Source organism: Methylophilus sp. 'Pure River' (assembly GCF_046765995.1).
Lineage (GTDB): Bacteria > Pseudomonadota > Gammaproteobacteria > Burkholderiales > Methylophilaceae > Methylophilus.
The window spans coordinates 172,494-217,663 of the sequence record NZ_JBKOUE010000007.1 but is presented as its reverse complement, the minus strand read 5'-3'; the positions used below and the strand labels follow the sequence as shown (position 1 = coordinate 217,663).

Here is a 45,170-nt window from a genome sequence, read left to right as displayed (position 1 = left end):
CTTGCTATCTCCGATAGACTTTGAAAAGCAGTTCAATCAATCGGCTGAACAGTGTCTACAAAGTTAGTGGCGATTCAGTAAGTAATGTTTTGTATCGCACTTTTTGATTCTGGTAAACCTAATTTTTGAACATCTATTTGATAGTGAGCTTTTATGCCATGATGGCTTTCATAGAACCCAGGATCAATAACTTTATAAGTTTCCTCACCGCCATTTGACTTCTTGCGTTGTATTAAATCACCCGGCTCAATCAGTATGTCTGATCTGTTGATGAATATCTTATTTTTTTGAACACTAGCTTTAACGCCATCAACAATGCTTTTATCCAGTTTTAAAATTGAAACTGTGTCCTTCATTAAACTATCGAGGCTCATTAATTATTTCCTTTTTATTCGGTATTGACAGCAACTTTACTATTTAAAACGGTTTTTTCTTCAGCTTCGCAAATAAGCTCAGTGCCTTCATAACTATTAACTTCGGATAGTTCGTCATCTTCATCATTTTCAAAAATGACTTGGTTAATTTTAATAATTATATTCTCAAAGGTTTTTATTGCAGTTGTGTTCACTGAGTAGGGGATGAAGGTGTGGTCTGCTACTAAGTCATTTTTGAGTTCTACAACGGCTATTCTTGCTTGCCAAAGTGTAAACGTTTTTTGATCGCTCATAGTGAAAATTAGATTACAGGGATCTAATTTTCACTCTAGGTAGTTGAAGAGGTGTTTATACGTTGGGGTAACTTTGGGGGTAGTAATTACTTTTAATTTACTTAGGTTGGCTTAAATATTAGTGTTTAAAGCAACATTCGGTTCAGGCTTCTGCATATAACAGTATCAAGGAGTATAAGAAGGAATAAAAACAAATTAAAATCAAAGGCTTAGATGAAAGTTTAGGCCTTTTTTTATATGGTGTTTCGCTACGGGGGCTGGATTAGTCTTTTATTGCGATGAGGTCGCGATAAACGTGCCAACTGGCATGTCCAACCACTGGCATGGTCAAAATCAAGCCTAGAAAATTGGTCGCCAGGCCAAATCCCACGAGGACGACAATACAGAATGCCCATAGAAACATGGGCACCGGATTATGTGCACAGGTGCGCAGGCTAGTGATGGCGGCGGTCCAGGCACTGGCATTACGGTCTAGCATGAGGGGCATGGCGATGACGCTGATGCTGAAAATAAACGCGGCAAACACGGCGCCAGCAGAAAAATAGACGAATAGAAATGTAGGCTGTTTAAACGTGAATACGCTGATGACTACGTCCGCAAAGGTTGGCAATGCACCGCTAAAATAATGCGCAAAGATGCTCATGGACAGGCGTGCCCAGGCCAAAAATACAAACACCAGCAACACCGTAAATAGCATCACATTGATGAGGTTGGGCATCCATGCGGTCAGGGTGGGGCGTAAGGCGGGGGACTCGCCGGATTCCAAGCGTCGGCTGAGGTCGTACAGGCCCATCGCCAAAAAGGGGCCAAGCAAGAAGAAGCCGGTGGTTGACCCGGCCAGTAGCCAGTAGTTTTCGGCAAATACTGCGTGAATGATGACGCCAGTGGCCGCGAAAATAATGCCGTAAAACAGGCTGGCGCGGCCGCCGAGGTGGATGTCAGTCACGCCTGCGTGTAACCAGTCTAGGATGATGTTGGCGTTGACGTGGCGAATCGATATGTCATCGTCGGCGCTGACTTTTGTTGCGGGTAAATTGTGAATGCTCATGTGGTTGCCCCCGGTTAAATTACGGCCACTATCAATTACTTGGCAGTAGTTTGATTAGCTGATCTGGGCACGTGAGTTGTGCACTTTTTATACGGGGCTAATCGTCACTACTGCATTTTTACATCGATCAACACAAACACTTTTGCAACTAGCATACCATCTAAATTCCAGGCTTACGAGTGACATATCGCAGGTCATTCTGATGGCTTTTTTAAAATCTACCACAAAAAATCTGCGCTGGCAGAAGTCTGTTTTTCATCTTTTTTTGACATGGTTTGCGCGTGGCGAGATCGCTTGATTGGGCTGCATTGATGGGCCGATGCCGTTGCGCACGGCCGCATTTTCTGACGCAAACCAGTGTTTGTTCTTTAACTTCTGGTCCCATAAATTTACATTAATGACAGGATCAATCCCGATTTTTTGTCTTGTCACTCTGGTTGTCTTGTGCTAATTTACAACATGTAACAAATTTGTAACTAAACGTAATTTAGTTGCTACAGGCTAAATTCTGGGTTGGCAAGCATGTTATCTATTTGCGAAACACAATGCATCACCAAGCCGAATGCATCTGCTTCTACAGAGAGTGTGTTCAAGTTGTTGCTGAGTTTGGGGGTGTTTTCAGGGCTGATCGCCATGGGTTTTTTGCATGTGGGTGCCTGGATGGTGTTGCCATTTGCTGGCCTGGAATTGGTGTTGGTGGTTCTGGCGTTTGTGGTGGTGTTACGTCACAGCGGTGATTACGAAAAAATCACCTTCGTTGAGAATCATGTTGAGATCGAACAAAGTGTGCTGGGAAAAATAAAACACGTTCGCTTTCAATGCTATTGGACCCGGATAACGCTCAGGGAAGGTGAGAACGGTAAGACGTCACTGTGGATTGGGTCCCATGATCAAGAGGTTGAGTTTGGTCGAGATACCATGGATAACGCGCAACGCGAACAAGTGGCATCTCATCTCAAGCGGGTACTTCTAAAAACTAAATAACTGGATTTTGGAGCGATTAGATGCAAGGGATGAAGAAACTCGGGGTTGGTGCGGTTGCATTGTTCTTGTCTTTAAGTGCACGTGCTGATTTCACCTGGAATTTTCCGGAGCCGGTTACGCCGATGGCTTTGGATACCCTCCACGTACATAACAAATTTATGCTGATTACTGCCGTCATTTTTGTGGCAGTGCTGGCAATCATGATTTACTCCATTGTGACTCACCGTCACAGCAAGGGCTACAAACCTGTGGCCGATAAAGCGCCTTCAACTGCGGTTGAAATTTTCTGGACGCTGATTCCATTTGCGATTTTGCTGCTGATCGACTTTGTCATCATGGGCATCCCGGCTTACCACAGCGTGGTGATGATGGAAGATACACGTGACCAGTCGACCATGGTGATCAAGATCACAGGTTCACAGTGGCGCTGGCAATATGAATACCTGGATGGCGATGCCAAAGGCATCAAGTTCGTCAGTAACCTGGCCACCAGCAATGACCAAATGCACAACGAAGCCGATAAAGGCGAGCATTACCTGTTAGAGGTGGATAACCCGCTGGTGCTGCCTGTCGGCGAAAAAGTACGCATTCTGATGACGGCTTCTGACGTGTTACACAACTGGTGGGTGCCGCAGTTTGGCTCCTCACGTGTGGCTGTGCCAGGTTTTATCCGTGAGACCTGGGTACAGGTTGAAAAGGCGGGCGTGTATCGTGGCCAATGTAAAGAGCTGTGCGGTAAAGGTCATGGCTATATGCCAGTGGTGGTGAATGCGGTGTCCAAAGAAGAGTTCGCTCAATGGGCGAACAAAAAACAAGATGAGCAAAAAGCCGCGAATGATGTCAAAGAGATGACCAAAGACGAACTGGTCGCTCAGGGTAAAGTGGTTTACGAGAAAAACTGCGCGGTGTGCCATCAGGTGACGGGTGCAGGTTTGCCTCCAGCTTTTCCGGCACTCACCGGCAGCAAAATCGCCACTGGCCCGATTTTTGGCGCAGATGGCAAATATCAAAAAGACAGTCATCTGGATCGTGTGTTGAATGGTAAAGGCGTGATGCCTGCCTGGAAGGCTACATTGAACGATACGGAAATTGCTGCGGTGATTACCTACGAGCGCAATGCGCTGGGTAATACGGCGGCTGTGGATGCACTGGTGCAGCCAGCGCAAGTTAAAGCTGCACGCGAATAATATTTGAGCGATTTTAGGAGAGCACTATGAGTACTACAACCGTAGCACATCATGATGAGCATCACGACGACCATCCGACCGGGATTATGCGCTGGTTAACGACGACCAACCATAAAGATATCGGCACCATGTATTTAACCTTTTCACTGGTGATGTTTTTGGTCGGCGGTTCGATGATTTTGGGCATTCGTGCCGAACTGTTCAAGCCGGGTTTGCAATTAATGAACCCGGAGTTTTTTAACCAGCTGATTGGCGTACATGCGCTAATCATGATTTTTGCGGCATTGATGCCTGCAGCGACTGGTTTTGCCAACTGGATGTTGCCTTTGCAAATCGGCGCGCCTGATATGGCTTTGCCGCGCTTGAATAACTGGGGCTTCTGGATTCTGCCACCGTCAGCTATTTTGCTCACACTGCCATTCACGCTGGCGTTGTTTGGTGTCGGTGACGGCGCGTTGGCGACTGGCTGGACCTTTTATCCACCGTTGTCCGTGCAAGGCGGGATTGGCGTCGACTTCGCTATTTTTGCTGTGCACTTGCTGGGTATTTCGTCAGTATTAGGCTCTATCAACATCATTGTGACGATTTACAACATGCGCGCACCTGGCATGACTTTAATGAAAATGCCTATGTTCGCCTGGGGCTGGTTGATTACAGCCTTCTTGCTGATTGCGACTATTCCAGTACTGGCCGGTGCGGTGACCATGTTGTTGACTGATCGTCACTTTGGTACCCACTTCTTTGACGCAGCTGGTGGCGGCGACCCGATCATGTTCCAGCATTTGTTCTGGTTCTTTGGTCACCCAGAGGTCTATATTCTGTTGCTGCCAGTGTGGGGTTTCATTCCTCAGATTCTGCAAACATTCAGCCGCAAACCAATGTATGGCTATAAAGCGCAAGTCTATTCACTGTGGGCGATTGGTGCTTTGGCTGTCGTTGTATGGGCGCACCACTTCTTTACTGCGGGTATGCCTGTGCCAGCTTTGCTTTACTTTATGTATAGCACCATGGCGATCTCACTGCCATTGGCCGTGTTGTTCTACTGCTGGATCCGCACCATGTGGAAAGGCTCCATGAGCTTTGAAACCCCGATGTTGTTTACTGTCGGCTGGATTATTCTGTTCGGTATCGGTGGCTTGACTGGTCTGGTACTGGCTGATGTAGCTGCGGATGCGCAATACCACAACAGTTATTTCGTTGTGGCGCACTTCCACTACACCCTGTTTGCGGGTGGCATCATGGGCATTATGGCGGGTGTGTACTACTGGCTGCCAAAAATGACTGGCCATATGTATAACGAGAAGTTAGGTAAAACACACTTCTGGTTAACCGCCATTTCATTCAACGTGACCTTTATTCCGCAGTTCTTTGTGGGCTTGGCTGGTATGCCGCGTCGTATTCCTGACTACGCATTGCAGTTTGCCGAGTTCAACATGATTTCTACGGTAGGCGCGTTTGTGTTGGGCCTGTCACAACTGCTGTTCGTGTACATCATTATTAGCTGTGTCAAAGGCGGCAAAAAGGCTACTGATAAAGTGTGGGAAGGTGCACAGGGCTTAGAGTGGACCTTGCCTTCACCTCCGCCTTACCACAGTTTTACCGAGCAGCCTGTCGTCAAGTAACTATATGTTGAAAGCCAATCAGTCTTTGATTGATTGGCTTCGTGTTAAAGGTGGATGTATTTTGAGTGATCCCAAGCGGTCAAATAATAGGAAGATTGCCTGGTTGTTGGCCGCCGTGGCTATCATCTGGTACCTGATTTCGATGTTTACGATTTGGAAGTAAGCGGCGCTTGCAACGGTTATGGCATTAGAACAAGCGCAAGCAGCAGCCAATAAAAAATTGGCGTTGAAGTTGGTCTGGATTATTGCGGGTGCATTGCTGTTTGCTTTTGCGCTGGTGCCGTTGTATGACGTGATTTGTTCGGTCACTGGCTTGAATGGCAAGACAAAAAATACGGCAGAAAGTGCGGCCAAGGCGGTCGTCGACTTGAAGCGCGAAGTCACTGTGCAGTTTGTGTCTTCTGTGATGCCAGGGTTGGGCTGGAACTTTTACCCCAAGCAAACCAGTGTGGTGGTGCATCCAGGCCAGGTGACGACGGTGATGTTTGAAGCAAAAAACATTACCAATGTGGAAGTCGCCGGGCAGGCAATTCCAAGCGTGACGCCAGGCAAAGCATCGGCACATTTAAAGAAGATTGAGTGTTTTTGTTTTGTCAGGCAGACACTCAAACCTGGGGAAGTAAAGGCGCTGCCACTGCGGTTTTTTGTCAGTGCAGAATTGCCAAAAGATGTACAAGAAATGACCTTGTCGTATTCGTTTTTTCCGGCAAGTCAGTAAACAATAATTATGAGCACTAAGTTAAAGGATAGGGAGTTAATGCATGGCTAGTCATTCAGAAAATCACTATTTTGTCCCGCATGGCAGTATTTATCCGGCGCTGATTTCCGTCGGCTTGCTGTCTATGGCCAGTGGTTTTGTTTTTAATGTTACCGGTTCGGATACGCGCCTGGATGGCTCCATTAAGAATCCGGCGCTGTCTTACCTCGCAACCCCGGGCAAATACATGATGTATCTAGGCCTGGCGATTATCCTCACCATGATGTTCAAGTGGTTGAGTACAGTGGTCACCGAAAGTATTACCGGCCAATATAAAAAATGGGAAGATAAATCTTTCCGCATCGGCATGATCGTGTTTATCTGTTCAGAGGTGGCTTTTTTTGCAGCCTTCTTTGGCGCGTTGTTCTACATGCGCGTGCTGTCGGTACCTGACCTGGCTTCTTATGCACCGGATATTACACCGTATAAAGACTTCTTAAGCACCTGGCCATCTCAAGGCCCAGGCGGTGTCGTACTGGGTGAAACCTACAAGCCAGACGTATCATTCCACCCCATGACCTGGAGTGGTTTGCCGCTGATCAATACCTTGTTGCTGTTGAGTTCTGGCGCAACCATCACCTGGGCGCATTGGGGGTTGATTAAAAATAATCGCAAGCAGTTGATTATTGGCCTGTTTTTGACCATTGCACTTGGTGTGACTTTCCTCTGCTGCCAGGCGGCTGAGTATCACCATGCTTATACAGAAATGGGCCTGACGCTGAAATCAGGGGCTTATGGTGCCACCTTCTTTATGCTCACCGGTTTTCACGGTTTCCATGTGACGATTGGTACGCTGATGTTGATTGTGATTTGGTTGCGCAGTATTAAAGGCCACTTTACGCCTGAGCATCACTTTGGTTTTGAAGGTGTGGCCTGGTACTGGCACTTTGTGGATGTCGTGTGGTTGGGTCTGTATATCTTTGTTTACATGCTCTGATGAATCAAAAAGGGCGCACTGGGCGCCCTTTTTAGCAAGCGTAATATTGTTAAAGTGTATGGCCTATATAGCCGAAATGCGCTGCAAGGATTAAAGCCAGAAACAGGAAAATGGATAGGCCGATACGCATGGTCAGGGCTTTCACGGTGCGATCGGAACCACTCTTGTCTTTGAGCAAAAACAGCAAGGCGGAAAATAGGCTACCCACAATGACAATCAGTATCAAAATGGTGACAATTTTAATGAACATGATGTGATCTCGCGTTAAGTTGATTACATTATGGGCTGTAAGCTGGAAAATGCAAATACCCTTGGGAAATTATGTCGTTCGTGTGCGCTGGCTGGTGGTGTGTGTCATGGTAGTCGCAATCTGGGGTTGTGTCCGGCTTGGCTTGTGGCAATGGCACAAGGCAGAACAAAAGCAGGAAATTACCCGTGCATTAACGCATCATGGCGATGCGGTTTGGCCGCAAGCGCAAGACTTGGATTCCCAGGCTAAAGTCGACACTTTGCATTTGCAGACCGTTGCATTCAAAGGGCATTACCTGCCTCAATATGCTTTTTTTCTTGATAATCAGGTGGAGCAAGGCCAAGCCGGATTTCATGTCATCACGCCTTTCTTGCTCAGTGACCAACAGCATGTGATCTGGGTGAACCGTGGCTGGATAGCCGGGTTCGCTGACCATCAACAAACACCAAAAATTTCCACCACGCAAGCTGAGCAAGTGATTAAGGGCTTGTTCTGGCAGCAAACGAAAGTTGGCTTCAGGCTGGATAAGCCTGGCCAGGCCTGGCAGTCTGTGCAACCCGTACTCGACTTTGCTTACTTGCGTCAGCATGTGCCTTATGTTTTTCCGGATGTAATCCTCAAACTCGCCCCAGCGGTTGGTGAGGGTTATGTGCGGCATTGGGATGTGCCTGCCGGGCAAGTGGAGAAGCACCTTAGTTATGCTTACCAGTGGTTTGGGTTTGCTGTGGCAAGCCTGGTGATTGGATTGACTCAAATGGTGGAGAAACGGGCTTGAATATGACCCATGAAGAAACGAATCCTTTAGTGGTGCTGGATCCTGTACAGCAGCGTAAAGGGCGCATGATTTTTTTGTTGCTGGCAATTTTTTTCACCGTGCCGTTATTGGTGGTGGTGGCGATGATCAAGTTTGACTGGCGTCCTACTGGCAAGAGCTATGGTCAATTAATCCAGCCGCCCGTTTCCATTGCCCATACAACCCATTGGGTGAGTGACCAGCAGCAGGCATTGCCAGCATTCTGGCAGGATAAATGGAATATCGCCTTGATCGCGCGCGAGTGCGATGCGCCTTGCATGCAGCGTTTGTACGACATGCGGCAGATTTATGTCTCGTTATACAAAGACATGATCCGTGTGCAGCGTGTATTGATTACACAACAAGCAGATACCACGGCGATTCGCGCCCGCTATCCGGATTTGCTGATTATTAATGGCCAGGCTGAACAAGTGGCCATGCTTGGCAGTATGTTGAGTGGCGGCGGCCAGAATACACTGGATGCACAACGCGTTTATTTTATTGATCCACTGGGCAATGTCATGATGCAGTATGGTCCCGAAATGGAGGCTAAGTGGATCCGCAAGGATCTGGTGAAATTGTTAAAGGCTTCATGGGCAGGTTAGTACATGTTTAAAGTGTTAAGTGTATTGGCTGCTATTGTGGCTTTTTGTGTGGTGGTGCTGGGATCGTATGTGCGGCTCTCAGATGCTGGTTTGGGTTGCCCGGATTGGCCGGGTTGTTATGGTGCGTTGACCGTGCCGCAGAGTGAGTCTGCAATCCAGTCGGCGCAGCAGGCTTATCCCGACAAGCCGGTTGTGCATGCCAAAGCCTGGAAAGAAATGGCACATCGCTACCTGGCAGGCAGTTTAGGCTTGCTGGTGGTGGCTTTGGCCGTGTTGGCGTATCGTCAACGGCATACCATTACAACATCCTGGCAGTTATCTGCCGGTTTGGTGGTGTTGATCGTTCTGCAAGCCTTGCTGGGGATGTGGACGGTGACCTTGTTATTAAAGCCGGTGATCGTGACTTTGCATTTGCTGGGTGGCATGACGACTTTAGCCTTGCTCAGTTGGATTGCGTTTCGTCATGGCAGCAAGCAGGACGTTGCGTTACCAGGCAGCCAGCAATGGTGGTTGCGTGTTGCGCTATTGATCTGGATCGCGCAAGTGCTGTTGGGAGGGTGGACCAGCAGTAATTATGCTGCCTTGGCCTGTACTGATTTTCCGACCTGTCATGGCTTGTGGTGGCCGGACATGGATGTCGGTGAGGCATTTCACCTCACGCGTGCTTTGGGGGAAAGCCGCGATGGCGGACAGTTGCACCTGAATGCGCTGACAGCCATTCAATGGATACATCGTTTGGGTGCATTCGTGGTGCTGGGCTGGATGCTGGTGAGCGTGAGATTTTTGCTGCAACGACCTGTTTCACGTCGCCTGGCTTGGGGGCTGCTGGCGATTGTACTGTGCCAGGTGGCGATTGGGGTTGGTAACCTGCTGTTGCAACTGCCGTTGGTGCTGGCGGTGCTGCATAACGCAGGAGCCGCATTATTGGGCGTATGGCTGGTAGCCATCAATGCCAGATTGTTGAATACATCATCAAATGTCATATAAAAAATAGGGGAACAGTATGCAAGCAGCATGGATGACACAGTTGGCTTCAGCCAGCATGGGGATGCGCAGTTTTTATGCGCTTTGCAAACCGCGCGTCACGGCATTGATCGTGTTTACTGCCATTATTGGTATGTTGATGGCGACGCCAGGCATGGTGCCGCTCTCGGTATTACTGGCCGCCACGGTGGGGATTGCCTTTGCATCGGGGGCAGCGGCGGCGTTTAACTGCCTCATCGAGCATAAGATTGATGCCATGATGGCGCGTACCCGCGCGCGCCCCTTGCCAACCGGTCAACTGTCGCAGATGGAAACACTGCTGTTTGCCAGCGTACTCGGCGGCATAGGCTTAAGCATTCTCTATTACTGGGTTAACCCGCTGACGATGTGGCTCACTTTGGGCACTTTTGTCGGCTATGCCGTGATTTATACCGTGTTCCTCAAACCTGCCACGCCGATGAATATCGTCATTGGCGGGGCCTCCGGTGCCATGCCGCCTATCCTGGGCTGGGCTGCTGTGAACAATACCGTGTCGCCAGAATCCCTGGTGATGTTCCTGATTATTTTCGCGTGGACGCCGCCCCACTTCTGGGCGCTGGCCTTATACCGCCGCGAAGAATACGCCAAAGTCGGCATGCCCATGTTGCCGGTCACACATGGCGAACAGTTCACCTTGCTGCATATCGTGTTGTATACCGTCATTCTGGTGGTCGTCTCCATGATGCCTTATGGACTGGGCATGAGTGGCTGGCTATACCTGGCATCAGCAGCTGTGCTGAATCTTGTGTTTATGTATTATGTGGTCAGTTTGTATCGCCACTACTCAGATGCACTGGCTAAAACCACCTTTAAATATTCTATTCTTTACTTGAGCTTGATCTTCGCCGCCTTGCTGCTGGATCATTACCTGGTGTAGTTGAGTCGTGGGCTGCTGAATAGTGGGAACCAGGTAGCGCAGATGCGCTACCTTTTTTCTACCCTAGTGCTTGGTCTCACTGCTCATCAGGCTATGCACGCGTTGGTGCGCAGTCTGCTGATACACCTGCTCTAGCAGTGAGCTGAACAGCGCAGGTTTGCCGTGTAAAAAGCCCTGGATAAAGTCACAGTTGATTACCCTAAGGATGCTCTCCTGACGGGCATTCTCCACACCCTCTGCAATCAGTTTGATATTCAATTCATGTGCCATCTGAATGATGGACCGGCAAAGAATAAAGTCATAATTATCGACCTCCAGATTTTTAATAAATGACTTATCAATTTTGACATAGTCAATTTGATATTTCTTCAGGTAGCCGAGTGCGGAGTAGCCTGTGCCAAAGTCGTCTATCGAGAGTTTGATGCCTGCCTGCTTCACATTTTTTAGAGTATCTTGCGTGACTTTGGAGGGTTCGAGCAATAGGCCTTCGGTAATTTCGAAGCAGAAGCGTTCACACGGGATGTTGGAGCGTTGCAGGCGCTTGATAAAAGCCATCAGGTGCTGCGGATGCGCAAATTGTACGGGTGAAATATTGAGGCTGATTTGTGTACCTTGCAGACGTAACAGGTCAATTGCGGATAAGTCATGAAGCACCTCATCAAAAATCCATTTACCAATTTCGATAATCACACCTGACTCTTCTGCCAGCGGAATAAACACATCAGGCGGGATGGCGCCACGTGTGGGATGTTGCCAGCGGATCAGCGCCTCCGCTTTAATCAGGCATAAGTCGCTCAGACGATAAATGGGTTGGTAAACCAAATGTAGCTCGCCATTGGCGACAGCTGAGCGCAAGTCATGCGTGAGCGAAATGCGGTCGCGTATTTCCCGCTGCATGGTTTGCGTGAAAAACTGATATTGATTTTTGCCAGCACGTTTGGCGGCGTAGAGTGCCTGATCGGCGAACATCATTAACTCTTCGCCGGACCTGCTGTGGTCGGGGAACACGGCAATGCCAATGCTAGCAGTGACAAAGTATTGGTTGTCTTCAATGTAGAATGGGGAGCGTATGGTGTCTACAATCTTGGCGCCAATCTCGTGCAGCACCTGAATATCCCGTAGCTTGGGGATGACCACCACAAACTCGTCCCCGCCCAGCTTGGCTGTGGTGTTGCCACTGCGTGCGCATGACTGTATGCGCAACGCCGCATTTTGCAATAAGCGATCCCCCACCGCATGACCCGCAATATCATTCACATCCTTAAACCCATCCAGGTCTATCAGTAATAAGCCCAATTGCTGCTGCGATTCTTGGCAATCAATAATCGCTTCCTCCAGGCATTTCTGTAACAGATAGCGGTTAGGCAGTTGCGTCAGGTAATCGTAATTGGCCTGCCGCCAGAGTTGCTGGCGAATGTCAGCCTCCCTGCGTTTTGCCCGTTTGTAAAAACGCCAGAATTGATGTAGTAATAATACGCATACAATAGCAATGGCCGTCATGCTGGTGCTCATGACCATGTCGTGAAGTGGAGGGCTGCTATGCGAGACTACCAGGTTCGCTGGCACGGCTGCAGCGGTTTGGTGCATCAGCGCGGCGATGGCGGCGAATAGATTGCCAGCCAGTGTGTTGATCGTGGTATTCATCACATTCTGTCCCAGTGATTGGAGCACATTTGTTGAGGCCTTGTATTCACGCGCTACGGTTGTAATTGTGGCGGGTGCAACAAGGGCTATCTCAATTAACGGACGAATATAAAGAAACTTTAGAGTGGATTTAAAAAAATAATAAAAAATCGCCTGTTGCAGGACAACAGGCGATGGTTGAGGTGTGTTGCTGAAATTATTTGGCTGACAAGCAGGATTTCATAAACGCTTTACGTTCATCACCAGCGAGCGCTTTGGTTTTTGCATCGGCATTACAGGTTTTCATTTTGTTTTGCTGTGCAGTCAGACCAGTGCTGGCGCCATCCGCAGAGAGGCATTCTTTCATAAAGGCTTTGCGCTCATCGCCTGCGAGTGCTTTGGTTTTAGCATCGGCATTACAGGTTTTCATTTTTTCCTGCTGCGGGCCCGCATTGGCAGAGATACAGACGCAAGACAACAACAAGGCAATCACCAGTTTATTCATGAAAGTCTCCAAACAAAAAAAGATAAGTATTTTTTCGAGTTCAGGCCGCTGGTTAGCAGACCCGTGCCTGGCATTGTGACATAGAGATTAACGGTTGGGGGGAATAAAAAAGCCCGGTGAAACACCGGGCTTTGACTAGCAATTAATGAATCGGCACAGTGTGTAAAGTGCCCGCTTTCATATCAGGAATCAGCAGTGATTTGCCATCTGCCGACAGGCTGATATCTGCGGCAGACTGGTAGCCCTGGATAATGCGTTGTGGCGTAGCTTTAGGTTCTGTCAGCTGCCAGACGTTACCGCCTGCCCAGTCGCTGACATACAGCAAGCCGTTGGCATCCCGTACCAGGCCATCGGCGCCGCCAAAGCCCTGGTTCAGCAATGTGACATTGGATTTCTTGCCGCCGATTTGCACGCTGAACAATTTGCCGGTGCCAAAGTCAGCCACCAGTAAACGATCCGGGCCATCCATCAGCAAACCATTCGGGCGTTTGATGCCTGCTTTGGCTTTAAGCACCTGCGTCAGTTTGCCATCTGGCGCAATCTTGAAGATGCCTGCGCCATTACCGTGGTCGTCGCCACTGTCTGATACATACACATTGCCCAAGCCATCGATTTCAATGTCATTTAAAAACACTGGCTTTTGCGGGAAAGCGCTGGCGGCAGCAATCACGGTTTGTGCACCACTATTGGCATCAATGCGTACCACGCGGTCCATATCGGCGACATACAACTGGCCATCAAACAGATCAAGGCCCTTGGGGTCATTCAGGCCATCGGCCAAGGTGGTGCGTGTACCGTCAGCGGCAATGCGTGTGATTTTGCCATCGCCCAGTTTGCCAAATTCGCCAATTTCAGAAATGTAAGTCACGCCTTCCGGAGTGGCAAAGACAGATTCCGGCATGACGAAACCACTCAAGGTATTGGCTTCGCTGGCAGTGGGTGCTGCTGCACCAGTTGTTGCTACGCGGTGTGTTTTGCCATCATAGCTGACACGATAAATCACACCATTGTAGTCATCCGATACTAGTAAAGAGCCATCTGGTAATTGCAGCACATCATTCGGGCGGCCCCAGACTTCACCTTCAGCGCTCAGCCAGCCGTCGATAAATGGCTTGGTTTCCTTGACCTGGTGCTGCGCGTCAAACGTCACGCGTACCAACTGGTAGCCGACCGGCACCTTGCGGTTCCATGAGCCATGTTGGGCAATCACGGCATTGCCTTGATATTCGGCCGGGAACTGTTTGCCAGTATAAAACTTAAAGCCCAGGTTGGCGGTGTGTGCCTGGAATTCGGCGACTGGTTTGGTCACGTCAGCTGGCGGTGTTTTGTTTTTCCAGTTCGGGTCACGCGCATCGCCACCGGCATAGTAAGGGAAGCCAAAATGCAAACCGGCTTTAAGCGCTGCGTTCAGTTCGTCATGTGGCACATCGGCGCCTAACAGGTCGACACCGTTATCGGTGAAAAACAGGGTGTTGGTGCCCGGCTGAAAGTCCATGCCTACCGAGTTACGCACACCTTTGGCAAAGGTTTCTACCTGGCTGCCATCAGCATTCATGCGAATAATCGAGGCTTCAATCCCGACCGGGTCACAAATATTGCATGGTGCACCCAAGGTGACATATAGCTTGTTGTCCGGGCCTGCCGCCAGGTAGCGCCAGCCGTGGTGTGCCTTGTCTGGCAATTTGTCGTAAATGATTTCACGCATGGCCTTAAACGGCAGAGTTAAATCGAAATCGGGGGCGGCATAACGTGTGATGCGATGTTGCTCAGCGACATATAAATGGCCATCCACCATGGCCACGCCATTGCCTACACTCAGGTCATCCAGAATAGTGACGACCTGGTCCGCTTTGTGGTCTTTGTTTTTATCGACCACGGCATATACTTTGCTGCCGCGAGTGCCGACGTACACATTGCCGTTGGTACCTAACGCCATTTGGCGGGCACCGGGTACTTCTGCATACACTTCAACATGAAAGCCTTCCGGCACGTGCAGCTTGCTCAGGTTTGCGCGTACATCGTTAATATCTGCCCAGGCAGAGGTGGCCAGTGTGGCGAACATGGCGCTGACCAGGCCTGTGATCGGTGGATTCTTTTTCATTGGTATCCCTTTCTCCAAAAGTATTGCAATCAATCCAATTGCAATAAGCCCAGTGTAAGCAGTTGCGTCCATCGTGAAAAGTTAAAAAATATGAAATGATTGCCTAATTCTATGGTGGTGGTGATGCTTATTGCTAATTAGGAGTAATATAAATGCCTAATTATTTTACTCACACTCATATTATGAATAATAACGAATGCTGGCATGCGCACGACAAAGACCGCACGATTGCGCTGCTTTCAGCGCTGACGCCGACGGAGGGGTTTACCCTCACCGCGCTGGATGGCGTCAAACTCATGCGCTGGAACCGGGCCATTCCGCGTAGCCCGGTGTTTTATGAGCCCAGTATTGTCTTTGTTTGCCAGGGCCGCAAAGTGGGCTACCTGGGTGGCGAGGTTTATCAATATAACCCGCAGCAGTTCCTGATCCTGTCGGTGCCATTGCCATTTGAAAGTGAAACCATCGCCTCGGCAGAAGAGCCCTTGCTAGCGATTTCCATCCGCATCAACCTGTCCATGGTTTCTGAACTGTTATTAAGTGTGGCACATGATGCGCCCATGAATATCAACGGTAAAAGCGGCATCAGCTCCACGCCATTGGATAAGCAACTGTCGAATGCCGTGGTGCGATTGCTGGAGTGTTTGCAATCCAAAGTTGAGGCTTCTGTGCTTGGGCAGTCGATTATCCGCGAGATTCATTATCGCATCCTGCAGTCTTCGCAGGCGTCGGCGATCCTGGCTGCACATAGCACCCACAACAATATGGGCAAAATCAGCAAAGCGCTACGCTTGATTCACGCCGAATATGCCAATGAACTCAATGTCGATACGCTGGCGGCGGTGTCTGCCATGAGCGTGCCGTCTTTTCATGCTGCATTCAGGGATGTGACGGCGACCTCGCCGATTCAATATTTGAAAAAGACACGCTTGCATAAGGCCCGCTTGCTGATGGTGCAAGACGGTATTAATGCAACCTTGGCTGCAACCAAAGTCGGCTACGAGAGTGCCTCGCAGTTCAGCCGTGAGTTCAAGCGCATGTTTGGTAAAAGTCCAATGGAAGAGGTGAGTGCCGTGCGCAGCGCGTTGATCACGTCACCTGGCGAATTTGTAGCCAATCAGAGGGTTGACCAGTATGTGACTGTTCAACAGTAAAATGGTCATTGTGACAATGAAATCACTTTTTCTTGCGTTAAATATGCCGACATCGCAGAGGATTAGGCAAGCATTTGATAAAAGCAGGCAAGCACTTTTGTGTGACCTTGTTTAGACTGTTTGGCAATACGGTGGCGTTGTTTTGCCATTGCTTAACACGTAACAATAGATGATGGAGATGCTATGAAAACTGCCGCCTATGGTGTACAAAATGCGACCTCACCGGTCGCACCCATGAGTATTGATCGCCGCGAAGCGGGGCCACACGACGTCCTGATTGATATCGAGTACTGTGGTATTTGCCACTCGGATATTCACCAGGCGCGTAACGAATGGGGCGGTGGTTCCCTGTATCCCATGGTGCCTGGCCACGAAATTGTCGGCCGTGTGAAAAGTATCGGCAGTCATGTCACCAAATTCAAGCTGGGGCAACTGGTTGGGGTCGGCTGTATGGTCGACTCCTGCCGCCACTGCGAAGAATGTCATGCCGGTGAAGAGCAATATTGTGATAGCTCGGTATTTACCTACAATGCCAAAGACCCCAAGCATGGCGGCCTGACCTTTGGTGGCTATGCCGAGCGTATTACCGTTGATGAAAATTTCGTTGTCAGCGTGCCGGAAAACCTGGATACCAAAGCCGTGGCGCCATTGTTGTGTGCTGGCATTACCTTGTATTCACCACTCAAACACTGGGATGTACAGCCTGGCCAGAAAGTCGGCATTATCGGTCTCGGTGGCCTGGGTCATATGGGCGTCAAACTGGCTGCCGCCATGGGCGCGCATGTGGTGATGATTACCACCTCCGCCAGTAAAGCCGCGGACGCGACCCGCTTGGGTGCGCATGAGGTGCTGATTTCAAAAGACGCCGATGACATGGCCAAGCATGCTGCCAGTTTTGACCTGATTATTGATACCGTGCCGGTAGCGCATGACCTCAATCCTTATATCGGCCTGCTCAAGCGCGATAAAACCATCGTGCTGGTCGGCCCGCTGGATCCGGTCGAAGTGCATGGCGCCAACCTGATTACCAAGCGCCGCCATGTCGCCGGTTCACTGATCGGTGGCATCGCCGAAACCCAGGAAATGCTTGATTTCTGCGGCAAGCATAATATCGTCAGCGATGTAGAAATGATTGATGCTAACTACATTAATGACGCTTACGAGCGCATGCTCAAGAGTGATGTGAAATACCGCTTTGTGATTGATATCAATTCAATGAAAGCTTAAGCAAACGCTTAGCAAAAGCCCTGTTCGTTTGAGCAGGGCTTTTTTATGGATGCCACAGCTTATTTTCAGCTAGGATCTGTGGTTGCCAATTTATCGGTTGCCTGCGGGTCAAGACTGTTAGCCTGTAGTTGCCATGCCTCAGCAAATGGGCCGCCATTCGCGCGCAACACGTCTGGCGGGCCATCTTCAATAATCACCCCATTTTTCAGCACGATGATTCTATCGAATGAGGCCAGTGTAGAAAGCCGGTGCGCGATGGCTAACACGGTCCGCCCTTGCATCAGCGAGGCTAACGCTGACTGGATTTCTTTTTCGGACTTGGAGTCCAGCGCAGACGTGGCTTCATCCAATATCAAGATGGGCGCGTCTTTGACAAAAGCCCTGGCGATGCCCAGACGTTGCCTTTGTCCACCAGACAGGCGGATGCCTTTTTCACCCACAATCGTGCGATAGCCTTTGGGCAAGCCGCGAATGAAGGCGTCACAATAGGCATCGCGTGCCGCGCTATACACTTCTTCGTTTGAGGCTTCTGGACGGCCGTAGCGGATATTTTCGAACACCGAGCGATGGAACAGGGCAATGTCTTGCGGGACGACGGAGATGTTTGCCCGTAAACTGTCTTGTGAGACCTGGTCGATACGCTGGCCGTCAATCAGGATCTGACCGCCCTGAATATCATCCAGGCGCTGAATCAGGCTGATCAAGGTCGACTTCCCGGCACCGGAAGCCCCCACCAGGCCGACTCTCTCACCAGCTTTGATCTCAAATGACAGCTGATCAAATACCTTGTGGCCATCCGGATAGCTATAAGACACATTGTCAAACAGGATATTGCCGCGCTCAACGGTCAGTTGCGAGGATGCATCCGGGTCTTTGACCGAGTGTGGCTGCGCAATCACTTTGAGTGTTTCATTGATGATGCCGAATTGTTGGGCAGTGCCGACCAAGGCAAGGGCAAGGTCCCGTGAGCCATGCAATATCCTGAAGGTGAGGGTGCTGACGATGACCACGTCGCCGGTACTAATGTTACCGGCGCGCCAGAGTAATATGGTCCAGACCAGCATGCCGGCACCGGTGACGACCAGGCATAGGTCATGAATCACACGCGCCAGTTCTACATACATCCAGCTACGTCGGTGCGCTTTTGCTTCCCGGTTCAACTCGCGAGACAGCCTGTTTTTTTCGCGATAGCGGGCGGAAAACGCTTTTACTGTCCACACGTTACTCACTACATCGATCATTTTGCCGCTGGCATCGGAGGATCGCCTGGCGTAATTGTCATGTATCCTGCGGCCGCGGATGCCGAAGATGATGAGCAGGCCGGCGACAAATAGCACTGAGAACAGCAAGCCCAAACTCATTTGCCAGCGAATGGTCGTCAGTACGAGAATGGCACCAAGAAAGTCGGTGATCGGCGGCAGGATACGCCAGAACATCGTGGCAAATATCTCACCGGTGGCAGCAGCTGTAGACGTGATGCGGTTGCCCAGTGCGCCTGAAAAGTGCTGGTTGAAGTAGCGCATCGAGTGGCCTGTCAGATGCTCGAACAGGTCTAGCCGGATATCGACCCCGCTGGCGACGATGGCGCGGGAACCTTGCCAGCCACCCAAACGCCACAACAGGTTCTCGATGGTGATCAATCCCAGGAAAAGGAATAAAGGTGCCCAGACATGGGCGGTGGCTCGTACCGAACTGTCCATGGCATCCACCAGCAGCTTCATGGCATATTGCACACCAACCGCTGAACTGGCGGCGCCGATGATGATCAGGAACACTGAGCCAAACAACCAGGGGCGGCGCGTGATATACAAAAACAGAAAACGGACAGCTTTCTGCGGGATGGGGGAATTTGTCAGGTTCACAGATGAATAGGATGCCAGGCATTGAAGAAGCTGAAGATACGCTTCATTAAACCAGAAAAATCATATCAACGACCTGATCATTTTCTTGGCAAAGTATATTTTTCACTTGCAATTGGTTTGATTCCATACTATATTGATCCGTATTATGTTGCTGCTTAAAGAATTACCTACCTCCAAAAGCCTGGAAAAATTTGTGACGCGTTATCCCGGCACAGACATCTCGGCCATTTCAGACTTTGTCAGCATCTTGCGTGCGGCGTCGGATATTTCGTCTGCGCTCGATGCGTTGCTGGCCCAACATGGGTTGTTACAAGGTCGCTGGTGGGTGTTGGTATTGCTTATGCGCCAGGACGACCTGACCTCTTCCCCTTCAGAGCTGGCTGACAAGGCGGGTGTGACCAAGGCGACAATGACTGGCTTTATTGACGGCCTAGAGCGCGAAGGGCTGGTGTCACGTTTTATGGATACCAATGACAGACGCAAATTCCTTATCCGCTTATCGGTGGCCGGACAGCAAAAACTGGACGAAGTGATGCCAGTATATGTGAAATGCGTCACGCAGTTTATGAATGTGTTGGGCAAGCCGGAAAGAAATACCTTGATTGCAGATCTCGCCACGTTGGCCAGCCGGGTCGATTTAATCAAGTAAATTGAACCAGTAAAATTTTTTAGTTATTTAGTTTGATTCCATACTATCAATAACCATACTTTATGTTTATGCCATTGACTATCATTGCCATATTGCCGCGCCAACCCCTGAGAGTGTCTCGCTGGGGTGTCTGGTTATTGGCCCTGCTATTAAATGGATGCATCAGTTCCAAAGGCATCATCCCCGCGTCGCAACCGCTGGCGCAAGATAAACTGGTACTGGGCAAGGCGATAGAGGATGCCTCCGCCATTGCCTGGCCGACTGAACATTGGTGGCAGGCGTATCAGGATACGCAGTTGGACCGCCTGGTGGAGAAAAGCCTGCATGACCATCCAGACCTCAAAAAAGCCACGGCGCGCATTGCCTTGACGACGGCGATGGCCGAGCAGGCGCATGCGGCGACTTTGCCGAATGTCGGCGGTAAAGTGAGCTCGTCACGTGAGCGCTTTACCGAGTTGAGTTTTATCCCCAAGCCGTGGGCGGGCCGCTTTAACTGGAACAACCAGGCGACGGTAGACATGTCTTACAACCTGGACTTATGGAAGCAACAGAAGTCAGCTTGGCTGGCAGCGCTGGATGAGACCCATGTCAGTGAAGCCGAAATGCAGCAGGTCAAAATTGAGCTGACTGCTGCCATGGTGAAAAGCTATATCCGCCTGGCGGCAGAGTATCAGTGGCGCGACCTGGCAGCAGAGGAGCTGGATGATGTGCACCATGAAATTGCCATTGCTAAAAAAGCGCTGGCCGCCGGGCTCAATACGCAATTAAACCTGAGCCGCCTGGAGGCAACATTGCCAGCCGCTCAAAACAAGTTGGCGCAGATTGAGTTACACCTCACTTTGCTGAAAAACCAGATTGCGGCACTCAGTGGGGAAGGGCCTGGTGCAGGCGAGGGCATTGCCCGGCCCGGTTTGCATTTGTCGGCCAGCATCGGCCTGCCTGATCAATTGCCTGCCAACCTGGTTGGCCGCCGCCCGGATATTGTCGCCGCCAGATGGCGGGTCGAAGCGTCGCAAAAGCATATTCAAAGTGCCAAGGCAGCGTTTTACCCGAATATCAATTTGTTGGGCTATATAGGTTTTCAGGCGCTGGCATTTTCCGGCCTGTTTTCCAGTGCCGGTTTAGTCGGTAACCTGGGACCGGCCATGTCATTGCCTATTTTTGATGGCGGCAAGCGCCGCGCTAACCTGTCGGCAGAAACGGCGCTGTATGACATGGCGGTAGAGGATTACAACGCGACTATTCTCAAGGCACTGGAAAGTCTTTCAAATCAGCTTTCCATCTTGAATACGGTGGCGATCGAAACCGACAATACGCAGCAGGCACTGGCAAAAACCGAACAGGCGCACAGGTTAGCGGTGAAAAATTACCGCGCCGGGTTAAGCAACCTGGTGGAGAGTCTGCAAACTAACGCACTGGTATTGCAACAAAAAGGCATTCTGGTGGAACAGGAGGCGGTGCGGCTGGAAGCCTATGCGGCATTGATGCTGGCACTGGGTGGAGGGGTGATTGATGCTGAGCACGCAGCACATTAATCATTGCATACAGCGGTTACTCGCTGGTATGGCTTTGCTCAGGCAGGGAGCGCGACTGGTGGCCGTGTGCCTGCAACAGGCAGGCACAGACTGGTACCGGCAGGATTTCCCCCTGATTGGCTATTTGTTCAAATACCTGTTGGCCGCTTTCCTGGCGTTGTGGGTGGCCTTGAAAATGGAGATGGATCAACCGGCAACCGCCTTGCTGACGGTGGTGATCGTCATGCATTTCCGCTCCGGCATGGTCATCACCAAAAGTTATTACCGCCTGATCGGTACCGTGATCGGGATTTTGTTTTCCATGTTGCTGGTGGCCTGGTTTGCGCAAGACCGCTTCCCGTTTTTTATTGCGGCAGCGCTCTGGATAGGCATGTGTACGGCAGGCTCGCTGGTGTATCGTAACTTCCAGTCTTATGGGTTTGTCTTGGCTGGCTATACTTTGTGTATTGTCGGCTTGCCTGCGACGCTGACACCTTGGCATACCTTCCAAATCGCCTCAACCCGCATGTCTGAAATTGGCGTCGGGTTATTAATTGCGACCTTGGTCAGTGAGCTGGTGCTACCGCAACGCCTGTGGGAAAACATTCAGACAGTCGTACGCAGCAAATTTCGCGATTTCAGCGTATTACTGGGCACCGGCGCACCTGCTGGGCTCAATCAGCCGTTTTTAAAGTTCATGCAAGATATTTATCAGTTAGAGGCATTTCGTTCGTCTGCGCAGTTTGAAACGGATGATGCGCGAGTACATAGTGCAACCATCAACCGGCTCAATGTGCAGTTTATGGCAGTTTCTACGACCTATGTCGTCTTGCAGCGGCTGATCCAGCGTTTACAAACCCGTGCGGCGTCAAAGGAAGCAGACGCTTTGCAGGTCTTGATGCAGCCCTTATCTGCCGCGGCGCTCATAGACGGGCAGCCTGCCAGTCATGCTGAAGCCATTACCCGGGTGCAGCAAGCTGTCGCAGCGTTTCAACATGATTTTGATGCGCGCCTGGCGGTGCAGTTACAACACTTGATGATGCATCCGGAGGTCAATCAGCTGGAGGTGGAAACTGGTGGAGAATTGCTGTCACGCCTGGCAAAAGAGTTGACTGCCTACCTGGACACCTATGCATTGTTAGTGGCACAGCCACGTGCGCGCAAGGTGGCGAGCCGTGAATTCACCGCTGACCAGTTGCATATGCACATTGACTGGTTGCCGGTGTCGATTGCTGCGACCCGTGGCGCACTCACCTTGCTGATCCTGGCGGCCATCTGGATGACCATAGACTGGCCCTCCGGTATCCTGGCCATGACGCTGGGGGTGATTACAAGCACCTTGTTTGCGGCTAGTCCGGCGCCAATGGCCACTATTCGTCAATTCTCAGTAGGGGTGTTGCTGGGCATCGTGCTGGTGTACATCAGCAATGTATTCTGGCTCACCGCGGCACATGATTATGTGATGCTCTGTATCGTGATTACGCCAGCAGTTTTGCTCGCCGCCTGGCTAAGTGCACGGCCAGCCACCACCCTGGTGGGCGCAGGATTGGGCATTGCTTACTTTTTGATGGTGGGATTCAACCAGGCGCTGGGCGATAACCCAGTCAAATATTTTAACGACTCTATTGCACTCATGGTGGCACTGGTGGTGTCCGGCATCATGTTCAGCCTGACGGATTATGCGGCGAGTCCCTGGGCCAAGGCCCGTGTGTTTACCCAATTGCGCAAGCTAGTGGTCGATGCCTGTCTGCATACAAGTATGACAGCGCCCCTTTTTGAAATGCGCACACGCGATTTGATCCAGCGTTCCGGCAGTGTGCATCGTCCACAAGAGGCTGAAAGTGTGCGTGTCGTCGAGGCCTTGTGTGCTGCGCTAGAGGTAGGACATGCCGTGTTGGCGTTGCGTGCGGTTGCCAGGGGGGTATCGGCACAGCCTTACCAATTAGTGCAACGCACGTTGACGTTGGTCGCCAGTTATTACAAGCAGCCAGGGTTGGCGCAGCAGCAAGCCGTGTTGCAATGGTTGGATCATTTTCTGGCCTGGTTGCAAGGCGGGGAGTATGCCGATGCACTCCTATCTTCACAAGCGCGAAAGCTCACCACGCAATTGCATTTTATCAGGCTGGTTATCGCGGCAGAGCTGCCGCAGGACCTGGCTTCAACGTCAACCGGAGCTGACTCATGATGCATGCATGGATTCCGCGTGAGTTTGCTTTTCTGGATGCCCATGTGCCCACCTTGTTTGTGGCGTTTTTGCTCGCCGCGGCCGCGATCTGGCTGATGGATAAAGCATTGGCCGCCTGGGGAATTTACGACCTAGTGTGGTATCCGGCCTTGTTAAGGGTTTCCTTGTTTTTTGGTTTGTTTTCCGTGTTTGGTTTAATGGTGTATTGAAAGGTTGAATCATGCAAACGCAACGTATCTGGTTTCAGGCAGCAAAAGGTATCCTGCGTGTCGGGATTACGCTGGCAATCGCAGTAGCGGCCGGGTTATTGGCATACAAGTTGTGGGTGCGCTATACCGACTACCCATGGACGCGCGATGGCCGTGTACGTGCCGATGTGGTGAATATTGCGCCGGATGTGGCCGGACTGGTGACCGCCGTGCCGGTGCGTGATAACCAGTATGTACACAAAGGCGATGTGCTGTTCCGCATAGACACCATGCATTATCAGCATGCATTGGCGGAGGCGACTGCATTGACCCAGCAGAGAAAGTCCCTGTGGGAGATGAAGAAACAGCAATCTGCCCGCCGTGCGCATCTGGATGATGAAGTGATTTCACGCGAAAACCGTGAAGATACCGATTTGGGTGCCATGGCCGCCAAAGCTGAATATGAGGCCGCCGTGGCCCAGGTGGAGAAAATCAAACTCGACCTCGAGCGCACCGTGGTGCGGTCGCCAGTGGATGGCTGGGTGTCTAACCTGCTGGTGCGCCCGGGTGATTTTGCCCAGATAGGTGCGGCCAAGCTGGCGGTGATTGACCAGCATTCATTCTGGGTCTATGGCTATTTTGAGGAACATAAATTAAATATGATCCAGGTGGGGGATGCGGCCGAAGTGCAGTTGCTGGGCAGCCACGCCACGCTCAAGGGTCATGTCGAAAGCATTGCCCACGGCATTACCGACCGCGATAACCCGACCGATATCCGTTTGCTGGCCAATGTGAACCCGACCTTTAACTGGGTGCGACTGGCGCAGCGCATCCCGGTGCGTATCCACCTCGACCAGATTCCGGCAGCCATGCCACTGGTCGCCGGGATGACATGTTCGGTGGTAATCAGGCATGGATAAGCAGGGCCACATGCAACAGAACCCGACAGTCTCTGTTAAGATGGTTATTCATTGATCACAATCTAAGCGCATGCTTACCGAAAAACCGCCCGCGGGGCTGCTGTCCCTGATTATTTCCATCGTCGCCTACCTGGCATTGGCGCAAGCTGACAAAGTCATGCACATCGGCCAGCCCGAATCGCTGACCATTTCCATCCTGTTTGTGCTGCTGATTATCAACCTGGCTTTCCAGCTGTCGTTCCAGGTGGAATATGTGGCCGAACGGCTCAAAGAGCCTTATGGCACCATGATCCTGACCATCAGCGCGGTCATCATTGAAGTGGTGATTATTGTCATGATGCTCAGCCATACCTCGTCGACCACGCTGGCCCGGGATGCGATTTATTCTGCGGTGATGCTTGATATCAACGGTATCCTCGGCCTGTGTGCGATTGTCGGTGGCATCAAATATGGTGAGGTGGAGTACAACGTCAACTCCGGCAATACCTATATTGTCATGATCATGACGGCACTGGGCATCTCCATGGCACTGCCAGCTTTTTTGCCGCCTGAGCACTGGCGTTTGTATTCGATGTTTACCATTGTCACCATGAGCGTGTTTTATGCATTGTTCCTGAAAATGCAAACCGGGCGCCATCGTAACTATTTCAGTTACCGCGACCAACATCAGGCACAAACCGGGCAGTCGGCTGGCGCGATGAGCGCAGATGTCAGATTTTCCATTCTTTACATGTTGGCCGGCATCATTACCATCGGTTTCCTGTCTGAGGAGATGAGCATGCATATGGATGCCGGTTTAACCGGCAGCGGCGTGCCACCGATTGTGGCTGCGATTGTGGTGGCCATCATTGCCGCCAGCCCGGAAGTACTCACGGCGTTGAAGGCTGCGGTCAATGACCGCATGCAAACGGTGGTGAATATTTCACTGGGGGCCACCTTGTCGACCGTGATCCTGACTGTGCCGGTGATTGAGGCCATTGCACTGATTGAAGACCGGCCGCTGATTGTCGGTTTGTCGCCGACGCAGATGGTGATGACGTTCCTGACCCTGATTGTCGCGACCATCAATTTGCATGATGGTGAAACCAATGCCATTGAAGGTATGACGCATTTTGTATTATTTATGGCCTTTGCCATGCTGGCCGCTTTGGGTATGTAGTGTTGTTTTTATAATGTTTGTCGCGAATTAATCATCCTTTATGAATACCGTTCTTGAGTTGATACAGCAATATGGGTTGCTGATCGTGTTTGCCAGTGTGTTCCTCGAGCAAATGGGCTTGCCTTTACCGGCCTACCCGACCTTGTTGCTGGCAGGTGTGCTGATCGGTAATGGCCAGTACTCCTGGGCAGCCATGCTGCTGGTGGCCGTGGGTGCTGCGCTGGTGGCAGATTCCATCTGGTACCGTGCCGGACGTAAATATGGCAAACGCGTGATGGGCAAGTTGTGCAAAATCTCTTTATCCCCGGATACCTGTGTGCGGCAAACGGAGGCCTTGTACCTGAAATTTGGCCCGCCTGCCTTGCTGGTCTGTAAATTCATTCCCGGCTTTGCCTCAATTTCCAGTGCACTGGCCGGTTCGTCGGGCACGCGCTACTGGCTGTTTGCGCTCATGGATGGCCTGGGTGCATTGTTATGGGCAGGTTCTGCGCTATGGCTGGGTAATTTGTTCAGTTCGGCGATTGATGAGTTGATGCTCACTCTGGTTGAAATGGGTAAGTGGGGCACCTTGCTGGTACTGGTGTTACTGGCTGCATTCATCGCCTCTAAGTGGTGGGACAGGCAGCGGTTTATCAAGAGCCTGCGCATGGCACGTATCAGCGTGCAGGAATTAAACGACATGCTGAGCCAGGGTGTTGCGCCCGTCATCCTGGATACGCGTGCCAAACACCTGGTGGATGATGGCTGGATTCCAGGCGCACAGTTTGTCACATTGGACGAAGTGGACCAACTGGTGCTGGATATCGACGAAGATGCGCCCGTGGTGTTGTACTGCTCATGCCCGAATGAAGTGACGGCGGCCAAGGTGGCCAAAAAACTGATTAACCGCGGTTATCGCAATATCCGTCCATTGAGTGGCGGCATTGATGCCTGGCGCGATGCCGGGTTTGAAGTCAGCACCACAGAGGTGGAGAAAGTGTTACATGTTTAACGTGGTGGGCATTGCGCTCAAACGGCCTTATACCTTTGTGGTGATGGCTTTGCTGATTTTAATTTTTGGCACCTTGTCTGCCATGCGCAGCCCGGTCGATATTTTTCCCGAAATCCGTATCCCGGTGGTGGCAGTTGCCTGGCAATATACCGGCTTGCCGCCAGATGATATGGCAGGCCGCATCACGACGCTTTACCAGCGCACGCTGACAACGACTGTCAACGATATTGAGCATATCGAGGCCAACTCCTACAACGGCTTTGCCATCGTTAAAATCTTTTTTCATACTGGGGTGAATATCGCGACGGCCAATGCGCAGGTGTCGGCCATCTCGCAAACGGTGACGCGGCAAATGCCAACCGGCACCACGCCACCGCTGATCCTGAATTACAACGCATCTACGGTGCCGATTTTACAGATTGCCTTGTCCGGCAAAGGCCTGACCGAGCAAAACCTGGCTGACCTCGGCTTGAACGCCGTGCGTATCCGCCTGGTGACCGTGCCGGGGGCGGGTGTGCCTTTCCCTTATGGCGGCAAGAGCCGCCAAATCCAGATCGACCTCAATCCGGCCGCCTTGCAGGCACGCGGCCTGTCTGCGCAGGATATTTCGAATGCGCTGGCTGCCCATAATATGGTGGTGCCGATCGGTACGCAAAAAATCGGCAGCATTGAATACACCTTAAACCTCAATAATGCCGCCGCGGCGATTGAAGACCTGGCTAATATCCCGGTGAAAGTAGTCAATGGTGCCACCGTGTATATGCGCGATATCGGCCAGGTGCGTGACGGTAACCCGCCGCAAACCAACATCGTGCATGTGGATGGTAACCGCTCGGTGCTGATGACCATCCTTAAGAATGGCGCGATTTCGACGCTGGCCATTGTTGACGGTATCAAAGCCAAACTGGAGGAAATCAAACCCGGCTTGCCAGAGACGCTGGTTGCCACACCGATCAATGACCAGTCTATTTTTGTGCGTGCCGCGATTGATGGCGTGGTGTTTGAAGGTGTGCTGGCGGCGATTTTAACCAGCCTCATGATCCTGCTGTTTTTGGGCAGCTGGCGTTCATCGCTGATTATTGCGACCTCCATTCCGCTGTCTATCCTGGGGGCGATCATTGGCTTGTCTGCCATCGGCGAAACGCTGAATATCATGACCTTGGGCGGCCTGGCACTGGCGGTAGGCTTACTGGTGGATGAGGCAACGGTCACCATCGAAAATATCAATTGGCACCTGGAGCAGGGCAAGCCGGTCGAACAGTCTATCCTCGATGGCGCAGCTCAAATCGTCACGCCCGCGTTTGTGTCGCTGTTGTGTATCTGTATCGTGTTTGTGCCTATGTTTTTTCTCGAAGGCGTGTCGCGCTACCTGTTTGTGCCCATGGCTGAAGCGGTGATGTTTGCCATGGTCAGCTCATTTATCTTGTCGCGTACGCTGGTGCCCACCATGGCGAATTACCTGCTTAAACCGCATTTGCACGAAGAGCACAGGCCGGTCAGCCGTAACCCGCTGGTACTTTTTCAGCAATGGTTTGAAGCCCGGTTTGAGCGCATCCGTCATGGCTATAAAGCTATCCTGATATTGGCTGTCGACCATAGCCGTTTGTTTATGGTTGGTTTTATGGCGGTGGTCATGCTGTCGTTTTTATTGCTCCCCATGCTGGGCAGCAACTTCTTCCCCAGTGTCGATAGCGGGCAAATCCTCATGCATGCACGCGTGCCGGTGGGGACGCGGATTGAAGACACGGCCAACCGTTTTGCCAATATTCAGGCGGCGATTAAAAAGGTCATTCCAGCAGATGAAATCCTGACCATTGTCGACAATATCGGCATGCCGATCAGTAGTATCAACATGACTTATAACAATACCGGCCTGACCGGCGCGCATGATGGCGATATCCAGATTGCACTTAAAGCACATCACGCGCCGACGGCCGATTATGTCCGCATCCTGCGCGAAGTGTTGCCCAAGCAGTTCCCGGATACCACTTTTTCGTTTCCGCCTGCCGATATTGTCAGCCAGATTCTCAACTTCGGTTCGCCTGCACCAATTGATATCCAGATCCGTGGTGGCAAACTGGCTGACGATTTTACTTATGCCAACCAGCTACTGGCCAAGGTGCGTCAGGTGCCTGGCGTGGTCGATGCACGTATCCAGCAATCACGCAGTCGACCTTCATTTGATATTGCCATTGATAAGACCCGCGCGCAGGAAATCGGCATCAGTACGCGCGATGTGACCAATAGCATGGTGATTAATATGGCCGGTAGCTCACAGGTTTCACCCACCTACTGGCTCAACCCGGCCAATGGCGTGACCTATCCTATTGTGCTGCAAACACCGCAATATCAATTGGATAGCCTGAATGCACTGGCCAATTTGCCGATTAGCGGTAGCGATGGCCCGTTGCAGACCCTGGGCGGGATTGCCACCTTTAAACGCAGCGTCGGCAATGCCGTGGTCAGCCAGTATGATATCCAGCCTATGGTGCAAGTGCATGCCAGTACGCAGGACCGAGACCTTGGCGCCGTGGCAGCCGATATCCGCAAGATACTGGAAGAGACCAAAGACCAGGTGCCCAAGGCGGCGACTGTGGTGATGCTGGGCCAGGCCTATACCATGGACCATGCATTCACCGGCCTGTTTTTTGGCTTGCTGGGGGCGATTGTGCTGATTTACCTGCTGATTGTAGTCAATTTGCAATCCTGGAGTGACCCGTTTGTGATTATCTCTGCCTTGCCTGCAGCATTGGCAGGCATCGTCTGGATGCTGTTTGTGACCTACACCCCCTTATCGGTGCCCGCCCTGACTGGCGCCATTATGTGTATGGGCGTGGCGACGGCCAACAGTGTGCTGGTGATCAGTTTTGCCCGTGAGCGCCTGGCCGAGCTGCAAGATGCCACTGCGGCGGCGATTGATGCAGGGTTTGTGCGCTTCCGTCCGGTGTTAATGACGGCATTGGCGATGGTGATCGGCATGACGCCGATGGCCCTGGGCCTGGGCGAAGGCGGCGAGCAGAATGCCCCATTGGGCCGTGCCGTGATTGGCGGTCTATTATTTGCGACGGTGGCCACGCTGCTGTTTGTGCCGGTGGTGTTTAACGCCATCCACAAAAAGCACTACCCGCGCCCTGTCAGTGTTTCTAGCGGAGATGTACATGCGTAATGCGACGACGGGGACTTCCCGTGGACTTAAACTGGGTGGCCTGCTGTTGGCCCTGGCTGCGATTGGGATTGTGGTGATTGGTGTGACCAGTCGCGCGGGTAATCACGAAAAACTCAAAGCCTGGACAGACAAACAGGCCGTGGCGACCGTGAGTGTCAGCCAGCCTGATTATGGTGCAGAAGCGGGCAGCCTGAACCTGCCTGGCCGCTTTGAGGCCTATGCCCGTGCGCCTATTTATGCGCGGGTTAGCGGGTATCTGAAGAACTGGAAGGTTGATATTGGTGGCAGTGTTAAGAACGGGCAATTGCTGGCAGAAATCGAAACCCCGGACCTGGACCAGGAGCTATTACAGGCCAAAGCTGACCTGGCTAGTGCCCAGGCCAATGTTGCGCTGGCGGAAACCACGGCCAAGCGCTGGCAGGATATGCTGAAAACGCAATCTATTGCACGGCAGGAAGTGGATGAAAAGGTCGGCGACTACCAAAGCAAGCAGGCGATCGTGAAAGCAGCTGAAGCCAATGTGAACCGCCTGCTTGCGCTCAAGAGCTTCGCTAAAATTCTGGCGCCTTTTGATGGCTCGGTCACGGCGCGTAATACCGATACCGGGGCCCTGATTAATGCGGGCAATAGCGGTACGACGGCACAGCCATTGTTTGAAGTGTCCAATACCCGCAAACTGCGTTTATACATCAATGTGCCGCAAAACTATGTCAGCCAGATCAAGCCAGGCGGCAAAGCGCAGTTTACGGTGCCAGATTCGCCAGATGCCGTGTTTGAGGCCACCATACAGTCGACTTCGGGCGCTATCAATGCGTCGTCTGGAACGACATTGGTGCAATTGCTGGTGGATAATGCGGCTGGCCGTTTCCTGCCAGGCGGCTTTGCTAACGTGAATCTGGCATTGAATGATGCCGCTGGCCGCTTAAGTATTCCGGCCAGTGCGCTGATTTTTGACCAGAACGGGCTGAAGGTCGCCACCGTTGGCCAGGATCACAAAGTGGTATTAAAGACGATTACCATTGCCCGAGACCTCGGCAAAACGCTGGAAGTGCAGTCTGGCCTGACCAGCCAGGACCAGGTGATTGAGAATCCGCCAGATGGCGTGACGGATGGTGTGCTGGTGAATATTGCCGCAGGCGCAGATGCATCCAAGTAAGGAAGCGGGGCGTATTATTAGCGCGTGAGTATCAGCCAGCCGCTTAAGGCCACCGCAGTGACGGCCAGAAACAGATTGACCGCAGGCGGTAACCACAACACATGGCCGCGGGGTTTTTCCTGTGGATTCAGCGACTGGCAAAATACCAGGAACTGACCCGCAGACAATATGGCGGTACAGGCGCCAATGAGAATAAAACCGACCCCGATATACAGCGATAACGCGCTTTGTGCATGTGGCAGTGGGTGATCGTGTGCCACCAGTTGCATAAACAGGCCAAAGCGCTCAATCACAAAGCCCAGCCCCATCAAGGCAATTGCTGAGCGTTGCCAGGCCAGCAAGGTGCGTTCGGCAGCAAAATACACACGTGGGTCGTCAAGATAAGACATATGGCCTCTTTCAGGTTTTTCGTTGTGCCGAGATCACACCTGGCACCTGTTGTAAGCGCAGCAGCAAGTGCTGCAACTGGTCAATATCACTTAACTCTACGGTGAATTGCATCAATGCCACATGGTTGCGACTCAGCGTATTGGCCTTGGTAGTATTGATTTTTTCACGCGCAAACAGTTCGCTGATATCGCGTAGCAAGCCCTGCCTGTCATTGGCTTCCAGCACAATATCCACTTCTGATAACCCTGATTGGCTGTTGCCCCATTGTGCGGCCAGCAAGCGATTCTGGCGTATCTCGGCCAGGCGGCTAATAAAGGTGCAGGCCTGGCGGTGGATGGTGACGCTGTGGTTGCGTGTCAGGTAGCCGACGATGGGCTCTGGCGACACCGGTTTGCAGCATCTGGCCATGGTGGTTTGCACATTGCCTATGCCTTCAATGGTGACGCCTGCATGGTTGACCTGCGAAGCGGTTGGGCGTTTGACCAGTGGCGGTGCGGGTGCCGGTTCGGCAGGGGCGATTTCGCCCTGGATGGTAATGGCAATCTGGTGCTCGCTAATGTCACCGCGCCCAATCGCTGCCAGACAATCTTCCAGCTTCTGGAATTGCAATTTTTGCGCGATACGTTCCAGTGGCAGGCTGCTTGCCCCGGCTCTATGCAGTTCTTTATCTAGCTTGGCGCGGCCCTGGGCGACATTTTCGTCAAAGTGCTGGTATTTAAACCAGTGCCTGACCTTGGCGCGCGCACTCGGACTTTGCAAAAAACCCAATGATGCATTCAGCCAGTCGCGGCTGGGGGCGCCCTGTTTGGCGGTGAGAATCTCCACCCGTTGCCCGTTCTCCAGCCGCGTGTGTAACGGCACGATTTGACCATTGATTTTGGCGCCCTTGGTTCTATGCCCGAGGTCGGTATGCAAGGCATAGGCAAAATCAATCGGCGTGGCGCCGTGCGGCAAATCAATGACTTTGCCTTGTGGCGTCAGCACATACACCTTGTCCTGGAACAGTTCGCTATTAAATTGTTCCAGCAAATCGCCATGGTCGGCCACGTCGTCTTTCCAGGAAAGAATCTGGCGTAACCAGGCAATTTTTTCATCAAACCTGGCATCTGACTTGGCGCCTTCCTTGTAGCGCCAGTGTGCTGCCACGCCTAGCTCCGAATGCTGGTGCATTTCAAAGGTGCGGATTTGCACCTCCAGCGCCAGGCCGCGCGGGCCACTCACTGCCGTATGCAATGAACGGTAATTGTTGCTTTTCGGGCGCGCGATATAGTCGTCAAACTCACCCGGAATCGGCTGCCACAGGTGATGCACCAGGCCGAGTGCGGTATAGCAGTCCTTGATATCGTCTACCATGATGCGCACGGCACGCACGTCATACAGCTGGTTAAACTGCAAATGCTTGCTCTTCATTTTTTTGACGATGCTGGAGATATGCTTGGGCCGACCGCTGACTTCCGCCTTGACGCCCGCCAGCGTGAGTTCGTGTTGCAGTTGGGCGACCACGTCTGCAATGTATTGTTCGCGGTCAACACGCCGCTCGTCTAGCATCTTCGCCACTTCTTTATAGAGCTGTGGCTCCAGGTAGCGCAACGATAAATCTTCCAGCTCCCATTTCAATTGCCACACGCCCAGCCTGTTGGCCAGCGGGGCAAAAATACTCTGGTTTTCGCGAGCCACCTGCGCCTGTACCTCGGGGCTGGCCCCAGAGAGGTGTCGCAGTAATTGCGTGCGTTCTGCCAGCTTGATTAGGACCACGCGGATATCCTGCACCATGGCCAGCAGCATTTTGCGCAGGGCTTCCAGTTGTTGTGCACGGTCATGCTGTGCGCTATCGACCTCGCTCAAGGCCTGAATCTGTGACATACGGGCGATGCCCTCGACCAAACTCACTACCGTTGGACCGAACTGGCTGGACAACTCAACTGACCAATCGCTTAAGCAGTCAGGCGTTGCCTGTAAGATCGCAGCCACCAGGCTATCTGCATCCATATTCATCTCAGTCAGAATGGCGGCAGTTTCCAACGCATGTTGCAGCAAGGGGCTGCTGTTCATGGCGCATTTTTCTCGATACAGCGTGGCAGCCAGCTCACCGGCCTGGCGAATCTGCGCTAATTCATGGGGGGTAAAACGGGACGGTAAAGACGCAATCCATGCGGCGAGCGCCTGAGGATCGTTGGCAATAGGAGTGTGTGCGGGGCGGCTGACTGAAACCATGAACTATTATCGCCGCGATTGCGCATGAGCGTAAAGCTAAAACGCGCCATGACAATGGTCAGGGCGCGTGATTTGGATCAGCTGTTATGCAAACAGGCTGATACCCAACGCTGCAGCCAAGGCGATGCCAATCGCCAGCAGCAGGAAAATAAAGAAGAACACTTTCGAGATCGTGGCGGCACCAGACTCAATGCCCCTGAAACCCAGTAAACCAGCCACAAAAGAGATCACAAGAAACAGCAATGCATAATAAAGCATAGGTCTGACCTTTCGTTTTAGACAGAGAAGATGTTGGCATCTTAAAAGGCCGGGCAGGCTAGTCCTATCGGTGCTTTGCTAAATTGCTGGTCAGAATTTGCCTACGGGGTCGCGTTTTACAAAGGTTAATCCTCTTCGCCTGTTTACCAAATGCGCTATATTGGCAGATGTCATCTGCCTATTTAAATAAAAAGCATCCTCAATGAAGGGAACATGCCATGCGTTCGACCACCATCCCCGCCAGTGTTCGCCTGGCTTGCTTGCTCATGATGCTGCCATGTCTGTTGCCAGTGTTGGTGTTGGCCGCCAGTGACAGTGCTAAAGTGATACATGCACCGTTACCCGGCAGCAAAACAGCGGCCAAACCGGCAGTCGTTGCGCTTGTCAGCATGGATGAAGTGTTACCCGATTGCCAGCAGCAAGTCACGGTGGCGACCGTGAAAACCGTGGCTTACAGCGAGAGTGGTATGACGCCGGAGAAAATTGGCGTTGACTGGCTGGGGCGTAAGCTCGATATTGCGACCAACGTCGGCGAGAACCCGGTGTTGTCGCTGGAAGAAATTCAGGCCGCGCACCAGTTTATCAAGATCGGCAAACGCTACCTGATTCATTTTCAGTCGTGTGGTGACGGTAGTGGCCAGCGTAGCCTGATTAATATGTACGCTGAACACATGACACCTGCGCGCCCCACGCGCAAAATTAAAACCTAGTCGCCTGGGTCGCGCAGGTCTGATGTGTTGCATTCCCAACATTTGAGGGGATTTGATTGTTGATTAGGCAGCATCTGTTTTGCATGTGATTGATTTTAAATGATTTAAATCTGGCATTTAATTTGCTATTAAACAAGGACATTGTTTAATCAGGAAATCGAAATGCCAAGAATTGTTGGAGTCTCCGGGAATATCACCGCCCCTTCCAGAACGCTGTCACTGGTAGAAGCTGCCGTGGCCAAAGCCAGCCAGAAGTTTCATAGCCCGGGTGAGGTGATCGATATCTCTAAACTGGCCGCCGACTTAGGGCCTACTGTGTCATTCAACCAATTTCCGCCAGCGTTGACGCAAGCCTATGACAAATTGCACCAGGCCGATATTATCGTCATTGGTACGCCAGTGTATAAAGCTTCTTATACTGGCCTGCTCAAACACTTTTTCGACCTGATAGACCCGAAAAAACTCACGGGTAAAGTGGCGATCCTCGTTGCCACTGGTGGCAGCGATCACCATGCGCTGGTGCTGGAGTCGCACTTGAGAAGTCTGGCCAGCTTTTTTGGTATTTACACCATCCCGACCACGATTTTTGCCAGGGATGCTGAGTTTACCAACTATCAACTGGATAGCGCCGTGATTGAACAGCGTATTGAGCAGGCATTGGCGCAGGCTGCGGTGCTCATCAAGCAGCATCTGCCAGAGACGCTAGTGGCTTAATGCAGGCTATTGGAGTGCGTTCTACATAAAAAAGAGGGGTATCAAACCCCTCTTTTTTATGCGATCAGGTTAAGCTCTTTTAACCTGGCGCGCAGGATATTGCGGCTGATGCCTAGCAGTTTGGCGGTGTGTACCTGGTTGTTTTTGCTGTGCTCGTAAGCCTTGCTTACCGTGGTGCCATTGATCAGTTCGTACAGATTTTCTGGTGCCTGCTCAAACAATTCCTCCAGCACGCTCTCCAGCTTGTACAACGCGCTTTGGCGTTCGTAACTGATGCGGCTGGGAATCGGTGCTGTGATACCGCTGTCATCCTCAGTCGTCAATTCTGGCCGGTTAAAGCTGATCTTTGGCAGGTTCAGGTCTTTCGGGTACAGCGTGTTGGAGGTACTCACCAAGACTGCGCGGTGGATCACATTCTCCAGTTCGCGGATGTTGCCTGGCCACGGATAGTCCATGAGCAACGAAGTGGTTTCTGGTGCTAATGTGTGGCTAGATGTATTTAACTTGTTGCGATATACATTTAAAAAGTGCTCAACTAGCGGCAAAATGTCACCCCGGCGTTCGCGCAGGGGCAGCAGTTCTACCGGGACGACTTTAATGCGGTAGTACAAATCTTCGCGGAAACGCCCGGCTTTCACCGCTTCTTCGAGGTTAACGTTGGTCGCCGCAATCAGGCGCACATCAATCGGAATCGGCTTTCTGGCGCCTACACGTACCACTTCGCGTTCTTGAAGCACGCGCAATAATTTTACCTGGGTAGACTGCGGTAAATCACCAATTTCATCCAGGAACAGTGTGCCACCATTGGCGGTTTCAAACCAGCCCACTTTGGACGTGTTGGCGCCGGTAAATGCGCCTTTTTCATAGCCAAACAACTCGCTTTCTACCAGTGTTTCGGAGAAGGCGCCGCAATTAATCGCCTGAAACGGGCCGTTTCTACGGTTGCTCAGTGAGTGAATGTGGCGGGCAATCAGTTCCTTGCCGGTCCCGGTTTCGCCAATAATCAGCGCGGTTGCATTGCTGGACGCAATTCTTTCGATTAAGGACAGCAAATTTTGTGACTTGGGATCGCTGAACACCAGTGCACTTGCCCGCACGGACAAGCTGACGGCAGACGGATTCGGGTGTGTGATCACATGATCGGTACGTTCGGTGTACGAATCACGGATATCCCATCGTTGTGCGCTCATCATTGACTCCTTATTTAACAGGCGAGTCACTATATTACATTGATCATTAATAAGTCAAAGTTCTATAAATTATAACAATATTCATATTGGTTATATTGATGGCGGCCTTGGTGAGGGATGGGAATTCAACATTTTGCTGTGTTAATCGCAACACTTGTTGCCTGGGCAACAGGCGTTTGATGGTTGTGATTTTATTAACATGATGATTTTTATAGGTAAATTTTCAATGTTGCAGGTGGCACAGTCTTTGCAAAATAGTCCGTGTTGTTTTCACATGTATTTTGAAAGGACTGACAATGACTGTCGTGACTATTAATACCGAACTGGATCTGGAACGTTACGTGAGCGAGACTGTGGCAGAAGCCAAACTGGCATTTGACGTGTTCCGCGAGACGGACACCATCACCGCCAATGGCACCGTGGGGTTTGTACACCGCGTGCCAGGCCAGGACAAGTTGATCATCGTGAATGATCCCGGCCCGTTTAATAAAGGCAAGGCCATTGAAGCCACCGTAGTGGGGTTTGATGGCACCGTTTATTCTGGTAAGGGCAGTGGCGCAGGCGCTGGCCGCTACACCAAGTTGTTCCAGGTGCGTCCCGAAGTGACCACTATTTCACACATACACTCCACCTATCTGGGTGCCTGGGCACAAACGCATCGCACCCTGCCTATCCGCTATGTGCCGGTACAGCGCTTTAACCTGATTAAAGAAATCCCGATTTATATTGACCGCCGTCAGCAGGAGGTGGATTTCATCCTTGATCAGATTGCGATTAATCCGCATAACATCGCGATTTTGGAAGCCAACGGTGGCTCGACGGTGTGGGGTAAAGAGGGCCTGCGTAAATTGGCCGAGTTTATTTTGTTGCTGGAAGAAGGCGCCAAGTTGCAAACCCTGGCAGAAGCGCTGGGTGGTTCACGCGAGTATGGTCCAGGGGTGTTGAAGCAGCAATGGAAGATGGCCAAGCTTTATGAGCAAGCCAAAGAAGAAGGCTTGTTGCGACCATCTGACTTGTAATGACAGGAGCGTTCAAGTGACCACAGCACACACTATCGACCAACTCTGGTTCACGCGTTGCCCGGTGCCGACCGCCACTGGTCTGGCCTATAAATTGGGCTGGCTCAATGAAGAGTTCGCGCGCGACAACATCAACATCGCCACCTTGCAGGAGGCGCCGAAAGAGCTGTCCAAGCATCATTATGATCATGAATTACCTTCATTGATCCGCGAAGGGGGTAACTTGCTGGCACTGGCTGCCAAAGCCCAGGGTGCGCCGACCAAGCTCATTGGCCTGACCTGGATTGACGAGTGGCAGGCGATTCTGGTGCGGCCGGATAGCGGCATTACCCAGCCTGAGCAGTTGAAGGGCTTGCGCCTGGCGTTGCCGGCGTTTATCGAGCACCCGATTGCCAGCCATGTGCGTGGTAGCAGTATCGCGCGAGGCATGAGTTTGCATGGGTATAAAGGCGCGCTGAACATTGCTGGCTTGACGCTGGATGATGTCAGTCTGGTAGAGGTGCCGTCTGGTCGTGGTAACCGCAATGGTCGTGATAACCGTAATAATCTGGGCGAGTTGTGGTCTGGTCTGGATGCGCTCATCGAAGGCAAAGTCGATGCAGTGTATGTGAAAGGCGCGTCTGCGGTCGATGCCGCTAAGCGCGTTGGTGCGGTCGTGGGCATAGACCTCGACAGTTATCCCGAGCTGTCGAGCCGCGTCAATAATGGCACGCCACGGCCGATTACCGTGCATCAGTCATTGCTGGACAATCATTATGACCTGGTGGTGCGTTTCCTTTACCAGACCTTGCGTGCGGCAGACTGGGCCAAAAGTAACCTCAAAGGTGTGCGCGAGATTCTGGAATCCGAAACCCGCTCTGGCGAAGATGGCGTGGCGACGGCGTATGGGGAAAACTTCCATCTGCAACTGGCCCCTGATTTGTCCCCGGAACGTGTAGCGCTGTTCCACCAGCAAAAGAACTTCATGCTGGTGCACGGCCTGTTGGACAAAGATTTTGACCTGGATGACTGGATTGATTTCAGGCCGCTGCGTGATGCCGAGCAACAATTGCATCAATATGCTGCGGTTGCCTAAAGCCTGGTTCGCCAAGCTTAAGAATAAACAAGGAGTAAGTAGTATGAGATTTTTACGATATGTATTATCAGTGTTGACCTTGGCGGCGCTGGCTGCGCCCATGGTGCATGCTGAAACCGACCCGAAAGTGGTTCGGATTGCCACCGTGGCCTATAACCTCAATGGCAAAACGCATTACCTGGGCAGCACCGAGCTGGCCAGTGAAACCGGTCTCGAAGAGGCCTTGGCCAAACGCGGCGTCAAGCTGGAGTGGGTGCCAGCGGCCACGGCGATGGTTGGGCCGATTGTTAATGAAGCCTTTGCCAACAAAAGCATAGACTTTGCTGCTTATGGCGATTTGCCGCCGATTATTTTGAACGGCTCCAAACCGCGCGTGCAACTGGTGTCACCGTGGGGGCGTAGCGGTAACTCTTATCTTGTGGTGCCCGCCAACTCAACGGCGAAAAGCATTGCCGACCTCAAAGGCAAGCGCATTGCCTTGCATAGAGGCCGTCCATGGGAGATCCCATTTGCCAATCTGGTGCAAAAAAATGGCTTCAAGCTGACCGATTTCAAAATCGTCAATGTAAATCCGCAAGTGGGTGCTGCGGCACTGGCAAGCGGCTCAGTGGATGCCTTCTATTCGTTAAGCGATGCTTATAACCTGGTGGATAAAGGCGTGGGTAAGATTATCTGGTCAACCAAGAATGCACCACCAGACTGGAAACTGATGGGTGGTTTGTGGGCACGCAATGACTTTGTCAAAGAGCATCCTGAACTCACCCAGGCCATCGTGACCTCGTTTATTAAAGCCAACCATTGGGCGGCGCAAGAGGCACACAAAGAAACCTATCTCAAAGAGTATGCCAGCCTGGTGCAGCCCGAGAGTGTGGTCAGACGTGATTATGAGGACGATAGTGTGAGTTGGCGTGATCGCTGGTCACCGCTATATGACCAGGCGCTGGTGGATCATTACAAGCGTGCCGCGTCTTATGCACGTGAGTCCGGCCTGATTCGCAACGATATTGATATTCAGCAGCTGCTCAATTCCAGCTTTGTCGACAAAGCCTTGAAAGAGCTCAACCTGGAAACGTTCTGGGCACCTGCCCGCGTCGCTTCACAATAATAACCCTCATTGCCTCCCGGCAATCCCTGATAACAGATGGTCTCCCGCCATCTGTTTTTTTATGTCTGTTGCTATGCCAGCAGCAGGCATCAATCAAATGATGGATATACAACATTGCTCAATATGGGGTATTCGCCATTTTATTCATAACCGTATGATTATTAAGTGATAAATATTAATTTTCAACTTGGCACAGCGATTGCCTATAGATAGCTAGTTATTTGTACAGGATAAAACATGAGTCGCCCCAAAACTGCTCTAAGTGTGATTAACGAAGCACACGCTGATCATCCAGGAGACGGCCTGACCTCGGTCAGATCATCGGGCCTGCGTGGGGGGCAGCATCTGTCACTGGCAAGTGTCTCCGCTGTGCTGGCGGTAGAGGGCGTCTCCAAAACTTTCCAACTCAACGGTAAAGCGCTGACGGTGTTGTCTGACTTTTCGCTGGCCGTCAGCAAAGGCGAGTTTATTTCGATTGTCGGTAGCAGTGGTTGCGGCAAATCTACCTTACTCAGACTGATTGCCGGTCTGGATAGCAGCTACGACGGCAGCATCGTCTGGCTAGGTGAACAAGTGTCGGGGACCTCGCTCGATAGAGGGCTGGTGTTTCAAGAGCATCGATTGTTTCCATGGTTGACCGTTGAGCAGAATGTAGCGCTGGCCTTGGAATCGTCCGGGCTGACGCAGCAGGAGATTGATGCACGCGTCAAACACCAGATTGAGCTGGTTGGCTTGAGTGGGTTTGCCCAGGCTTACCCACACCAGATTTCCGGCGGTATGTCACAGCGTGTCGCCATCGCCAGGGCCTTGGTGCTTAAACCGCGCTTGCTGTTGCTGGATGAACCGTTTGGCGCACTGGATGCCCTGACCCGCCTGAAGATGCAGCAAGAGTTGCAGCGTCTGTGGGAAACCGAAGGCACGACGTCCATCCTGGTCACGCACGACGTGGAAGAAGCGGTGTTTCTGGGTGATCGTGTGGTGGTGATGGAAGCGAATCCCGGACGTATCAAGCGTGTCGTCGACGTCGATTTGCCTAGGCCACGGCACCGTACTTCAGCCGAGTTTCAGCATATTAAAGATGATGTCTTAAGTGACTTCATCGAGATTAGTTAGAGTATTTAGGAGTTTGTATGTCAACAACGGCACTAAAAACGCCCGCGCAACATTCCACGATTTGGGATTCCCTGTCAGATAAAAGCAAGGCCAGGCGGTTGGTTGCGACCAGTGAGGACTTTGACAAATTATCTGAGCGTGTCGTCAGTCAATGGAATCGTGTCGATCAGATCATTCCACGCAACAAATTGCTGGCACTGATTGCTGTGGTGGTACTGGCGCATATTATCGGGCTGACGGGGTTTATCAATGCCTTGCATCAGCCCAGTATCGTCAAGCCGAAGAAAACCGAAGTGATTGTCGAGTTCATTAAGCCTGAGGTGATTCCGCCGCCAGTCATCGAGCCGCCAAAGCCACCGCCACCACCCAAGGTGCAGCGCGCGAACCCACCGCCACAGGCCGCCAAGCCTGCGGCATTAAGAACCGCCCCTGCTGATCAGCATATTGCGCCTAGCGATATTGTGGTGCAAGAAAACACCACGGCGGCGAAAACCAGCGGTCCGGTGGTGGCTGAGCCCACGCCAGAACCGGCACCACCGCCGCCCGTCATTAAAGAGGAGCCATTGGTCGAGGCCAAAGGCGGTGTTGGTCACTTAAATAATCCCTCTCCAGAGTATCCGGACTTTGCGGCTGATCAAGGCCTGGAAGGCACGGTGGTGTTGCGGGTAAAAGTCTTGCCGAGTGGTAAGCCAGGTGAGGTCAAAGTCAAGAAGTCCAGTGGCCACGGCATACTGGATGATGCTGCGGTTGCTGCAGCGAAACGCTGGGCATTTACCCCGGCAAAACGTGGGAATACCCCGGTTGAAGGTTGGGCCATATTCCCGGTTGAGTTCAAGCTGCAGTAATTTTTTATTTTGAAAAGGAAAGTGTATGTTTAGTTTAGAAACTTATCAAAGTGCATCCCCAGTGGTGCTTGGTGTATTGATTACTTTGCTGGTGGCCTCAGGCGTGACCTGGACCATTATTTTGGCCAAGTCGTTCCAGGTCTGGCTGATCCGCAAGCAAAACGTTAAATTCAGGGCCGCGTTCTGGGGTGCGAAAAGTTTGCAGGAAGCGTCTACGCTTGAAGGCCATAGTGGCCCGGCATACCGTGTGGCTCAAGTTGGCTTTGAAACCTTGAAAGACCTGGATGCCGAAGCGGCAGATGATTTGCGTCATAGTGGTGACCGCCAGGAGGTGCTGGAGCGCGCCTTGCGTCAACAAATCCAGAAAGAAAAAGTTTTGCGTGAAGCAGGCCTAGTGGTGCTGGCCAGTATCGGCAGTACCGCACCGTTCGTCGGCCTGTTGGGCACAGTATGGGGCATCATGCATGCGCTGACGGATATCAGCAAACTAGGCACTGCCAGCCTGGAAGTGGTGGCTGGTCCGATCGGTGAGGCCCTGGTAGCCACGGCGATTGGTATTGCTGTCGCGGTCCCTGCGGTGCTGGCGTATAACTTCTTCCTGCGCCGTTTAAAAACCAGCAGCAACAACCTAGATGATTTTGCCGAAGACCTGATCAAAGTCTCCCGCCGCGTGACCTTTAGAAAAGCCACAGATGCGACCAAACCAGGCGAGTTCGTTGCCACTGGCACCGCTGGTGTGGTGCGTAACCTGAAAGGAGCCACTGCATAATGGCTATTTCTACAAATGCTGATGATGACGTCTTGAGTGAAATCAACGTTACGCCCCTGGTTGATGTCATGCTGGTCTTGCTGGTGGCGTTTATTGTTACCGCGCCATTGATGAACAATGCCATTCAGGTCAACTTGCCTAAAACAGCTGCCACCAAAGCACCCGAGCAGAAAAAACCGGTGACGGTGTCGGTAGATGCTGCTGGCAAGCTGTTTATCGACCGCCAGGAATATCCACTGGAAACGATAGAGCCAGAACTGAAACGTTTGCACGATAGCAACCCTGATGTGACCTTGCACTTGAGCTCGGATGAAGCCGTGAACTACGGCAAAGTGGCCAAGGTGATGGCGGCGATTGAGCGCGCCGGCATTACGCGCGTGGCTGTGCTGACGCAAGGCGAGTAGTGAAGAGGCTAGGGGTGTAAGTGTATGACACGTGACTGGAAACAATTTTTCCCTTTCCTGATTTCGCCGTTCTTGCTGCTGGTGGTCTGGTGGTGGGTAGCTGCGGCAGGCTGGTACTCTGACGACGTACTAGTCTCGCCGGGTGCCGTTGTGGCAACGTTGGAAGAGCTCACCGCGAATGGCGAGCTGGCCTTACACCTCAAAGCCAGCTTTTTCCGCCTGCTCACTGGATTTGGCCTCGGTGCACTCACTGGTGTGCTGTTTGGTATCTGGATGGCGATCTCGCCACGTGTGGAAGCGTTTGCCTTGCCCTTGTTTCAGGGCCTGCGTCAGGTGCCTACCATTGCCTTGATTCCTATCCTGATCTTGTTGTTGGGCGTGGATGAGATTTTCAAGGTCATTATTGTCACCAAAGCCGCTTTTCTGACCGTGGCGCTGGCCGCCTATGACGCCACCAAGGGGGTGTCAAAAAATTATTTCGAGGTGGCGCGCATTTATCACCTGCCTAAAACGACGCTGTATCGCAAGCTGATTATCCCGGCCATTACGCCGCCGGTATTCACCGGGCTCAGGATCGCTTTTTCGCGCTCATGGACCATCCTGGTCGCGGCAGAGCTGCTGGCGGCTGATAGCGGCATCGGCCAAATGATGCAGTTGGGCCGCGAAATGTTTCGCCTGGACGTGGTCATGGTCGGCGTCGTCATCACCGGCCTGGTCGGATTTAGCATAGACAAACTCTTTAAATGGGCCGAGATCCGCCTGATTCCATGGCAGGCTGCCGTGAAAGCCTAAGCCCGCAATCAACCGCAAGTGAATAGATAGATATCCGTATGCAAAATTCTTTTTATAAATGGATCCCCGACTGGCGTGGCTGGGTATTGCCGATATTGGTGATTCTGGCCTGGGATGCGATGTCGCGCCTGGATGCTAATCATGCGTATGCTTTTGCTTCGTTGGGGCAGATCTGGGCAGGCGTGGTCGAGTTGAGCCGTAGTGGCGAGCTGCTGGTCAATGTGCAGGCAAGCGTGCAGCGTGCGCTCACTGGCCTGTTGCTGGGTGCAAGTGCGGGGTTCCTGGTGGGTTCACTGGTGGCGGTATCGCGCACAGCCAACATTCTGATTACGCCGATTTACCATGCGATCCGCCAGGTGCCTTTGCTGGGTTTGGTGCCATTGTTCGCATTGTGGTTTGGCAATGGCGATACCTCAAAGTTGATTGTTGTCAGCCTGTCGGCGTTTTACCCGGTGGTGTTATCAACTTTTGAAGGCATGTTGCAAGTTGACCGCCGTTTTAATGAAGTCGGGCAGGTATATCGCTTGAGCCGCTGGCAGATCTATCGCCGCATCACCTTGCCCGCTGCCTTGCCGCAGGTATTCACCGGCTTTTCACTGGCACTGGCGTTTGCCTGGTTATCCACCATCGGTAGCGAGTTATTGTTTACCGCTGGTGCCGGGCTGGGCAATTTAATGATGAACGCACAGGAAGCTTCCCGGATGGATGTCCTGATTATTGTGACGTTTGTGATTGGCGTACTCGGTTATGGGATGTCTCTGCTGATTAAGCTGGCGAGTAATCACCTGTTCAAATGGCGCCAGGTCGGCTAGCGCCATCCGCAACCATCACCATAAGCCATCGCCGCACTCAATAGATATAGATAGATCTTGATGCAGACATCACAGCGTGATGCTGTGCGCCAAGATCAAGATTTAGATAGAAGTTGAATCCTTTGACTGAACACTCTCTTGAAAACAAACCTGTATTACCGCAGTCAGGCCAGCCACCCTGGCCTGCATTTTTTGCCTTTAACCTTCACCATTACCCGCTGATCCGCTGTTTGCTGCTGTATCGCCGAACACCGGTCAGGTTTTGGCTGTGTACCGGGCTGTTTGCGGCGGCCAATGTGCTGCTAGCGTTACAGCAAGGCTTGATTGCGCGGGCCATTGATGAGGTGCAGCATGGCAAAGCGATTGTGCGCACGGTCACTGGCGCTTTGAATAGCGAGGTAGCCTGGCACTGGCTATTGGTGATTGTCGGCATTGCGCTGGCACGTGCCGCGATTTTGTATTTTGTCGGCTGGTTATCATTGATTATCCAGCAGAACCTGATTGGCCATTTGCGCGAGCGCATCCTGATTCAGGTGCAGCGACTGGATCAAAGCTATCACTGGCAACATGGCGCAGGCGAACTGGTGACGCGCACCACGCGTGACTCTGACAA

44 protein-coding genes (1 of these 44 only partly in view) are annotated in these 45,170 nt (G+C 51.9%); 32 read left to right on the top strand and 12 right to left on the bottom strand.

The window, feature by feature from the left end:
- Nucleotides 1–74: 74 nt before the first annotated feature.
- From ACIDE9_RS10460 to ACIDE9_RS10450, 3 genes are all read right to left on the bottom strand, one after another.
- Entirely contained in the window at nucleotides 75–374 is a 300-nt protein-coding gene (locus ACIDE9_RS10460; protein WP_411994670.1) for a hypothetical protein, read from the bottom strand.
- A 14-nt stretch (nucleotides 375–388) separates the two neighbouring features.
- The gene (locus ACIDE9_RS10455) at nucleotides 389–667 is read right to left on the bottom strand and encodes a hypothetical protein (protein ID WP_411994668.1); all 279 of its coding nucleotides are present in this window, start codon (nucleotides 665–667) and stop codon (nucleotides 389–391) included.
- A gap of 262 nt (nucleotides 668–929) precedes the next feature.
- Entirely contained in the window at nucleotides 930–1,715 is a 786-nt protein-coding gene (locus ACIDE9_RS10450) for a DUF2189 domain-containing protein (RefSeq protein ID WP_411994666.1), read from the bottom strand.
- Between the two features lie 522 nt (nucleotides 1,716–2,237).
- Here ACIDE9_RS10450 and ACIDE9_RS10445 point away from each other — a divergent pair.
- The 5 genes from ACIDE9_RS10445 to ACIDE9_RS10425 all read left to right on the top strand — a co-directional run bounded on the left by ACIDE9_RS10445 (nucleotide 2,238) and on the right by ACIDE9_RS10425 (nucleotide 7,202).
- Nucleotides 2,238–2,699 (top strand): DUF2244 domain-containing protein, encoded by a 462-nt coding sequence (locus tag ACIDE9_RS10445; RefSeq protein ID WP_194754741.1) that lies wholly within the window; start codon nucleotides 2,238–2,240, stop codon nucleotides 2,697–2,699.
- Between the two features lie 20 nt (nucleotides 2,700–2,719).
- Entirely contained in the window at nucleotides 2,720–3,886 is a 1,167-nt protein-coding gene (gene coxB, locus ACIDE9_RS10440) for a cytochrome c oxidase subunit II (protein WP_411994663.1), read from the top strand.
- A gap of 26 nt (nucleotides 3,887–3,912) precedes the next feature.
- Nucleotides 3,913–5,508, top strand: coding sequence for a cytochrome c oxidase subunit I (gene ctaD, locus ACIDE9_RS10435; RefSeq protein ID WP_194754739.1), 1,596 nt, complete (start codon nucleotides 3,913–3,915; stop codon nucleotides 5,506–5,508).
- Nucleotides 5,509–5,689: 181 nt separating this feature from the next.
- Nucleotides 5,690–6,226, top strand: a complete 537-nt coding sequence (locus tag ACIDE9_RS10430) for a cytochrome c oxidase assembly protein (RefSeq protein WP_411994661.1) — start codon at nucleotides 5,690–5,692, stop codon at nucleotides 6,224–6,226.
- A gap of 43 nt (nucleotides 6,227–6,269) precedes the next feature.
- The gene (locus ACIDE9_RS10425; RefSeq protein ID WP_411994659.1) at nucleotides 6,270–7,202 is read left to right on the top strand and encodes a cytochrome c oxidase subunit 3; all 933 of its coding nucleotides are present in this window, start codon (nucleotides 6,270–6,272) and stop codon (nucleotides 7,200–7,202) included.
- 49 nt (nucleotides 7,203–7,251) lie between these two features.
- On the opposite strand, the gene ACIDE9_RS10420 is transcribed toward ACIDE9_RS10425, so the two are convergent.
- Nucleotides 7,252–7,452, bottom strand: coding sequence for a twin transmembrane helix small protein (locus ACIDE9_RS10420; protein WP_024930704.1), 201 nt, complete (start codon nucleotides 7,450–7,452; stop codon nucleotides 7,252–7,254).
- 49 nt (nucleotides 7,453–7,501) lie between these two features.
- On the opposite strand from ACIDE9_RS10420, the gene ACIDE9_RS10415 reads away from it, so the two are divergent.
- From ACIDE9_RS10415 to cyoE, 4 genes are read left to right on the top strand one after another with little or no spacing between them, the layout of a single operon-like run.
- Nucleotides 7,502–8,227 (top strand): SURF1 family protein, encoded by a 726-nt coding sequence (locus ACIDE9_RS10415; RefSeq protein ID WP_411994657.1) that lies wholly within the window; start codon nucleotides 7,502–7,504, stop codon nucleotides 8,225–8,227.
- A 2-nt stretch (nucleotides 8,228–8,229) separates the two neighbouring features.
- Nucleotides 8,230–8,850, top strand: a complete 621-nt coding sequence (locus ACIDE9_RS10410; RefSeq protein WP_411994674.1) for a hypothetical protein — start codon at nucleotides 8,230–8,232, stop codon at nucleotides 8,848–8,850.
- A gap of 3 nt (nucleotides 8,851–8,853) precedes the next feature.
- Nucleotides 8,854–9,837, top strand: coding sequence for a COX15/CtaA family protein (locus ACIDE9_RS10405; RefSeq protein WP_411994655.1), 984 nt, complete (start codon nucleotides 8,854–8,856; stop codon nucleotides 9,835–9,837).
- A 16-nt stretch (nucleotides 9,838–9,853) separates the two neighbouring features.
- Entirely contained in the window at nucleotides 9,854–10,750 is an 897-nt protein-coding gene (gene cyoE / locus ACIDE9_RS10400) for a heme o synthase (protein WP_228520002.1), read from the top strand.
- 63 nt (nucleotides 10,751–10,813) lie between these two features.
- On the opposite strand, the gene ACIDE9_RS10395 is transcribed toward cyoE, so the two are convergent.
- The 3 genes from ACIDE9_RS10395 to ACIDE9_RS10385 form a co-directional block, all read right to left on the bottom strand.
- On the bottom strand, nucleotides 10,814–12,394 hold the full coding sequence (locus ACIDE9_RS10395) for a putative bifunctional diguanylate cyclase/phosphodiesterase (protein ID WP_411994652.1): 1,581 nt from the start codon (nucleotides 12,392–12,394) through the stop codon (nucleotides 10,814–10,816).
- Nucleotides 12,395–12,590: 196 nt separating this feature from the next.
- Nucleotides 12,591–12,878 (bottom strand): PsiF family protein, encoded by a 288-nt coding sequence (locus ACIDE9_RS10390; RefSeq protein ID WP_411994650.1) that lies wholly within the window; start codon nucleotides 12,876–12,878, stop codon nucleotides 12,591–12,593.
- A gap of 142 nt (nucleotides 12,879–13,020) precedes the next feature.
- The gene (locus ACIDE9_RS10385; RefSeq protein ID WP_411994648.1) at nucleotides 13,021–14,979 is read right to left on the bottom strand and encodes an SMP-30/gluconolactonase/LRE family protein; all 1,959 of its coding nucleotides are present in this window, start codon (nucleotides 14,977–14,979) and stop codon (nucleotides 13,021–13,023) included.
- A gap of 182 nt (nucleotides 14,980–15,161) precedes the next feature.
- Between ACIDE9_RS10385 and ACIDE9_RS10380 the strand changes: the two genes are divergently transcribed.
- Together ACIDE9_RS10380 and ACIDE9_RS10375 are read left to right on the top strand one after the other, a co-directional pair.
- Nucleotides 15,162–16,130: an AraC family transcriptional regulator N-terminal domain-containing protein gene (locus ACIDE9_RS10380; protein ID WP_411994646.1), complete on the top strand. Its 969-nt coding sequence runs from the start codon at nucleotides 15,162–15,164 to the stop codon at nucleotides 16,128–16,130.
- Nucleotides 16,131–16,313: 183 nt separating this feature from the next.
- Complete coding sequence (locus ACIDE9_RS10375) at nucleotides 16,314–17,357, top strand: NAD(P)-dependent alcohol dehydrogenase (RefSeq protein ID WP_411994644.1); 1,044 nt, start codon at nucleotides 16,314–16,316, stop codon at nucleotides 17,355–17,357.
- Between the two features lie 65 nt (nucleotides 17,358–17,422).
- Here the strand turns inward: ACIDE9_RS10375 and ACIDE9_RS10370 are convergent, their stop codons facing one another.
- The gene (locus tag ACIDE9_RS10370) at nucleotides 17,423–19,219 is read right to left on the bottom strand and encodes an ABC transporter ATP-binding protein (RefSeq protein WP_411994642.1); all 1,797 of its coding nucleotides are present in this window, start codon (nucleotides 19,217–19,219) and stop codon (nucleotides 17,423–17,425) included.
- A 145-nt stretch (nucleotides 19,220–19,364) separates the two neighbouring features.
- Between ACIDE9_RS10370 and ACIDE9_RS10365 the strand changes: the two genes are divergently transcribed.
- The 9 genes from ACIDE9_RS10365 to ACIDE9_RS10325 all read left to right on the top strand — a co-directional run bounded on the left by ACIDE9_RS10365 (nucleotide 19,365) and on the right by ACIDE9_RS10325 (nucleotide 31,147).
- Nucleotides 19,365–19,868 (top strand): MarR family winged helix-turn-helix transcriptional regulator, encoded by a 504-nt coding sequence (locus ACIDE9_RS10365; protein WP_411994639.1) that lies wholly within the window; start codon nucleotides 19,365–19,367, stop codon nucleotides 19,866–19,868.
- 68 nt (nucleotides 19,869–19,936) lie between these two features.
- A complete protein-coding gene (locus tag ACIDE9_RS10360) occupies nucleotides 19,937–21,403 on the top strand; it encodes an efflux transporter outer membrane subunit (protein WP_411994637.1) in 1,467 nt (488 codons plus the stop codon).
- Complete coding sequence (locus tag ACIDE9_RS10355) at nucleotides 21,381–23,567, top strand: FUSC family protein (protein ID WP_411994635.1); 2,187 nt, start codon at nucleotides 21,381–21,383, stop codon at nucleotides 23,565–23,567. The genes ACIDE9_RS10360 and ACIDE9_RS10355 overlap by 23 nt, the downstream gene beginning before the upstream one ends.
- On the top strand, nucleotides 23,564–23,776 hold the full coding sequence (locus ACIDE9_RS10350) for a DUF1656 domain-containing protein (RefSeq protein ID WP_411994633.1): 213 nt from the start codon (nucleotides 23,564–23,566) through the stop codon (nucleotides 23,774–23,776). The genes ACIDE9_RS10355 and ACIDE9_RS10350 overlap by 4 nt, the downstream gene beginning before the upstream one ends.
- Nucleotides 23,777–23,787: 11 nt before the next feature.
- Nucleotides 23,788–24,675, top strand: a complete 888-nt coding sequence (locus ACIDE9_RS10345) for an efflux RND transporter periplasmic adaptor subunit (RefSeq protein WP_411994631.1) — start codon at nucleotides 23,788–23,790, stop codon at nucleotides 24,673–24,675.
- Nucleotides 24,676–24,745: 70 nt separating this feature from the next.
- Entirely contained in the window at nucleotides 24,746–25,834 is a 1,089-nt protein-coding gene (locus ACIDE9_RS10340) for a calcium:proton antiporter (RefSeq protein WP_019883281.1), read from the top strand.
- 40 nt (nucleotides 25,835–25,874) lie between these two features.
- Nucleotides 25,875–26,825, top strand: coding sequence for a DedA family protein/thiosulfate sulfurtransferase GlpE (locus ACIDE9_RS10335; RefSeq protein ID WP_194754722.1), 951 nt, complete (start codon nucleotides 25,875–25,877; stop codon nucleotides 26,823–26,825).
- Nucleotides 26,818–29,991 carry an efflux RND transporter permease subunit gene (locus tag ACIDE9_RS10330; RefSeq protein ID WP_411994629.1) on the top strand — a complete coding sequence of 1,058 codons (3,174 nt, stop codon included), beginning with the start codon at nucleotides 26,818–26,820 and terminating at the stop codon, nucleotides 29,989–29,991. The genes ACIDE9_RS10335 and ACIDE9_RS10330 overlap by 8 nt, the downstream gene beginning before the upstream one ends.
- Nucleotides 29,984–31,147 (top strand): efflux RND transporter periplasmic adaptor subunit, encoded by a 1,164-nt coding sequence (locus tag ACIDE9_RS10325; protein WP_411994627.1) that lies wholly within the window; start codon nucleotides 29,984–29,986, stop codon nucleotides 31,145–31,147. The genes ACIDE9_RS10330 and ACIDE9_RS10325 overlap by 8 nt, the downstream gene beginning before the upstream one ends.
- Nucleotides 31,148–31,164: 17 nt before the next feature.
- Here ACIDE9_RS10325 and ACIDE9_RS10320 read toward each other — a convergent pair whose 3' ends face one another.
- The 3 genes from ACIDE9_RS10320 to ACIDE9_RS10310 form a co-directional block, all read right to left on the bottom strand.
- Nucleotides 31,165–31,536 carry a YidH family protein gene (locus tag ACIDE9_RS10320; RefSeq protein ID WP_194754719.1) on the bottom strand — a complete coding sequence of 124 codons (372 nt, stop codon included), beginning with the start codon at nucleotides 31,534–31,536 and terminating at the stop codon, nucleotides 31,165–31,167.
- Between the two features lie 10 nt (nucleotides 31,537–31,546).
- Nucleotides 31,547–33,751, bottom strand: coding sequence for a RelA/SpoT family protein (locus ACIDE9_RS10315; protein WP_411994624.1), 2,205 nt, complete (start codon nucleotides 33,749–33,751; stop codon nucleotides 31,547–31,549).
- Between the two features lie 84 nt (nucleotides 33,752–33,835).
- Nucleotides 33,836–34,009, bottom strand: a complete 174-nt coding sequence (locus ACIDE9_RS10310) for a DUF1328 domain-containing protein (RefSeq protein ID WP_194754717.1) — start codon at nucleotides 34,007–34,009, stop codon at nucleotides 33,836–33,838.
- Nucleotides 34,010–34,227: 218 nt separating this feature from the next.
- Here ACIDE9_RS10310 and ACIDE9_RS10305 point away from each other — a divergent pair, with 218 nt between their 5' ends.
- On the top strand, nucleotides 34,228–34,719 hold the full coding sequence (locus tag ACIDE9_RS10305; protein WP_411994622.1) for a hypothetical protein: 492 nt from the start codon (nucleotides 34,228–34,230) through the stop codon (nucleotides 34,717–34,719).
- A gap of 162 nt (nucleotides 34,720–34,881) precedes the next feature.
- On the top strand, nucleotides 34,882–35,433 hold the full coding sequence (locus tag ACIDE9_RS10300) for an NAD(P)H-dependent oxidoreductase (RefSeq protein WP_411994620.1): 552 nt from the start codon (nucleotides 34,882–34,884) through the stop codon (nucleotides 35,431–35,433).
- A 56-nt stretch (nucleotides 35,434–35,489) separates the two neighbouring features.
- Here the strand turns inward: ACIDE9_RS10300 and ACIDE9_RS10295 are convergent, their stop codons facing one another.
- Nucleotides 35,490–36,623 carry a sigma-54 interaction domain-containing protein gene (locus ACIDE9_RS10295; protein ID WP_194754714.1) on the bottom strand — a complete coding sequence of 378 codons (1,134 nt, stop codon included), beginning with the start codon at nucleotides 36,621–36,623 and terminating at the stop codon, nucleotides 35,490–35,492.
- Between the two features lie 296 nt (nucleotides 36,624–36,919).
- Between ACIDE9_RS10295 and ACIDE9_RS10290 the strand changes: the two genes are divergently transcribed.
- From ACIDE9_RS10290 to ACIDE9_RS10245, 10 genes are all read left to right on the top strand, one after another.
- Entirely contained in the window at nucleotides 36,920–37,642 is a 723-nt protein-coding gene (locus tag ACIDE9_RS10290; RefSeq protein WP_194754713.1) for a class II aldolase/adducin family protein, read from the top strand.
- A 16-nt stretch (nucleotides 37,643–37,658) separates the two neighbouring features.
- A complete protein-coding gene (locus ACIDE9_RS10285; protein ID WP_411994617.1) occupies nucleotides 37,659–38,717 on the top strand; it encodes an ABC transporter substrate-binding protein in 1,059 nt (352 codons plus the stop codon).
- A gap of 43 nt (nucleotides 38,718–38,760) precedes the next feature.
- Nucleotides 38,761–39,822 carry an ABC transporter substrate-binding protein gene (locus tag ACIDE9_RS10280; RefSeq protein WP_411994616.1) on the top strand — a complete coding sequence of 354 codons (1,062 nt, stop codon included), beginning with the start codon at nucleotides 38,761–38,763 and terminating at the stop codon, nucleotides 39,820–39,822.
- Between the two features lie 237 nt (nucleotides 39,823–40,059).
- A complete protein-coding gene (locus ACIDE9_RS10275; protein WP_411994615.1) occupies nucleotides 40,060–40,935 on the top strand; it encodes an ABC transporter ATP-binding protein in 876 nt (291 codons plus the stop codon).
- 17 nt (nucleotides 40,936–40,952) lie between these two features.
- Nucleotides 40,953–41,780 (top strand): energy transducer TonB, encoded by an 828-nt coding sequence (locus tag ACIDE9_RS10270; protein WP_411994613.1) that lies wholly within the window; start codon nucleotides 40,953–40,955, stop codon nucleotides 41,778–41,780.
- Between the two features lie 25 nt (nucleotides 41,781–41,805).
- On the top strand, nucleotides 41,806–42,549 hold the full coding sequence (locus tag ACIDE9_RS10265; RefSeq protein ID WP_194754708.1) for a MotA/TolQ/ExbB proton channel family protein: 744 nt from the start codon (nucleotides 41,806–41,808) through the stop codon (nucleotides 42,547–42,549).
- Nucleotides 42,549–42,953, top strand: a complete 405-nt coding sequence (locus ACIDE9_RS10260) for an ExbD/TolR family protein (RefSeq protein ID WP_194754707.1) — start codon at nucleotides 42,549–42,551, stop codon at nucleotides 42,951–42,953. Before ACIDE9_RS10265 ends, ACIDE9_RS10260 begins: the two co-directional genes overlap by 1 nt.
- 24 nt (nucleotides 42,954–42,977) lie before the next feature.
- Nucleotides 42,978–43,745, top strand: coding sequence for an ABC transporter permease (locus tag ACIDE9_RS10255; RefSeq protein WP_194754706.1), 768 nt, complete (start codon nucleotides 42,978–42,980; stop codon nucleotides 43,743–43,745).
- Between the two features lie 38 nt (nucleotides 43,746–43,783).
- Nucleotides 43,784–44,557 (top strand): ABC transporter permease, encoded by a 774-nt coding sequence (locus tag ACIDE9_RS10250; protein WP_194754705.1) that lies wholly within the window; start codon nucleotides 43,784–43,786, stop codon nucleotides 44,555–44,557.
- 113 nt (nucleotides 44,558–44,670) lie between these two features.
- Nucleotides 44,671–45,170, top strand: partial view of an ABC transporter ATP-binding protein gene (locus tag ACIDE9_RS10245; protein ID WP_411994609.1) — the 5' end (the start) only. It continues 1,369 nt past the right edge of the window; the window shows 500 of its 1,869 coding nt (coding positions 1–500); the start codon lies at nucleotides 44,671–44,673; the stop codon falls past the right edge of the window.

What these genes read in the sequence shown, in the direction of transcription:
- ACIDE9_RS10460 (WP_411994670.1), bottom strand. Translation starts at nt 374, where the DNA reads ATGAGCCTCGATAGTTTAATGAAGGACACAGTTTCAATTTTAAAACTG.
- ACIDE9_RS10455 (WP_411994668.1), bottom strand. Translation starts at nt 667, where the DNA reads ATGAGCGATCAAAAAACGTTTACACTTTGGCAAGCAAGAATAGCCGTT.
- ACIDE9_RS10450 (WP_411994666.1), bottom strand. Translation starts at nt 1,715, where the DNA reads ATGAGCATTCACAATTTACCCGCAACAAAAGTCAGCGCCGACGATGAC.
- ACIDE9_RS10445 (WP_194754741.1), top strand. Translation starts at nt 2,238, where the DNA reads ATGTTATCTATTTGCGAAACACAATGCATCACCAAGCCGAATGCATCT.
- coxB (WP_411994663.1), top strand. Translation starts at nt 2,720, where the DNA reads ATGCAAGGGATGAAGAAACTCGGGGTTGGTGCGGTTGCATTGTTCTTG.
- ctaD (WP_194754739.1), top strand. Translation starts at nt 3,913, where the DNA reads ATGAGTACTACAACCGTAGCACATCATGATGAGCATCACGACGACCAT.
- ACIDE9_RS10430 (WP_411994661.1), top strand. Translation starts at nt 5,690, where the DNA reads ATGGCATTAGAACAAGCGCAAGCAGCAGCCAATAAAAAATTGGCGTTG.
- ACIDE9_RS10425 (WP_411994659.1), top strand. Translation starts at nt 6,270, where the DNA reads ATGGCTAGTCATTCAGAAAATCACTATTTTGTCCCGCATGGCAGTATT.
- ACIDE9_RS10420 (WP_024930704.1), bottom strand. Translation starts at nt 7,452, where the DNA reads ATGTTCATTAAAATTGTCACCATTTTGATACTGATTGTCATTGTGGGT.
- ACIDE9_RS10415 (WP_411994657.1), top strand. Translation starts at nt 7,502, where the DNA reads ATGCAAATACCCTTGGGAAATTATGTCGTTCGTGTGCGCTGGCTGGTG.
- ACIDE9_RS10410 (WP_411994674.1), top strand. Translation starts at nt 8,230, where the DNA reads ATGACCCATGAAGAAACGAATCCTTTAGTGGTGCTGGATCCTGTACAG.
- ACIDE9_RS10405 (WP_411994655.1), top strand. Translation starts at nt 8,854, where the DNA reads ATGTTTAAAGTGTTAAGTGTATTGGCTGCTATTGTGGCTTTTTGTGTG.
- cyoE (WP_228520002.1), top strand. Translation starts at nt 9,854, where the DNA reads ATGCAAGCAGCATGGATGACACAGTTGGCTTCAGCCAGCATGGGGATG.
- ACIDE9_RS10395 (WP_411994652.1), bottom strand. Translation starts at nt 12,394, where the DNA reads ATGAATACCACGATCAACACACTGGCTGGCAATCTATTCGCCGCCATC.
- ACIDE9_RS10390 (WP_411994650.1), bottom strand. Translation starts at nt 12,878, where the DNA reads ATGAATAAACTGGTGATTGCCTTGTTGTTGTCTTGCGTCTGTATCTCT.
- ACIDE9_RS10385 (WP_411994648.1), bottom strand. Translation starts at nt 14,979, where the DNA reads ATGAAAAAGAATCCACCGATCACAGGCCTGGTCAGCGCCATGTTCGCC.
- ACIDE9_RS10380 (WP_411994646.1), top strand. Translation starts at nt 15,162, where the DNA reads ATGAATAATAACGAATGCTGGCATGCGCACGACAAAGACCGCACGATT.
- ACIDE9_RS10375 (WP_411994644.1), top strand. Translation starts at nt 16,314, where the DNA reads ATGAAAACTGCCGCCTATGGTGTACAAAATGCGACCTCACCGGTCGCA.
- ACIDE9_RS10365 (WP_411994639.1), top strand. Translation starts at nt 19,365, where the DNA reads ATGTTGCTGCTTAAAGAATTACCTACCTCCAAAAGCCTGGAAAAATTT.
- ACIDE9_RS10360 (WP_411994637.1), top strand. Translation starts at nt 19,937, where the DNA reads ATGCCATTGACTATCATTGCCATATTGCCGCGCCAACCCCTGAGAGTG.
- ACIDE9_RS10355 (WP_411994635.1), top strand. Translation starts at nt 21,381, where the DNA reads ATGCTGAGCACGCAGCACATTAATCATTGCATACAGCGGTTACTCGCT.
- ACIDE9_RS10350 (WP_411994633.1), top strand. Translation starts at nt 23,564, where the DNA reads ATGATGCATGCATGGATTCCGCGTGAGTTTGCTTTTCTGGATGCCCAT.
- ACIDE9_RS10345 (WP_411994631.1), top strand. Translation starts at nt 23,788, where the DNA reads ATGCAAACGCAACGTATCTGGTTTCAGGCAGCAAAAGGTATCCTGCGT.
- ACIDE9_RS10340 (WP_019883281.1), top strand. Translation starts at nt 24,746, where the DNA reads ATGCTTACCGAAAAACCGCCCGCGGGGCTGCTGTCCCTGATTATTTCC.
- ACIDE9_RS10335 (WP_194754722.1), top strand. Translation starts at nt 25,875, where the DNA reads ATGAATACCGTTCTTGAGTTGATACAGCAATATGGGTTGCTGATCGTG.
- ACIDE9_RS10330 (WP_411994629.1), top strand. Translation starts at nt 26,818, where the DNA reads ATGTTTAACGTGGTGGGCATTGCGCTCAAACGGCCTTATACCTTTGTG.
- ACIDE9_RS10325 (WP_411994627.1), top strand. Translation starts at nt 29,984, where the DNA reads ATGCGTAATGCGACGACGGGGACTTCCCGTGGACTTAAACTGGGTGGC.
- ACIDE9_RS10320 (WP_194754719.1), bottom strand. Translation starts at nt 31,536, where the DNA reads ATGTCTTATCTTGACGACCCACGTGTGTATTTTGCTGCCGAACGCACC.
- ACIDE9_RS10315 (WP_411994624.1), bottom strand. Translation starts at nt 33,751, where the DNA reads ATGGTTTCAGTCAGCCGCCCCGCACACACTCCTATTGCCAACGATCCT.
- ACIDE9_RS10310 (WP_194754717.1), bottom strand. Translation starts at nt 34,009, where the DNA reads ATGCTTTATTATGCATTGCTGTTTCTTGTGATCTCTTTTGTGGCTGGT.
- ACIDE9_RS10305 (WP_411994622.1), top strand. Translation starts at nt 34,228, where the DNA reads ATGCGTTCGACCACCATCCCCGCCAGTGTTCGCCTGGCTTGCTTGCTC.
- ACIDE9_RS10300 (WP_411994620.1), top strand. Translation starts at nt 34,882, where the DNA reads ATGCCAAGAATTGTTGGAGTCTCCGGGAATATCACCGCCCCTTCCAGA.
- ACIDE9_RS10295 (WP_194754714.1), bottom strand. Translation starts at nt 36,623, where the DNA reads ATGAGCGCACAACGATGGGATATCCGTGATTCGTACACCGAACGTACC.
- ACIDE9_RS10290 (WP_194754713.1), top strand. Translation starts at nt 36,920, where the DNA reads ATGACTGTCGTGACTATTAATACCGAACTGGATCTGGAACGTTACGTG.
- ACIDE9_RS10280 (WP_411994616.1), top strand. Translation starts at nt 38,761, where the DNA reads ATGAGATTTTTACGATATGTATTATCAGTGTTGACCTTGGCGGCGCTG.
- ACIDE9_RS10275 (WP_411994615.1), top strand. Translation starts at nt 40,060, where the DNA reads ATGAGTCGCCCCAAAACTGCTCTAAGTGTGATTAACGAAGCACACGCT.
- ACIDE9_RS10270 (WP_411994613.1), top strand. Translation starts at nt 40,953, where the DNA reads ATGTCAACAACGGCACTAAAAACGCCCGCGCAACATTCCACGATTTGG.
- ACIDE9_RS10265 (WP_194754708.1), top strand. Translation starts at nt 41,806, where the DNA reads ATGTTTAGTTTAGAAACTTATCAAAGTGCATCCCCAGTGGTGCTTGGT.
- ACIDE9_RS10260 (WP_194754707.1), top strand. Translation starts at nt 42,549, where the DNA reads ATGGCTATTTCTACAAATGCTGATGATGACGTCTTGAGTGAAATCAAC.
- ACIDE9_RS10255 (WP_194754706.1), top strand. Translation starts at nt 42,978, where the DNA reads ATGACACGTGACTGGAAACAATTTTTCCCTTTCCTGATTTCGCCGTTC.
- ACIDE9_RS10250 (WP_194754705.1), top strand. Translation starts at nt 43,784, where the DNA reads ATGCAAAATTCTTTTTATAAATGGATCCCCGACTGGCGTGGCTGGGTA.